Consider the following 55,305-nt stretch of genomic DNA (forward strand, 5'->3'; position numbering starts at 1 on the left):
CCCGAACTGGAAGCGATGCGCCCCACGCTGGAAGCGGCGATCAAGGCGCTTCCCGAGGTGACGAGCGTGACGGTGGTCGTGCCCGCGGGCGCGCCGCGCGGTCTTGGCGGCACCGCTCAGCAATCGCAACAGCGCGGCCCCGCGATCGGCGGCCATCCCAAGCCCCAGCAAGGCCCGCAAAAAGTGCCGGGCGTGAAGAAGATCATCGCTGTCGGGTCCGGCAAGGGTGGCGTGGGCAAATCCACCGTCGCGTCGAACCTCGCTGTGGCGCTGACTCGCGCGGGCAAGAAGGTCGGTCTGCTCGATGCGGATATCTATGGTCCCTCGCTGCCGCGCATGATGGGTGCGAGCAAGCGGCCGGCCTCGCCGGACGGCCAGACGATCCTGCCGCTGCAGGCGCATGGCGTCACGCTGATGTCGGTCGGCCTCATGCTCAAAGAGAGCGAGGCGGTTATCTGGCGCGGCCCGATGCTGATGGGAGCGATGCAGCAGATGCTGTTCCAGGTGAAATGGGACGAATACGGCCCGCTCGACGTGCTTTTGATCGATCTGCCGCCGGGGACAGGGGATGTGCAGCTCACGCTTTGCCAGAAAACCGAGCTGGACGGGGCGATCATCGTCTCGACCCCCCAGGACGTCGCGCTGCTCGATGCGAAGAAGGCGATCGACATGTTCCAGCGGCTGAAAACCCCGATCCACGGGCTCGTCGAGAACATGTCTTCTTATGTCTGTCCCAATTGCGGTAACGAGGCGCATCTCTTCGGGCATGGCGGGGTCGCTGCGGAAGCCAAGGCGCTCGGGCTGCCCTTCCTCGGTGCGCTGCCGGTCGATCTGGATGTGCGGCTCGCCGGCGATGCGGGCACCCCGGTTGCGGCGGGCGAGGGGCCGGCGGCTGAGGGCTATGCCGCTCTTGCGCAGGGGCTGGTCGACCGCGATCTGATCTGACCTCGGGACCAAGGTCACATTTGGAAAGGCGCCCGATCCGGGCGCCTTTTTTCTGGTCACAGGGGCGTTATGGGAAATCATGGCACCTTTCATGGAACTTCACGGGAGCGTAGAAGGCATGTGAGCGGAGATTCGCCGTGATACTGGGCGGAATCACGCGCGCTTCACGCGTCCTCGCGCAAAATCACCCTGTGGTGAACGCTGAAATCAGTGGTGTCGCGGGTTCAAATTGCGGCTCAAAAACCACAGGTTCCGCATTGGGTGAAATTTTTTGGGATTTTACGGGAAGCTCTGACGGCCCCGGTTTTTCTACCATATATAGTAAATTACCGCGAGAACTGCGCTATCTGTGGTCTTATTTCGGCACAACACCTGGTAATGGAGTCTCTTCGCGAACAACATGTGCCCAGTATTCGGCAACTTTTTTCTTGCGTGCCATGAATTCCCATGGCATCCCTAATTCATCGGAAGCGAAGACAAATAGAGGCACTAAGACCTCACGGCGAAATGCAGGTTTCATACAGGCCATCGCTTCACGAAAACAAAGAGATCCGGCGCGCGAGCGAGCAGATATCCCCATCCCCCCAGGTGGCGCGTGCAGTCGGACATACCCAGTAATGGGAACGAGGGCGGCGGATTGGGCAGTGGCAGCAGCCCAATCCGCTGTTTTCATTTCGGGCCCCGCCCGGCGGGACAGGTGATAGGAGCGCGCTTTGGCGGGCATGTTCATAGGCGAATACACCTTCAAGGTGGACAGTAAGGGTCGCGTGTCGATCCCCGCACTGTTTCGTCGTGAGCTGGAAGAGGGCGACCCCGAGCGCCCGAACAAAGATCGCCCCCGCATGGTCATCGTCTACGGCGCCGACACCCAGAAAATGCTCCAGATCTACACGCAGGCCGCCTTCGAGGCGCTGGCCGCCGATATCGCGGCGCTGCCGCGCGGCTCGAAGCAGCGCACGATCCTGCAGCGGATGGTTTTGTCCAAATCGCACCCGACCGAAGTCGATCCCGATGGTCGCCTGGTTCTCCCGGCGGCTTTGCGCACGAAGATCGGTCTCGACAAGGAAGCCTATTTCTCCGGCGTGGGGGAGACTTTCGAGATCTGGAACCCCGAGACCTTCGCCGCTGCCGATGAAGCCAATATCGATCAGTGGATCGAGGAGCAGGGCGAAGATTTCGACCCGCTCAGCCTATTGTCGCAGGGGTGAGCCATGACGGATCGGGACGCCCTGCCAGACGCCCCCCACGTCCCGGTATTGCTGCGGCCGCTCCTTCGGGCGGTCGCGCCTGTCTCTGGGACCTGGCTTGACGGAACCTTCGGCGCGGGCGGCTATGCGCGCGGATTGCTGGAGGCGGGCGCCGACAAGGTAATCGGCGTCGATCGCGACCCGGCGGTGTTCGAGATGGCCGAAGCGTGGCGCGGCGAGTATGGCGACCGGTTGGAACTGGTCGAAGGCACCTTCTCCGAACTCGATACCTATAGCGACGAATTGCTCGATGGGGTGGTGCTGGATCTCGGCGTTTCTTCCATGCAGCTCGATCAGGCGGATCGCGGCTTTTCCTTCATGCGCGACGGGCCGCTCGACATGCGGATGTCGCAGGAAGGGCCCTCGGCGGCCGATCTTGTGAACGAGACGGACGAGGCCGAACTCGCGGATATCCTGTACCAATATGGCGAAGAGCGCGCCTCGCGCCGGATCGCCAAGGCTATTGTCGAAGCACGCAAGACCCAGCCTTTCGAGACCACGCAGCAGCTGGTCAAAGTGATCGAGCGCTGTCTGCCGCGCCCGAAACCGGGGCAGAGCCATCCCGCCACGCGTAGCTTCCAGGGGCTGCGCATCGCGGTGAACGATGAATTCGGCCAGCTCATCGAGGGGCTGGAAGCCGCCGAGCGCGCGCTGAAACCCGGCGGGCTTTTGGCCGTGGTCAGCTTCCATTCCCTCGAAGACCGGGTGGTGAAGCGCTTCTTTGCGGCGCGCTCGTCGACGGGCGGGGGCGGTTCGCGCCACGCACCGGTTCAGCAAACCCTTGATCCCGCTTTTGAGATTACCGTGAAGGGCGACGGGCCCGACGAAGAGGAACTGGCGGAAAACCCGCGCGCACGTTCGGCCCGGCTTCGGGTGGGACGGCGCACCGAGGCGCCCGCCGGCAAGGCCGATCGCACGCAATTGGGACTTCCGAAGCTCGTCACCGGGGAAAAGAAGGGGAAACGCCGTTGAGACTGCTTGCCTATCTTGCCGCCTCCGCCTGTGTCCTCGCGCTCGCCTTCTGGGCCTATCACGTCAACTACGACACGCAGGACCGGATCGACGAGCTGCGCGACCTCAACCGCGAAATCGCCTCGCTCAACGAGGGGCTGTCCGTGCTCAACGCCGAATGGGCCTATCTCAACCGCCCGCAGCGCCTGCGCGAACTGGTCAATCTCAACTTCACCTCGCTGCGTCTCCTGCCGATGACGCCCGAGCAGTTCGGGACCGTGGCGCAGATCGCCTATCCGACGCCGCAGGCTGATGATGCCGACGCGTCGAACGCCGATTTGTCCGGCCTGTCCGACCCGATCGAGGTCAAGGCCGATCCTGAGGGAGGGAACTGATGCGCACGCCCCTTCGTCCGCTTGCCCGTATTCTCGACGCCCGCGAAAAAGGCGAAAACCCCGACGCGATCGAACGCGAGAACCGCCGTCTGCGCGGCGAGGCCACCCGCGACAAAGCGCGTCAAAGCGCCGAAGGCCGCCTGCTGGTCATGTCGGTGATCTTCCTCGCGGCCTTCCTGACGGTGGGGCTGCGCATGGGCTCCTTCGCCGCCGCGCGCCCCGAAGAGCCGCAGACCGATTCCACGACCGAGCAGATCCACGCCCAACGCGCCGACATCGTCGACCGCAAGGGCAGGGTGCTCGCGACCAACCTGCTGACCCACTCGCTCTATGCGCAGCCGCCGATGATGATCGACCCGCTGGGCACCGTGGACAAGCTGGTGAAGATCTTCCCCGATCTCGACCGCGACCGGCTGAAGAAGGATTTCACCGGTCATCGCAAATTCGTCTGGATCAAGCGCCGCATCAGCCCCGAGCAGATGCAGGCGGTCCATGATATCGGCGATCCCGGCCTTCTGTTTGGTCCGCGCGAGATGCGGCTTTATCCCAACGGCCATCTCGCCTCGCATATTCTTGGCGGCGCGCGCTACGGCACGGAGGGCGTGAACTCGGCCGAGATCCTCGGCGTGGCCGGGATCGAGAAGGAATATGACAAGTGGCTGCGCGATCCGGCCAATGGTGGGCAGCCGCTGAAGCTCTCGCTGGACCTGACCGTGCAGTCCGCGCTCGAAGACGTGCTCTCGGGCGGCATGAAGCTGATGAATGCCAAGGGCGCGACGGCGGTGCTGATGAAGGTTCAGACCGGCGAGATCGTCGCCATGGCGAGTCTGCCCGATTTCGACCCCAACGACCGCCCTGCGCCGCTTCTGAAAGGCGATCCCTCCGACAGCCCGCTGTTCAACCGCGCGGTTCAGGGGATGTATGAGCTGGGCTCCACCTTCAAGATTTTCGCTGTGTCTCAGGCGATGCAGGACGGTCTGGTCACACCCGAGACGATGATCGACACCAAGGGCCCGCTGCGCTGGGGCAAGTTCCGCATCCACGATTTCCACAATTACGGCAAGCAGTTGTCGGTCACGGATGTGATCGTGCACAGCTCGAATATCGGCACTGCGCGGATCGTCCAGAAGATCGGCCCCGAGAAGCAGCGCGAATTCCTCGGCAAGCTGGGCCTTCTGGAGCCCTCGCCGGTGGAGCTGATCGAGGCGCCGACGGGCCGCCCGATTCTGCCGAAGAACTGGTCGGAGCTTTCTGCGATGACCATCGGCTACGGCCACGGTCTTTCCGACAGCCCGCTGCAGCTCGCAACGGCCTATGCGACGATCGCCAATGACGGGCGGCGCGTGCTGCCGACGCTGATCGCCAACGGCGGTCCGCGCAAGCCGCATAAGCAGGAATTCGGGGCCCCCGAAGGCGCGCAGGTCGTGTCTCCGGCGGTGGCCCGCAAGGCGCTGGCGATGATGCGCGCCGTGGTGACGCGCGGTACGGCGAGCTACGGCAATGTCGCGGGCTATCAGGTCGCGGGCAAGACCGGCACCGCCGACAAGCCCGATCCGCAGGGCGGCTATTACGACAAGAAGGTGATCTCGACCTTCGCGGGCGTCTTCCCGGTGACCAATCCCGAATATGTGCTGGTTCTCACGCTGGACGAGCCGACGGACACCTCCGGCGACACGCCGCGTCGCACCGCAGGCTGGACCGCCGTGCCGGTCGCGGCCGAGACGATCCGCCGTGTCGCGCCGCTTCTGGGCCTGCGCCCCGAACCGACCACGCCCGACACGCTCGACGGCATCAGCCTCGTCAAGAAAGACTGACCTTTTCCGGGCTGTCAGCGGGTCTCGCGCCACGCGCATGAACTCGCGCAAAGAGACCGGGGGCAGGGCCTGTCGCCTTGACCTCGCAGACGCGCCGCCGGATAAGTGCGGCAAGCTGAATGAAGGACGGATACGATGGCTGCGGGCACCAAAATGCTGAGCGAATTGGGGCTGACGCCGCTGCAAGGCGCAGACTGCGCGATCTCGGGGCTGTCGGTCGACAGTCGGCAGGTCAAGCCGGGCCATCTTTTTGCGGCTCTGCCGGGCACGCAGATCCACGGGGCCGAGTTTATCCCTTACGCATTGCGCATGGGGGCGGCCGCCGTTCTGACCGATCGCGCGGGCGAGAAGGCCGCGCGCGAGGCGCTTGAAGGCACCGACACCGCCATCGTCATCACGCAAGACCCGCGTCAGGCGCTGGCCTTCGCGGCGGCGCTGTGGTTCGAGCGCCAGCCCGAGACCCTGATCGCGGTGACCGGCACCAACGGCAAGACCTCGGTGGCCACCTTCACCCGCCAGATCTGGCAGCTCATGGGGTTCGAGGCCGCGAATATCGGCACGACCGGCGTGGAAGGCAGCTATTCCGCCCCGTCGCCGCATACTACGCCCGAGCCGATCACCTTGCATCGCTTGCTCTCGGATATGGCGGCCGTCGGCGTGACCCATGCCGCGATGGAGGCCTCGTCCCACGGGCTGGCGCAGCGCCGGCTGGATGGCGTGACGCTCTCGGCGGCCGCGTTTACGAATTTCACGCAAGATCACCTCGATTATCATGCGAGCTTCGAGGAGTATTTTGCCGCCAAGGCCGGGCTCTTCACCCGCGTTCTGCCCGAAGACGGGGCGGCGGTGATCAATCTCGACGATCCCAAGGGCGAGGAACTGGCGCGCTACATCACCGCGCGCGGTCAGGAACTGATCGGCATCGGCCATACCGAGCAATGCGAAATGCAGATCCTTGGCCAGCGATTTGACGCGACCGGGCAGGATGTGCGCTTCTCGTGGGAAGGCTGGACGCAGATGACCCGCCTGCCGCTGATCGGCGGGTTCCAGGCGATGAACGTGCTCACGGCGGCGGCGCTCGCCATCGCCTGTGGTGCCGACCCCGAGGACGTCTTCGCGACGCTGCCGAAGCTCTCCACCGTGCGCGGGCGGATGCAACTCGCCGCCACCCGCGACAATGGCGCGACGGTTTTCGTCGACTACGCCCATACGCCCGACGCGGTGCAGACCGCGCTCAAGGCGCTGCGCCCGCATGTGATGGGCCGCCTGATCGCCATCGTCGGCGCGGGCGGCGATCGTGACGCGACCAAGCGCCCGCTGATGGGGCAGGCCGCCGCCGAGAACGCCGATATCGTCATCGTCACCGACGACAACCCGCGCTCGGAAGATCCCGCGACGATCCGGGCCGCCGTGTTGGAAGGCGCGCCCAAGGCGATGGAAGTGGGCGACCGTGCCGAGGCGATCCTGCGCGGCGTCGATCTGCTGCAGCCGGGCGATGCGCTCTTGGTGATGGGCAAAGGCCACGAGAGCGGTCAGATCATCGGCTCTGACACCTATCCGTTCGACGATGCCGAGCAGGCCTCGGTCGCCGTCGCCGCGCTGGACGGAAAAATCTGATGGCCGTTCTCTGGACCTCGAGCGACGCGGCCGCCGCGACCGGTGGCGAAGCCACGCAACCCTTCGCAGCGACCGGGATTTCCATCGACACCCGGACGATCCACCCCGGCGATCTTTTCGTGGCGCTCAAGGATGTGCGCGACGGCCATGACTTCGTGCGTCAGGCCCTCGACAAGGGCGCAGCGGCAGCGTTGGTCAGCCGCATCCCCGAGGGCTGCACGAAGGACGATCCGCTGCTGATCGTGGATGACGTCCTCGCAGGCCTGGAGGCTTTGGGCCGGGCAGGGCGCGCGAGGGCGCGGGCCCGCGTGCTCGCCGTGACCGGTTCCGTCGGCAAGACGTCGAGCAAAGAGATGCTGCGCGCCGTCCTCTCCGCCCAAGGCACGGTTCACGCCGCCGAGGCGAGCTTCAACAATCACTGGGGCGTCCCGATCACGCTGGCGCGCCTGCCGCAGGATGCCGATTTTGCCGTGATCGAGATAGGCATGAGCAACCCGGGCGAGATCGCGCCACTGGCGAAAATGGCGCAGCCCCATGCTGCGATGATCACCACCGTCGCGCCGGCCCATCTGGCCGCTTTCGACAGCATCGAGGGCATCGCGCATGAGAAAGCATCGATCTTCGAGGGGCTCATCGACGGCGGCATCGCGATCGTGCCGTCCGGTCTTGAGGTTTCCGACATTCTGCGCAAGGCCGCCCAGCAGGCCGGAACCATGGTCAGCTTCGGTCCCGAGCCGGGCTCGGATTACCGTCTGATCGACGCCCGCATCGCGGGCGACGCGACCGTGGTTCAGGCCGATCACCATGGCACGCAGATCCTGTTCAAGGTGATGACCCCGGGGCGGCATTTCGCGAATAACGCGCTCGGCGTGCTGGCCCTGGCCGAAGCCGCGGGCTGCGATCCGACCATCGCCGCGATGGATCTGGGCAACTGGCAGCCCCCCGCCGGGCGCGGCCAGCGCGAGCGGGTCTATATGGATGTGGTGGACGAGGCCGAGAGCTTCGATCTCTTCGACGACGCGTTCAACGCGAACCCGGCCTCGATGTCGGCAGCTCTCGAGGTTCTGGCAGGCGCCAAGCCGCGCGACGGGGTGGGGCGCACCGCGAAAGGGCGCCGCATCGCGATCCTCGGCGACATGCTGGAGCTGGGCGACGACGAGGCGGCGCTGCACGCGGCCATTGCCGATCACCCCGCCATGGCGAAGATCGACCTCGTGCATCTCGCGGGACCGCGCATGGCGGCGCTGCGCGAAGCGCTTCCGCGCGCCAAACGCGGCGAATGGTATGAAAAGGCGGACAAGCTGGCAGAGCGCGCCCGCCACCTGATCGACCCCGGCGACGTCGTTCTGGTCAAAGGATCCAAAGGCTCCAAGGTGAGCGTCGTCGTGAGCGTATTGAAAAAACTCGGCCAGCCCGGCGCGGCCGAGGCCCATAAGGGAAAAGACTAATGTTGTATTGGCTGACTGACCTCTCGGATGGCGGGGGCGTCTTCAACCTGTTCCGCTACATCACCTTCCGCGCGGGCGGGGCCTTCTTCACGGCGCTTCTGGTGGGGTTCATCTTCGGCCCCTGGCTGATCGGCATCCTGCGCCGCACGCAAGGCAAGGGGCAGCCGATCCGCGACGACGGGCCGGAGGGGCATATCTCCAAGGCCGGGACGCCCACCATGGGCGGCATCCTGATCCTGACGGCATTGCTGGTGTCGACGCTTCTCTGGGCGCGGCTCGACAACGGCTATATCTGGGTCGTGCTGATGGTCACCTATGGCTATGCCGCGATCGGGTTCGCCGATGACTACGCCAAGGTGTCGAAGCAAAACACCAAAGGCGTCAGCAGCAAGGCGCGGCTTGCGCTCGGTTTCCTGCTCGCGCTTCTCGCGTCTTTGCTGACGTGGTATCTGCACCCGTCCGATCTGGAAGGGCGGCTGTCGATCCCGTTCTTCAAGGATCTCGTGCTGAACCTCGGCTATTTCTACATTCCCTTCGCGATGATCGTGATCGTCGGCGCGGCCAATGCGGTGAACCTCACCGACGGGCTCGACGGGCTCGCGATCATGCCGGTGATGATCGCCGCGGGCACGCTGGGCGCCATCGCCTATGTCGTGGGCCGCACCGACTTCACCGAATATCTGGGCGTGCAATTCGTGCCCGGCTCCGGCGAGCTGGTGATCTTCACCGCGGCGCTGATGGGCGGCGGTCTGGGCTTCCTGTGGTATAACGCCCCGCCGGCTGCGGTGTTCATGGGCGACACGGGCAGCCTCGCGCTTGGCGGCGCGATCGGCGCCATTGCGGTCTGCACCCAGCACGAGATTGTCCTCGGCATCGTCGGCGGCCTCTTCGTGGTCGAGGCGCTGTCGGTGATCATCCAGGTCGCGTATTTCAAGCGCACCGGGAAACGGGTGTTCCTGATGGCTCCGATCCACCACCATTTCGAAAAGAAGGGCTGGTCGGAGCCCCAGATCGTCATCCGCTTCTGGATCATCTCGCTGATCCTCGCGCTGATCGGTCTGGCGACGCTGAAAATCCGCTGAGAATTCCTTCCCGTATACCTCTTATTTAGCGCGTATGCGGGTGCGCGCGAAGTCGCAGAAGGGCGTCGTGGTTCCACCGCGGCGCCCTTGGTTTACGTCAACTTTATTTGAGCGAACCAAAGCGAAATCCACTGGTTGTCTCCCCGAACCGCGACGCGAGACGTCGTAAAAGTTTTAACGAGGAGAACCCGATGACCCGCAAGTTCAACATTATTCTGTCGACGACCGCTCTCGCTGCCACGCTCTCGCTTGGCACCATCGCAAGCGCCGCAGATGGCGTTACTCAGGGCGGCTCGTCCGAGAACGGCCAGTATGGCTTGGTCGACTACAAGATGCAGATCGTTCCGAATGACCAGAACTCCGACGGCACCGCACCCGCGGTCAACGTCACCTCGGGCGGTGATGTCAACAACACCGCTGGCGTCGCAGACGAAAAGGTCGGCGCTGCCATGACCGACCAGACCTCGAATGGCGAAGAGTCGATTCCCGCCGAGAACCAGCTGAACAAAGATGCTGGCATCGTCGGCAACAAGGTCCAGACCGGCGTTAACGATGCAGTCGTGTCCTCGGACGGCGCTGCAATCGGTACGATCGAGAAAGTCATGAACATGGGCGACAGCGACGAAGTCTATGTCCGCACCGACGACACGCTCGACACGACCGTTTCGATGTTCAAGATCACCGTTCCGGCCTCGGAAGTCGGCTCGGGCAAGCTGACGCTGAATGCGAGCCTGTCGGACATTCTCTCGACGCTCGAAAAGCAGCAAGACCAGAAGTCGTAATCTAACGATCTTCGCTTGAAGACCCTTTGCGGCGCGCACGGTTCCTCCCCTCCGTGCGCGCCGTTTTTGCATGTCCGGCGACTTGCGCGCTGCGTTCCCCCTTTCCCCTTCGTATTGGTTCAAATATCCCGGGGGTACGGGGGCTGGCCCCCGCGATAGAACGACGTGATAGAACGACGAAGACGCGAGGCGGCTCCCGCTGCCCTTGCGCGAGGCGACAGGAGAGACCCATGATCCCGGTGCAGGGCTTTGACGGACAGAAGGTGGCGGTGCTCGGGCTCGGGCGCTCGGGTCTGGCGACGGCGGCCGCGCTGCGCGCAGGCGGGGCCGAGCCGCTGTGCTGGGATGACAGTCCCGAAGGCCGCGCCCGCGCCGAGGAAGCGGGTTATAGCTGCCGCGACCTGACGCGCCACGGCGCTTTCGAGGAGGTCGCAGCGCTGATCGTCTCCCCCGGCATTCCGCATCTCTACCCCAAGCCCAACCAGGTGATTTCGGCGGCGATGGAGGCGGGCGTACCCGTCGATAACGATATCGGCCTGTTTTTCGCCTCCTGGGCGACCGATGATTTCATGCGCTACGATCAAGCGCCGCGCACGATCTGCGTCACCGGCTCGAACGGGAAATCCACGACGACGGCGCTGATCCATCACATTCTGGAAGAGGCCGGGCGCCCGACGCAGATGGCGGGAAATATCGGGCGCGGCGTGCTCGATCTGGAACCCGCCGAGAATGGCGAAGTGGTGGTGCTGGAGCTGTCTTCCTATCAGACCGATCTGGCGCGCGCGCTGACGCCGGACATCGCGGTCTTCACTAATCTCTCGCCGGACCATTTGGATCGCCACGCAGGCATGGGCGGCTATTTCGCGGCCAAGCGTCGTCTCTTCGCGGAAGGTGGCCCGGACCGCGCGGTGATCGGCGTCGACGAGCCCGAGGGCGTCTATCTCGCCAATCAGATCATGATGGGCCGCAACGATGACAGGCTGATTCGCGTGTCCTCGGCGCGCAAGCTCGGGGATTGGGGCTGGTCGGTCTACGCGCGCAAAGGGTTCCTCAGCGAATGGCGCAAGGGCAAGCAGGTGGCCTCGATCGACCTGCGTGATGTGACCGGGCTGCCCGGTGCGCATAACCACCAGAACGCCTGCGCGGCCTACGCCGCCGTGCGCGCGCTGGGAATTGCGCCGCGCGTAATCGAACAGGCGTTCCATTCTTTCGCCGGGCTTCCGCATCGCAGCCAGACCGTCGCCGAGAAGCGTGGGGTGCGCTGGGTCAACGACTCCAAGGCAACGAACACCGACAGCGCCGCGAAGGCGCTCGAGGCCTTCCCGAACATCCGCTGGATCGCGGGCGGTCTGGGCAAGGAGGGCGGGGTGGCCTCGCTGTCCGAGCATCTCGGTGCGGTGAAGAAGGCCTATTTCATCGGCCATTCCGCGCGCGATTTCGCGCTGGAACTGGCGGTCGAGCATGAGATTTGCGAAACGATGGAAGCCGCCGTCGCCGCCTGCGCCCGCGACGCCGAAGAGGGCGACACGGTGCTTTTGGCGCCTGCGGCCGCGAGCTTCGACCAATATCCGAATTTCGAAAAACGCGGCGATCACTTCACCCAACTCGTGGACGCGCTGCCCGGCTGAGGGTTGAGCGTCTACGCGGGCCGCTCTCACATCTTGCGAAAACGGCAGTCCCGCTTCGGGGCTGTCGAATGCCCCGCCGCCTCTTCTGTCTCCTTCTCCGTACTCGGCCTGTAGCTCGAACGGTGTGGCGTCCTGAACGGCGCCGTTCGTCCTTATGCGCCAAACCTCCGAAACAAGACAAAAATCGCGCCCCGCGTACTGAGTCGCGGCGGCGCCCCAGTTGCATGCTTCGGCAATCAAACGGCGTATCTGGCGTCCAGATTTCGGCATCTCTGACAAGAAATACAACTCTTGATTGTTATTTCGCGACGCTGAACCGATGCCGCGGCGTCAAAACGCTCGCAATCTGAATCTTGGCTGCCCGGCTCAACAGGGGACACGGGGCCAGATTTAAACGCCGGGGTGGGCCGGCATTTCAGAAACGGAGAAAGACCATGAAACTGTTCAAATTTGCTTCGCTGCGCCGTCTGAAGTCCGACGAAGAGGGCGTCACTGTCGTCGAATACGGAATCGCGCTGGCGGTGGCCGTTGGCATCGGCGCCACGATCTACACGACCGTCGGCACCGGCGTTTACACCGAGATGGCTGGCGCCGCGACCATCATGGGGCAGACCCCGGCTGGCTACGGCAACTAATGTCTCGGCTTTCGCTCAGGGCAACCGTCACCGCGTTGCCCTGAGCCACTCAACTCATTTCATGAAACGGAGAGCGCCATGCGTATCGCATCTTTGCTGACCTTCACTGCAGGACTCGCCGTGGCAGGTGGCTCGGCTTACCTGGCGCGCGATTTCTTCGAGGCGAAATACAAACGTGACCTCGCCGCCGAGCGCGAAGGGCTCGTCGAGGTGCTCGCCGCTGCACAGAACATTCCCTTCGGCCAGACCATCGAGGCGCAGAAGCTGACTTCGATCTCCTGGCCGAAAGAGGCGCTGCCGCCGGGTGTCTTTACCGATTACGCGGCCCTTCTGCCCAAAACGGGGGGAGAGCCGCGCCGCGCCCGTGCCGAGATCGCGCAGGGCGAGCTGATCCTCGCCTCCAAGGTCTCGAACTACGGCGAGAAAGTCACCATCGTTCAAACCCTCGGCCCGAACAGCCGGGCCATGGCGATCGAGGTCAACGCCTCGAGCGGCGTCGGCGGCTTCGTGACGCCGGGCGACCGCGTCGACGTCATGATGACCCGCGGCAAGAACGAGTCGCTCAAGACCGTGACGATCCTTCAGGACGTTCGCGTCATCGGGGTGGATCAGGAAGCCGATGAGAAGGTGAAAACCCCCGGCGTGGCGCGCACTGTCACCGTTGAGGTCTCGCCCGATCAGGGCCAACGCCTCGCGCTGGCGCAGAAGGCGGGCACGCTCAGCCTGACGCTGCGCACGCTCGACGAGGCCGAGAGCGATCCGCTGCCCTCGATCGGCTTGGCCGATATTCTCAGCGAGCGGTCCGCGAACAAGCTCGAACCCACGCCCGTGCGCACGGTGACGATCCGGCGCGGCACGGAAGTGACCCATACGACGGTCAAGTGAGGCTCGGGGTCGATGGGGCGCATCCAGAACAGCATCCGGCGTTTCGCCCGAGAGGAAGACGGGACGATCCTCGTCTTCTTCGGGGCGAGCCTCGTGGTGGTGCTCGGTCTGGTCGCGCTCTCCTTCGATCTGGGCCGGCTCGGCAGCACCCGCTCGGAACTGCAATCCTTCGCGGACTCGGTGGCGCTGGCGGCTGCGGGCGAACTTGACGGCAATTCCGACGCGATCACCCGCGCCAATGCGGCCGCTCAACTCATCGTCGACAGCCAGACTTTCGCGACTGGCTCGCAGGTGCTGGGGGCTGCGAACGATGTGACCCTGACCTATCTCAGCGCCCTGCCGGACAGCGATAGCGACGCGACAAACGCGGTCACGACCGATCCGGCGAAGGCCGCCTTCGTGCGGGTCGATGTCGATGAGCGCGAAGTTCCGGGCGTTTTCGCAGCCGCTTTCACGACGATGGGCGGCTATGACGCGTTCGACGGCTCGGCCACGGCGCAGGCGGTGGCGGGGCTCGAAATCCTGGCCTGTGACGTGACGCCCTTGATGTTCTGTGTGCCGCCGGGCTTCGATGCGGAAAAGGATATCGGACAGATGATCCTGCTGCGCTCGGGCGGGGGCGGCGACGCCGCTTGGGGGCCGGGCGATTTCGGGTTCCTCGATCCGAACGGCGCGAAAATCGATGACGAAGGGCCTTGCGCCAAGAAATCCGGCGCGCAGCTCGACGCCTGCCTGCTCGGCGCCGTCAGCAAGATCACTCAATGCTTCAACCAGCGTGGCGTCGATCTCGAGCCGGGCCAGAAGGAAGGGCGCAACGCGGCGATCTTCAACGTGCGCTTCGACATGTATCAGTCGATCATGAACGGGCTGAGCAACGATCCCGATTACGCGCCCGCGCCGAATGTCATCAAGGGGATCGTCGCCGCCAATCCGAGCGGGAAGGATGGCACGACGTCGAATGGCGGCGGAAAAAACACCTGCATCAAAGAAAATGAAGAGCTTTCGCCCGACACGGTCGGCCTGCCGCGTGACGATTGCTTCATGGAGGGGGCCGCTGAGCCCTGCGGTCGCTTCGGCGATGGCGACTGGTCGCAGGGCCGCATCACCTACATGCAGAAGAATTACGGGATCGACATCACGGCAGAAGGCGCCACGGATCCCTTCGCGGATGCCGAAACCCGGTACGATCTCTATCTTGCCGAGATCGCGGCGGCGGCTGGCGGCGACATTCTATCCGGGCGCGCCGAGACGGGCCTGCCGAGCTGCGCGCCCGCGGCCGCCCCCAATGCCGACCGCCGCGTGCTGATCGTCGCGGGCATCGATTGCAGCGCGGAGACGGGTACCGTGATCAAGGGCGCGGCGACGAAGGTGCCGGTCAAGGAATTCGTCAAAGTCTTCCTGACCGAACCGGTGGGCGAGGACGGATCGAGCCCGCCGACGATGGATATCTGGGGCGAAGTGATCGGGTCCGCCAGCAATGGTGACCAAGAGGAACTGGGCACGGGCGGCATGGTCCGCGACGTCGTCCAGCTTTACCGGTGAGCGCGATGCGGTGGTTTCGCGCATATCGCCTCCGCGCCCCGCGCCGGATCTGGCGCGACGATGAGGGCGCGCAGCTGGTGGAATTCGCGCTGGTGCTTCCGCTGATGCTCATCCTCTTCGCGGCGATCATCGAGAGCGGGCGGATGTTTCTTGCCTATCAGACGGTGATCGGCGGCGTGCGCGACTCGAGCCGTTACCTCGCCCGGATCACCCCGCGCAGCGTCTGCGAAACCGGCGGCAGCGTCGATGATCAGGCGGCGACGCTCGCGAATATCGTCGGCAACGCGATCACCGGCGGCAGCGTTCTGGGGGGCGGGATCACCGTCACGACGGTCGAGCCGAGCCTCGACTGCATCGAAGGCAGCTACCGTTTCGGCGATGCGCCGATCGTCGAAGTGGCGGCGAATGTCACGATCACCTTCCCCTTCGCCGGTCTCTTCACCCTCATCACACCGTCGACCCTCGGCACCGTCACCACGACGATCGCCGACCAGAACCGGGTCTTCGGCTCATGACCGGGCCTCTCGCATATCACGCGCGCGGGCTGCGCCGTTTCCTGCGCGACGAGGAGGGCGCGACCCTCGTCGAGTTCACGCTGGTCTTCGGCCTCTACCTTCTGGTGTTCTTCGGGCTGCTGGATTTCGGGCGTCTGGCCTTTCACTACGTGAATATGCAGCGCGGGTTGCAGGTCGCGGCGCGGCTGGCAGTGGTGCGTCCGGCGGCATGTGCCGGCGTGCCGGAGACGAACGAGCGCGGCGTGACGCCGAAAGACGAGACCGAGCCGCAATTCGGCACGAATTGCAGCGCAAAGAGCTGGGTCTGCGCGGCGCCCGCCACGGTGAGCTGCTCGGGCGCGACGACCAATGCGACGGTGGCCGAGATCTGGCCGATCGTCGCCCCTGCGCTGCCCAACGGCTCGACCGCTGCGAACCTGTCCTTCAGCTATTCCTACGATTCCGAGCTTGGATTTCTCGGCGGGCCCTATGTGCCGATGGTCACCGTCGAATTGCAGAATGTGAGCTTCCAATTCGCGACGCCGCTGGGCGCGCTGGTGGGGCTCGTGACCGGCGCTGCCGATGAAAATCTTGATGCAGAAATCGCCTTCCCGAGCATGAGCACGTCGATGCCGGGCGAGGACCTCGCGCAGGGCGCGGGAAGCTAAAGCAAGGGGAGACATGAAATGACCCGTAGAACCAAACCGATATTCCTGGTGCCCGAGCCGAGCGCGCGCGACCTTGCCGCGCCCGCCAAGCGCCGGCTGACCTTTTCCGCCGAGGCCGAGCGCCTGACACACGCGCGAGCGCCCGACGAAGAGGGCCAGGTGATCGCGGTCGCGCGCAGCCGCGGCGGGATCGGAGCCACGATGCTGGCGGTGAATCTCGCCCATCAACTGGCGGCCCAAGGGGTGAAGAAAGGCCAGGTGCCGCGCCGCGTCGGGTTGATCGACCTCGATCTGCAATTCGGCATGGTCGCGGGCTTTCTCGATCTCGATCCGAGCCCGGCGCTCTACGACATGGCGCGCAGCGGCGCGGTGCCGGACGAGACCTTCCTCGATCAGTCGCTCCAGTATTCGAAAGACGGGCTGGAAGTACTTTGCGCCCCCGCCGCTTTCGCGCCGCTCGGTGCGCTCGGGGCCGATCAGGTCACCGAACTCATCACGCTGATGCAGGCGCGCTGCGATTACATCGTCGTCGATCTGCCGCATGCGCTGATCGACTGGGTCTCGCCGGTGCTGGCGCGCGCGTCCCTGATGTATCTGGTGACCGATCTCGCGGTGCCCTCGCTGCAGCAGGCACGCCGCCTGATCGACGCCTATCACGAGGAGAACCTCGCGCTGGAGATCGAGGTGGTCGTGAACCATCAAAGCCGTCCGCTGATGCGCTCGCGGGTGCAGCAGGAGGCGGCGAAGGCGCTCGATCGCGATCTGAGCCACTGGCTGCCCGACGACCCGCGCGCCGCCAAGGAGGCTGCCGATCGCGGCGTGCCTCTTGCGCGGATCGGGCGGCGCTCTGCGCTGTCGAAAGCGATTGCCGGTCTGGCGAAGGGGCGGCTCGCACAGAGCGCAGCCCGGACGAATTGAGGGGGAGCACGAGATGTTTCGCAATTTCACGGATCGCGGGTCGAAACCGACCGAGACCGAAAAGGTGATCCCGCTCGGCAAACCCTATGCGGGCAGCCCTCCGAAAGACGCGCGCGAGATGGCCGCACAACAGGTTATGCCCAAACCGCCCGTGGCAGAGGTCGACGAAGACGCGCAGCGTCGCGCGCTGGAACTGAAAAGCCGCCTGCATGACGCGCTTCTGGACCGGCTCAACCTGTCGATGCTCGATAAGGTCGTGCCCGAGGAGCTGCGCCGCGAAGTAGCGGCACTGGTGAGCGAAGAGCTGCGCGACGCGAAGACGCCGCTACGTGCGGAGGAGTTCAAGACGCTGGTCGACGAGCTTCTCAACGAGGTGCTGGGGCTCGGCCCGCTGGAGCCGCTGCTGGCCGACCCGTCGATCAACGACATTCTCGTCAATGGCTGCAACCGCGTCTTCGTCGAGCGCCACGGCGTCCTCGAGCGCACGGCGGTACGCTTCCGCGACGAGCGCCACTTGCTGCGGATCATCGACAAGATCGTCTCGCGGGTGGGGCGCCGGATCGACGAGAGCAACCCTTGGGTCGATGCGCGGCTCGAAGACGGCAGCCGCGTGAACGCGATCATCCGGCCCTGTGCGATTGACGGGCCGAGCCTGTCGATCCGCAAATTCGCGCGCCAACCCTACACGATGGAGCGGCTCGTCGAGACCGGGATGATGACGGGGGCTGCGTCGCGGTTCCTCCACGGGCTGGTGCATGCCCGCAAGAATATCCTGATCTCCGGCGGCACCGGCTCGGGCAAGACGACGCTTCTGAACGCGATCTCGGCCGCCATCGACCCGCGCACGCGGATCGTGACGATCGAGGACGCCGCCGAATTGCAGCTGCAACAGGAGCATGTGGTGCGGCTGGAAACCCGCGCGTCCAATCCGAACGGGCAGGGCGCGGTGATCCAGCGCGATCTGGTGAAGAACGCGCTGCGGATGCGTCCCGACCGGATCATCGTCGGCGAGGTGCGCGGCTCGGAAGCCTTCGACATGTTGCAGGCGATGAACACGGGCCATGACGGCTCGATGACCACCGTCCACGCCAATTCAGCGCGCGACGCTCTGGGGCGGATCGAGCAGATGGTGACGATGATCGGCCTCGACATGCCGCTCAACGCGATCCGCTCGCAGATCGCCTCCGGCCTCGACATCGTCGTGCAGATCGCGCGCATGTCCGACGGTCGCCGCCGGGTGCTCTCGATCTCCGAGATCACCGGGCAGGAGGGCAATATCGTGATGATGCAGGACATCTTCACCTTCCGCAAAACCGGCACCTCCGCCGATGGCGTGATCGAGGGAGAGTTCACCGCCACCGGCCTGCGCCCGCGCTGCCTCGAAGACCTGATCGCGGCGGGTGTCGCGGTCGATCCGTCCGATTTCAAGATGCGGGGGAACTGAGCCATGTGGGAGATCATCGAAAAGGACCTCGCCGCCTATATCGCCTATAGCGGCATCGCGCTTGGCGTTCTGCTGGCGCTGACGGGCGGCCTGCACCTGCTCAACCGCACCGAGACCAGCGGTGAGGCGAAAAGCCGCCGGATGAAGATGATCGCGAAGGGGCGCGACACCGAGGAGATGCTCGCGCTGCTCAAGCCCAACCCGCGCAAGGGCTGGATCGCCCGGCTGCCGAAGCGGTTCGATCTGCCGCGTCTGCTGCATCGCGCGGGCTTCCGGATCGGGCCGGACAAGTTCCTGCTGATCTGCGCCGCGCTTGCGATCGGGAGTTTCGTGCTGGCGCTTGCTCCGCTCGGCCCGCTGCGGGCGGCCTCTGCGGCTGTGACAATCGGGCTGGTGCTGCCCTTCATGGTTCTGCGCGCGCGGGCGACGCAACGGATGAAAGTGCTGACGAGCCAGCTGCCTGACGCGCTCGACATGCTCGCGCGGGGTCTGAAGATCGGCCATCCGCTGAACATGTCTATCGGCGCCGTGGCCGAGGAGATGCCCGACCCGATCGGCACCGAATTCGGCATCATCTTCGATCAGGTGACCTATGGCGAAGACCTTCCCGACGCGGTGCTGGAATTCGCCGAGCGGGTGGGGCTGGAAGACGCCGACTATCTCGCGGCCAGCATCGGTATTCAGCACGGCACGGGCGGCGATCTCGCCCGCGTGCTCGAAGTGCTGGCGGCGACGACGCGGGGCCGGATCTCGATGCGGCGCAAGATCCGCGCGATCTCGGCGGAGGGGCGCGCCTCGGCGTGGTTCCTGACCGCGCTGCCCTTCATCATGTTCGGCTTCACATCGTTGATTTCACCCAATTACTACGGCGAAGTCGCCGATCACCCGATGTTCCGCACGATGGCGATCATCGTCGTCACGCTGATCATCCTGAACGCCGTGGTGCTGCGCCGTCTGGTGCAGTTCCGGATCTGAGCCGGGGAGAGAGACCATGTTGATGACACGGATCGAGGATTTCGCGCTTCGGATGGGCATCGCGCCCGAGACGCTTCTGGCCGCTGGGATCGGCTTCGGCCTGCTGCTTCTGATCGTCGGGCTTCAGGCCGCCTTCCAGCGCGACCGCGCCGCCGAGCGCATCGCGGCCATCGGCGGCCCTAAGACGGGAGGGCGCGCCGAGCATGGCTATCTCAAGGCGCCGGAGGCACGTCCGGGCCAGATCCTGAAGGCCTTCGTGCCCGCCGACCGCCAGACCCGCTCCAAGCTGGAACGCAAACTTGCGCAGGCCGGGCTTTCCGGCGCGAGCGCATTGCGCCGCTTCACCCTGGTCCGGATCGCGCTGGGGATCGGCCTGCCGGGCATTTTCATGGGGCTTCTGTTCGCCGCACGCAGCCCCGAGATCGGCCTGCCGATGGGGCTGGATGCCCGTCTCGGCAGCCTAAGCGGCATGGCGACCTATCAGATCCTGACCGGGCTCGTCGCAGGCGGCTATCTGCTGCCGCTGATGTGGCTCAACAGCCGGATGCGCGAGCGGCGGCTGCGGATCGAAGAGAGCTTCCCGAACGCGCTCGATCTGATGCAGGTCGCGATCGAGAGCGGCATGGGGTTCGATGCGGCGATGACGCGTGTCGGCAACGAGCTGGCGGAGACGTCGCCGGAGATTTCCTTCGAGTTCCTCTCGGTGCAGCGTCAGGTCCAGGCCGGGCGCGAGCGCGAGGCGGCACTGCGCGACATGGCCGACCGGACCGGGGTCGAGACCGTGCGCGCCTTCGCCAATGTCGCGAGCCAGTCGCTGCGCTTCGGAGCCTCGATGGCGCAGGCGTTGACCACCTATGCCGCCGATCTGCGCGGCATTCGCGAGATGCGGGCCCAGGAAAAGGCCAATCGCCTGCCGGTGCAGATGTCAGGAGTTCTGGCCTCGTTGATGCTCCCGGCGCTGATCCTGATCGCCGTTGGCCCGGTGGTGATTCGCTATTTCGTGAACTACGCGCAGTAAATCGAATCGTTTCCAGATTCGATCTTTTCCCAAGGCATTGTTTACGGACAATTTTTTAGGCCGAAATCTCGATTTAAATGCCGAATATGCAACCTTTGATTGCGGAGCGCATCAATCGAATCATCCACAGGGGGCTGTGGATATAGTCCAAATGGCTAGCTTAGGAATTTACGCATTTAGGGGTTACGCTTAGAGATGGTCTACGCGCTGTCACGCACATAAGTGGGCCACATATAATAGTTTCTGGGGATGGTGGGGACCATGCGGGACTATGGGACAGCCGGGGCTTCGCCCGGGCAAGAGCGCGCTATCGAAGCGGGCATGATTGGGGCCGTTGCACAGTGGTGTGAGTGTCTGCACGGGACGAACCCGCTGCGCATGGCGTTGAGATATCTGACCGACAGTATCGGGGCCGAAGCCGTCATATTGGCGCGCTATCCGCGGGATGCGGGCGCATCGGCACGGGCGTTGGTCCATGACAGGGCGCGATCCGGCTGCCGGATCCCGCTTGAGCAAAGCTTCGCAGGCGATCTGCTGGGCGATTATCTCGACAAGGCCAAACGGGGCTCGACCTGGTATCGCTCGATGCAAGACGAGGACGTGCCGCAGGCGGTCGCTTCGGCACTGGCCCGGCGCAACCTCGTCGAAATGGTCGTGATCCCGCTCGAGATCAGCGATCGCTGGGTCGATACGTTGGAGCTGCATTTCACCGAGAAGCTGCGCCAGTATCAGCAAGCGGTGCTGACCACGCTCGGCGATACGCTGAGCCGCACCTGGCACAACCGCGCCCGGGGCATGTTCACCGAGACCTTGCTTAAATCGGCCGCCAAGCAGGCCGCGCCGCTCATCGGCTCGCCGATCCTGAGCGCGGATAACCCGGCGCGTCTGAGCCGTTCGGAATATCGCGTCTGCCTGCTGCTGCGCCACGGCCAGTCGCCCGATCAGATGCTTGCAGAGCTGGGGATCAAGGAATCCACCCTGCGCACCCATCTGAGCAATCTCTACGCCAAAACCGGCGCGCGCAATCTGGCGGAACTGACCTTCCAGCTTGTCTCCGAATTGCCTTTCGAGCTCGCCGGCGCCAGAGCCGGACGGGTCGCATGACCGGGCAACTCCTGCCGCTGGCGGCGCTGACCCCGATATTGATCTGGGTCGCGCTCAGCGATCTGCGCGAGATGCGCATCCCGAACAGGATCGTGTTGATCACGCTTGGCTTCTTTGCGCTCTGCGCCCCGTTCCTGGGTCTGCACGAGCTGAGCCTGCGGCTTGCCGCGGGCGCGATCACCTTCCTCGTCGGCTACGTCTTTTTCGTGCTGCGCGCCTTCGGGGGCGGGGACGTGAAATTTCTCGCGGCCCTGATGCTGTTCGTACCCTCTGCGGCGATGGGGGAGTTTTTGATCGCCTTTTCCGTCGCGCTTTTTGCGGGCTCGGCGTTGACGATGGGGCTGCAAAGCGCGCCGGTGGCGACGCGGCTTGGGCCCCGTTTGGGTTGGAAAAGTTGTTACGCACGGGGAAAGCTCCCGATGGGCGTCTCGATCGCGCTTGCGGGTCTGGCTTTGCCTTATCTGGTCGGCGGGTAGGCCCCGCCAAGGGAGGACCTATGTCACGCAAGATTTGGACCAAACCGCTCGGAGTGGTCGCTCTGGCTTTGTGCACGGTCAGCGCACCGCTCTTCGCGGACGAAACGAAGCCCGACGTCACCGAACGCGCGCAGGCGCTCGTCTGGGGCTCTGGCGATGTGAAGCCCGATCCACAGGCCGGGCTCTCGATGTTGGAGGACGCCGCGGCGCAAGGCGATCCCGAAGCGGCTTTGGCCGCAGGTGACCTGCTCCTCTGGGGCGGTCCTGTCGCTGCAGATCGTGATCGGGCCGTAGGCTATCTCGAACAGGCGGTCGAAGCGGGCAACTGGGATGCGCACCGTCTGTTGGGCAAGCAGCTGATCGGCGGCTGGGCTTTGCCACGCGACACTGCGCGCGGGGTCGACCTGCTTGAGACGCAGATCGCAAAGGGCGATGCGAAAGCGGCGCTGATCTTGGGCGAGGCCTATCTCTACGGAACGGGACTGCCGCGCGATTATGCCAAGGCGCGCGACCTGTTCGAGACCGCGGCAGAGGCGGGCGACGCGACCGGATTGTGGAAATACGGCGAGGCGCTGATGTGGTCGCAGCGCGATCCGAAGACAGCGCAGGCGTTTCTCGAACGCGCAGGCGCGGCGGGTGTCGATGGCGCCTATGCGACACTGGCCGAGGGCGCGATGTATGGCTATCTCGGTGGCGGCAAAGCGTCGCGCGCGAAGTTCGACGGCTATGCCAAGGCCGCCCGCGCGGCCGGAAACGAACGGATCGAAGTGCTCGACGCCACGCGCCGCATCTGGGGCATCTCGATGCGCGGCGATGGCAAACAGGCGGTGGCGCAACTGCGCGAGGCTGCCGAGGCGGGCAACAAGACCGCAGCGCGCTATCTGGTCGGCCTTCTGCGCGACGGCAATTCCTATAACGTCCGGCGCGACCCCAAGGGGGCGGCAGACTTCCTTGAAGCGCATAGCGATCTGTTCACGCCCGAAGAACGTGAGAATTACGCGATGACGATCCGGGTCGCGAGGCATCGGCACGATGCCGATTTCGCGCCGCTCGCAGGAGAGATCGCGCCGGCCCGGGCCAAGATGAACGCCGCAGAGGCTCGCGATCTGTTCAAAGCCAATCCGAGGCTCGCGGTCTATATGATCCAGAAAGACCTTGCCGATAAGGGGCTGTATCGCGGCCCGCTCGACGGGTTTGCCGGGCGCGGAACGCTGCGTGCGATGGAGCGTGCCTGTGGCACGATGCCGGGCGATATGGCCTGCCGTGATGGGGTTCTGGCGCCCGAGATCGTCGGCGCGATGCTGCGCGAAGGGTGGGGCTCGTAAGTGACATCGAAGGTTCTGGTCACCGGCGGCGCGGGCTTTATAGGCTCGCATTGCTGCAAGGCGCTGGCTGCGGCGGGGCACGCCCCTGTGGTCTTCGACGATCTGTCGCGCGGCCATGCCGATGCGGTGCGCTGGGGGCCTCTCGTCGAGGGCGATCTGCGCGACCGGGATCTGGTCGAGACGGCGCTCAAGGAGCACCGGATCGACGCTGTGATCCATTTCGCCGCACTGGCCTATGTCGGGGAGAGCGTGGCCGAACCCACCCGCTATTACGACGTCAATCTGGGCGGGATGACCGCGCTTCTGGGCGCGATGCAGGCGGTAGGGCTGGACAAGATCGTCTTCTCGTCGAGCTGCGCCACCTATGGCACGCCCGAGACGCTGCCGATCTCCGAAGACACGCCGCAAAATCCGATCAACCCCTATGGCCGCAGCAAGCTCATCTGCGAATGGATGCTGGAGGATGCCGCCGCCGCGACCGATCTGCGCTTCGCGGCCCTGCGCTATTTCAACGCGAGCGGCGCAGATCCGAGCGGCGAGATCGGCGAGCGCCATGACCCAGAGACCCACCTGATCCCGCTGGTGCTGCGCGCGGCGTCGGGGCAGGGCCCTGCGGTGAAGGTCTTCGGCACGGATTATCCGACTCCCGACGGCACCTGCATCCGCGACTATGTCCATGTCGACGATCTGGCCCGCGCGCACCTTCTGGCGCTCGATCACCTGCGGGGCGGCGGCGACAGTCTGAAGCTCAATCTTGGGACCGGGCGGGGCGCGTCGATCCGCGAGGTGATCGCCTCGGTCGAGCGGGTGACAGGGCGCAAGGTGCCCTTCGAGGACGCCCCACGCCGCCCCGGCGATCCGGCGGAACTGGTGGCCGAACCATCGCGGGCGCGCGACGCTCTGGGCTTTAGCGCGCGTTACCGTGAACTTGACGAGATCGTGTCCCATGCCGCCCCGTGGTTCGGCCTCTGACCTCGGGTTCGTGCTCTGCCGGGGTTGAGCCTGCCGCCCAGCCATCTATCTTGCGCCTCAACGCAATTCAGGAGGCTCTCATGGCAAGCGACGCAATCGATCCGCAACTTCTCGACCGGCTGGCCGAGGTTGCCGTGCAGGTGGGTCTGAACCTGCAAGACGGTCAGGATCTGGTGCTGACCGCGCCCGTCGAGGCGCTGCCGCTGGTGCGCCGGATCGCCGCCGAAGCCTATCGCGCGGGCGCAGGCACCTTCACCCCGATCCTCAGCGATGGTCAGATCACGCTGGCCCGCTTTGAGAACGCGAAGGACGAAAGCTTCGACCGCGCGCCCGACTGGCTCTATCAGGGCATGGCGAAGGCCTATGAGGCCGGCGCGGCCCGCATGGCGATCGTGGGCGAAGACCCGATGCTGCTGTCCGAACAGGACCCCGAGAAAGTCTCGCGCGCCGGCAAGGCCAACTCCACTGCCTATAAACCGGCGCTCGAGAAAATCTCGAATTTCGAGATCAACTGGTCGATCGTGAGCTACCCGACGGTGGCTTGGGCCAAGCGCGTCTTCCCCGATCTGCCGGAGGACGAGGCCGTGGGCAAACTGGCCGACGCGATCTTCGCCGCCTCGCGCGCCGACCAACCCGATCCCGTCGCCGCCTGGGAGGCGCATAACGCGGCCCTGCGCAAGCGCCGCGACTGGCTCAACGAGCAACGCTTCTCGGCGCTTCATTTCACCGGCGGCGGCACGGATCTGACCGTGGGCCTCGCCGACGATCACGAATGGAGCGGTGGTGCGTCCGAGGCCAATAACGGCGTCGTCTGCAACCCGAACATCCCGACCGAAGAGGTCTTCACCACGCCCCATGCCGAACGCGTCGAAGGCGTCGTTCGCGCGACCAAGCCGCTGTCGCATCAGGGCAGCCTGATCGAGAATATCGAGATGCGCTTCGAGGGCGGCAAAGTGGTCGAGGCGAAGGCAAGCCGCGGCGAAGCGGTGCTGCAGAAGCTGATCGACACGGACGAGGGCGCGCGCCGTCTGGGCGAGGTCGCGCTGGTGCCGAACGGCTCGCCGATCTCGGCCTCGGGGCTGCTGTTCTACAACACGCTCTATGACGAGAACGCGGCCTGCCATATCGCGATGGGGCAGTGCTATTCGAAGTGCTTCATCAATGGCGGCGAGCTGAGCGAGGACGAGGTCGCGGCCAAGGGTGGCAACAGCTCGATGATCCATGTCGATTGGATGATCGGCGGCCCCGAGACCGATATCGACGGCATCAAGCCCGATGGCACGCGCGTCCCGGTCTTCCGCAAGGGCGAATGGGCCTGATAGGCCGCTGAACCTGACTAAGTATAGCGCCCGGCACGCCGATTGGTGTGTCGGGCGCTTATTTTTTGTGCGGACGTGAGGAATTCCGCCTCATCTCGCGCAGTTCGATGCACCCGGCGTAGGATGGCGCCGCTGAACGCGGGCGCTGCTTGACGGAAACGGAAACTGGGCGAACTCTGAACATACGGGTCGGGCTTGGCCGACCCTCTTGGGCAACTCGCGCACCCTTGCGCTGTGTGAAGGGCCGCCCGGCCGACGCAGGTTTTCGATCCTCCTCCCCGAAAACGCGTTCAGGCCGGGCGGTGCCCAGCCTGACAAGCAAGAATTCGAGATTTCCGCCCGCTTAGTGCCCGGTATCGAGGCTCTTCGAGATCAGTTTTTCGCGGTTCTGCGCGAGCGAGGGATGGATCAGCGCGTTCTCGATCGCGGCAACCTGCGTGAAGCCGATATTATTGAGCTTTCTACCCTTAGCGAATTCCGCAGCCCGCGCTTGGTCGAGCATGCTGAGATGCGGATCGGCGGGCATGAAATAGGCCGGGTCGGACCCGCTCGAGCTCTGCTTGGGCGACTGCGGTTGCGGCCCAAGGTCACCGGGCGGCTGCGACGTGACACCGGCTTGCGCGATACCGGCCCCAAGGCCAAGCGCCACTGCAAGGCTGCAACCGAAAGTAGCGGCGGTAAAACGGGTCGTCATAGGCAGTTTCCTCATTTCTTCTTCAGGGCCATACGGATCAGCGTTTCCTTCGCCGTGCGGTCGACATTCTGAACCAGCGCTTCCTTGATCTGCACGATCTGGCGATCGGTGAGGTTGGACAGGTCGACATTGCCGACGAGGAAATGCACGCGTTGGATCTCCAGCGCATTGAGCGGCTGCTGCTGCGCGGCGGCCAGCGACGGCAGCGCGGCGCAGGTCAGGGCGGCGATCAGGGCGATCGATTTCATCATGAGTCTCCTCAGGGTGCTCTTCCCAACGAAAATGCAGTTGCGCGCGCGTGGGACAAGCGTGGTCGCGCGCAAGTTTCGGTGAAGGTCGCTTGCCCTACGCGTCAAGATGGGGATTCACATCGCGAATTCATCATGATAACGTAACTATTAACAAGCAGAGGGCAGACATAAGCTCTCGCGAAATACGGGCAGGATCGAGGCAATGAAGGCGGGCTATCAGGGCACCTTCGTCATTTCATGGGCGCAGACGGAAGTCGACGGTACCCCGGTGCCGCCGCTTGAGGTCGTGACCGTGGGCGCATGTTGGCGCTGGACGGGGCAGGCGATCTGCGTGGACGGGCCAAATGATCGGCTCATCTTGCACAATGCGCGCGGCGAGGCGGAGCGGCGCACGAAAGCCGCCCGCGCGGTGCGCCGCCTGCTGGGCGAGGCCGTGGGACATCCGCGAACGCTCGACGATCCTGACGAGACCGAGACGCCCAATCAAAGCTTTACCGTGACCGATGGCTATCACGCCTATGTCGTCACCTTGATCGAGCTGCCCGAAAGCGGCACGCGCATCCTGATGTTCGCCGGTCGGATGCCGCCGGTGGACAGCGATCTGTGGGTGGTCGACCGGGCGCTCGATCTGCGCCCGAAAGCGGCGCGGCAGGGGCCCGCGGGCGTCATCTGTTTCACCCCCGGCACGCTGATCGAGACCGACCAGGGCCGCCGCCCGGTCGAGGCTCTGCGTGAAGGCGACCGCGTGCTGACCCGCGATGACGGGGCGCAGCCGATCTGCTGGATCGGGCGGCGCGACATCTCGGGCGCGCGGCTCCACGCGATGCCGCATCTGCGCCCGGTGCGGATCTCGGCTGGGGCTTTCGGCATCGCCCGGCCCGATCGCGATCTGATCGTGTCGCCGCAGCACCGGATGCTGGTCCGCGGACGCGCGGCACAGGCGCTGTTTGCCGAGGACGAGGTACTGGTGCGCGCCTGCGATCTGGTGAATGGCCGCCAGATCCGCTTCGAAGGCGCGCTGCGCGGTCTGAGCTACATCCATCTTATGTTCGAACGCCATCAGGTGCTGACCGCGAACGGGCTGGAAACCGAAAGCTTCCACCCGGCCTCCACCCGGCTCGAGATGATCGCCCGCGACCAGCGCGCCGGGCTCGAGGCGCTGGTGCCCGAGGTCGAGGAAAATCCGCTCAGCTACGGTGCCTTCGCGCGCCGGGCGCTCAAGCCCTCCGAGGCTGCGATCCTGCGCCACGATCTGGCCGCCTGAACGAGCAAATCCGCTGGAAATCGCTGCAGGCTTGGGCTGTGCGTCAGATGCACGGCTTCGTGCGCATTTTGCGCCTTTTCTCTGCCCGAACGTCGCCTTAGCTTCGGGACAAAGGAGATATCAATGACCAGACCCGTCGTCGGCATCATCGGCAATAGAGGCCTCGTAGGTGACCGCTACCCCGTCCATGAAGGCGGGCAGCTCAACTCGGAAGCGGTGAGCAAGGTCTCCGATTGCATCCCGCTGCTGATCCCCGCCGATCCCGAATATGTCTCCGTTCAGGAGTTGATGGAGGTCTGCGACGGCTTCCTGCTGACCGGTGGGCGCCCGAACGTCCATCCGCATGAATATGGCGAAGAGCCGACCGAGAAGCACGGCACTTTCGACCGCGCCCGCGACGCGATCACCCTGCCGCTGGTGCGCGCCTGTGTCGAAAGCGGGCAGCCTTTCCTCGGCATTTGCCGCGGTTTTCAGGAGGTCAACGTCGCGATGGGCGGCACGCTGCATCCCGAGATCCGCGAGCTTCCGGGGCGGTTGAACCACCGGATGCCGCCGGAGGGAACGCTCGAGGAGGGGTTCTCCAACCGCCACATGGTCACGCTCACCCCCGGCGGCCGGTTCGCGCGTCTCTTCGGCGCGGATGAGGTCGAGACCAACACGCTGCACGGGCAGGGCGTTTGCACCGCTGGTACCCGGATTGTGATCGAAGGGCGCGCCCCCGATGGTACGCCCGAGGCGATCTATGTTAAGGACGCGCCGGGGTTTACCCTATCGGTGCAATGGCATCCCGAATGGCGTGCGGCGGAAGATCCCGTCTCGCGCCCTCTGTTCGAGGCATTCGGCGATGCGGTGCGTGCTTGGGCGCGCGGCGAACGGCCCGCCGCCTGCGTCGCCTGAGACGCTAAGACAAAACGGAGAGACAGATGAAACGCTCGCGCGTGAACGAAATCATGGCCGCGGCCGAGGAAATGATCCAGGAATTCGGCTTCCGCCTGCCGCCCTTCGCATGGTGGAGCCCGGCCGAGTTCAAGGCGCGCCTGCCGCAGGCACAGCGCATCGTGGAAGCCGCGATGGGCTGGGACATCACCGATTACGGGCAGGGCGATTTCGACAAGCTGGGCCTGTTTCTCTTCACCCTGCGCAACGGCGATCTGCGCGATCTTCAGGCGGGCCACGGCATGGCCTATGCCGAGAAGCTGCTGATCTCGCGCAAGGACCAGATCAGCCCGATGCATACCCATATCATCAAGGCCGAGGACATCATCAATCGCGGCGGCGCAGACCTCGCGATCGAGCTCTATGGCTCTGACGCGGATGGCAAATTCGACGAGACCGCAGGCGGGCAGGTGATGTGCGACGGCGTCCCGCGCAATTACGCGCCCGGCGAGGTGCTGATCCTGCGCCCCGGCGAGAGCGTGACCCTGCGGCCCGGTGACTGGCATGCCTTCTGGGGCGAGGGCGGCGACGTTCTGATCGGCGAGGTCTCGACCGTCAACGACGACAATACCGACAATATCTTCCGCGACGATATCGGGCGGTTCTCCGAGATCGAGGAAGACGAAGCGCCGCGTCACCTGCTGGTCAGCGACTACGACAAGTTCCTGTATTCATAAGTATTTACTGGCTTCCTTGCGGGCGAAAGGCTTCAGCCTTTCGCCATGCTCGGCCAGCCAGGCCTGTGCGCGGGTCGGGTCTTTCTTGCTCAGATCGCGCAGCCACCACGCGATCGCTTTCTGGATGAACCAGTCGCGATCCTCGACCAGTTGCGCGGCCCAGCCCAGAACCTCGTCGCGCACCGCCTCGTCCTCGGGCTTGGGATTGCGCTGCTTGGTCCAGGGCAGGGTGAAGACGAAGGCCGCGCGCCGCGTCCACATGTGATCCGAGCGCACCCAGTCCGCCACGTCGTCAAGCCGCGCGGGCTCGGCCTGAAGCCGTTTCGAGCCCGCCTTGGCGGCGTGATCGGCAATCGCCCAGGCGTCGAATTGCGGCACCCAGCTCGCGATCAGGTCCCAAGCTTCGGCATCCGGGCGCAGCCGCGCCTGCGTCAGCAGCTTGGCCGCCGCGATCCGCGCCTCGTGAATGTCGCTGTCCCAAAGTCCGCGGGCGAACTCGACCCGTCCCGGCACGTCGAGCTGGCCACGCCACAGCGCGACCATGTCCTCGATCGCGGGCACGGAAACGCCCAGATAGCGCCGCTCCGCCTTGTGATAAGCAGCCATCTCGGCGGCCTTCTCGGCATCCGCCCAGCTTTCCAGCGCGAAAAGCGCGTCTTCCAGCGTGGGCGGGGGCCCGAGCGGCGCGTCGGCGTCCTCTTCCTCGGCGAAGGCCTCATAGTCCGCATCCGAGGCCGCATAGGCCTCGGCCTCGGCGCGCAGCCGGGCGTCCTCCGCCGGGTCGAGCGGCGCGTAATCCGCGGCGCGCGGCCGCGTGACGCGTTTCTTGCCCCGCTTGCGGCTCATTCGACCGTCACCGATTTGGCGAGGTTGCGCGGCTGGTCCACGTCGGTGCCTTTTGCGACCGCCGTGTGATAGGCCAGCAGCTGCGCCGGAACCGCATAAAGGATCGGCGCGAAAGGTTCTGCAATGTCAGGCATTTGCAGCGTGCCCCAGGTGCCATCCTGCGCTGCGCTGATGCCCTTGGCATCGGAGACCAGCAGCACCATCCCGTGGCGCGCCATCACCTCCTGCATGTTCGACACGGTCTTGTCGAAGAGCTTGTCATAGGGCGCCATCACAATCACCGGCACGGTGCGGTCGATCAGCGCGATCGGCCCGTGCTTCAACTCGCCCGAGGCATAGCCTTCGGCATGGATGTAGCTGATTTCTTTGAGCTTCAGCGCGCCTTCCAGCGCCAGCGGATACATCGCGCCGCGCCCGAGGAAGAGGATGTCCTGCGCCTCTGCGAGCTGCTCGGCGAGATGTGCGATCGGCTCGGAAATCGACAGCGCCTGATTGAGCAGGCCGGGCAGGGCGCGCAGCGTATCGGCATGGCTGCCCAGCGTCGGCCCGTCGGTCTCGTCTCGGTCGCGGCCCGCTTTCAGCGCCATGACGGCCAGAACCAGCAGCTGCGCGGTGAACGCCTTGGTCGAGGCCACGCCGACCTCGACGCCCGCGAAGATCGGCAACATGATGTCGGCTTCGCGCGCGATCGAGGAGGTGGGCACGTTGACCACGGCCACGGTTTTCGCGACGCGCTCGGAGCAATAGCGCAGCGCGGCCAGCGTATCGGCGGTCTCGCCGGATTGGCTGACGAAGACGGCGAGGCTGCGCTCGGACAGGGGCGGCTCGCGGTAGCGGAATTCGGACGCCACGTCGATCTCGACCGGGATCCGGGCGAAGGTCTCGAACCAGTATTTCGCCACCGCGCAGGCATAATGCGCCGTGCCGCAGGCGATCAGGATAATCCGGTCGATGTTGGAAAAGTCCAAGTCTTCCGGCAGATTCAGCCCGGTTTCGGGCAGATAATGTCGCAAAGCGTCAGCCAGCACGACGGGCTGCTCGGCGATTTCCTTCGCCATGAAGTGCTTGTAGCCACCCTTTTCGACCTGCGCCTGACCCAAATCGATGCGGCTCTCGTCGCGGTTCGCACGGCGGCCCTCGGCGTCGAAAATCTCGGCGCCGGCGCGGGTGACGAAGGCGTAATCGCCCTCTTCGAGATAGGTGATCCGGTCGGTCATCGGCGCGAGCGCGATCGCGTCCGAGCCCACGAACATCTCGCCATCGCCATGCCCGATCGCGAGCGGCGAGCCTTTGCGCGCCGCGATCAGCAGGTCGTCCTCGCCGTCGAAGAGCCACAGCAGCGCGAACGCCCCTTCGAGCTTGCCAAGCGTCGCGACGGCGGCCTCGCGCGCATCCATGCCGCGATCCATGAACATCCGCGTCAGCAGCGCGACGGTTTCGGTATCCGTCTGCGTCTCCGGGGTGATCCCGGCCTCGGCCAGCTCGGCCCGCAGCTCGCGGAAGTTCTCGATGATGCCGTTATGCACGACCGCGACGGGGCCGGAGCGATGCGGATGCGCATTGCCCTGGGTGGCAGCCCCATGGGTCGCCCAGCGGGTATGGCCGATGCCCGACTTGCCCGGCAGCGGCTCATGCACCAGCAAATCGGACAGGTTCCACAGCTTGCCAACCGCCCGGCGGCGATCCAGCTTGCCTGCATTTACCGTCGCGATCCCGGCACTGTCATAGCCGCGATATTCCAATCGCTTGAGGCTCTCAACGAGCCAGGGGGAAACCTCGTGCTTCCCCAAAACGCCAATAATTCCGCACATTTATCAATCTTTCTTCATGCGACGCGCTTTCTCCGCGCGCAGTTTCGCAAATAGTTTCGTAGCGAGGCCCGGACGGTTCACCTGCTCGGACCGTTCGATCGCGATCGCCTCGGCAGGGACGTCTTTCGAGATCACCGATCCCGAGCCCGTCAGCGCGCCGTCGCCCACCGTGACCGGGGCCACCAGCATCGTGTCGGAGCCGATGAAGGCATTCGCGCCGATGGTGGTGCGATGCTTCATCACCCCGTCGTAATTGCAGGTCACCGTGCCCGCGCCGATATTCGTATGCTCCCCGATATCGGCATCGCCCAGATAGGTCAGATGGCCGACTTTCACACCCTCGGCGAGGATCGCGTTCTTCACCTCGACGAAATTGCCGATATGCACGTCCTCGGCGAGTTCCGCGCCGGGGCGCAGACGGGCGAAGGGGCCGATCGTGGCCCCACGCGATATGTGGCAGCCTTCGAGATGGCAGAAGGCCTCGATCACCGCACCGGATTCGATGGTCACATCGGGGCCGAACACGACGTTCGGGCCGAGCACGACATCGCGGCTGATATAGGTGTCGAGCGCGAACCAGACGCTGGTGGGCTCCACCATGGTCACGCCGTTTTCCATCGCCTCGGCGCGCATCCGCTCCTGGAACAGGGCCTCGGCGCGGGCAAGCTCGGCGCGGGTGTTGATGCCCAGCGTTTCGGCCTCGTCACAGGTCACGACCTGCGCGGTCAGACCCTTCTTGCGCGCGGCTTCGACGATATCGGTGAGGTAGTATTCGCCCGACGCGTTCTCGTTCGACAGCCCCGCGACCAGTTCGGTCAGAAGCACTGCGTCACAGGCGATAACGCCGGAGTTGCAAAGGGTTATGCCGCGTTCTTCATCCGTGGCATCCTTGAATTCCACGATCCGGTCCAGCGTGTCGCCCTGCGCCACCAAGCGCCCATAGCGGCCCGGATCGGCCGCCTCGAAGCCGAGCACGGTCACCGCCGCATCGGACGCGGCCAGCCGCTCCAGCGTCTCTGGCCGGATGAAGGGGGTGTCGCCGTAAAGCACGATCACACGGCCGTCGAACCCGTCGAGCGCGGGCAGGGCCTGCGCCACGGCGTGGCCGGTGCCGAGCTGTTCTTCCTGCAGCACGATCTGCGCCTCGGGATCGACCTTCGCGACGGCTTTCTTCACCTTGTCGGCACCGTGGCCCGCGACCACGATCACGGTCTCGGGTTCGAGGGCACGTCCGGCAGCCAGCGCATGCGCCACCAGCGGCGCGCGGCCCACCTGATGCAGCACCTTCGGCAAGTCGGATTTCATGCGGGTGCCCTGTCCCGCCGCGAGGGTGATCAATGCAATCGCCATTAGAAACCTTTTCTTCTGCTCGGCCCCGTTTTAACCATTGGCTTGCTTGCCGCAAGTGGTGCGTCTTCACGCTTCCTTTCGCGGTGTTACGGAAGGAGCAAAAGGCAATGCGCACAGTGGTTTTCGACCTCGACGGGACTTTGGCGGATACCTCCGCCGACCTGATCGCGGCGGCAAATTCCTGCTTTACGGCGCGCGGCTATGCGCCGCTTCTCGATCCGGCGGGGGACGCGCTGACCGCCTTCCATGGTGGCCGTGCGATGCTCAAGGCCGGTTATGGGCGGCTGGGGCTGCCGGAGGCGGAGATCGCCGAGCTGGTCGAGGCCGATTATCACCCGCTGCTTGCGCATTATGGCGAGAATATCGACCGCCATACGCAGCTTTATCCTGGCGCTGAGGAATCTGTGAAAACGTTGCGCGATCAGGGCTTTGCGACGGCTGTATGCACCAACAAGCCCGAAGGTCTCGCGCGTGATCTGATCGACCGGCTCGGGATCACCGCGCTTTTCGACGCGCTGATCGGCGCCGATACGCTGCCGCTGCGCAAACCTTCGCCCGATCCCTATCTCGCGGCGGTTGAGCGGGCCGGGGGAAAGCTGGAGACCTCGCTGCTGGTGGGCGACACCAATACCGATCGCGAGACCGCCCGCGCGGTCGGCGTGCCTTGCGTTCTGGTAACTTTCGGCCCGGAGGGGCGCGGCATCGAACGGCTCGCCCCCGAGGCGCTGCTCGATCATTTCGACGATCTGCCCGCGCTTGCCGCGCGGATGCTCGGGTGAGCGCCTCGGTGGGGCTGTGTTGCCCCGAAATACCTCTCGGACGAGGCCTCCGACGGCCATGACCGCAGCCCCCATCGGTCCTTCGCGCTTTCACGCCACCGCCTTCGTTCTGATCGCGGTGTTTCTCGACATGGTGGGGTTCGGGTTGATCATCCCGGTGCTGCCTTCGCTGATCGCGGATGTGGGCCATGTCGATCTGGCACAGGCGAGCCGGATCGGCGGCTGGATGTTTGCGGCCTTCAGCCTCGCGCAGTTCCTGTTTGCGCCGCTGATGGGCAACCTCTCGGACCGGTTCGGACGGCGCCCGCTTTTGCTGCTCGCCATCGGCGGTCTGGGCGTCGATTACCTGTTTCACGCCTTCGCGCCGACGCTGCTCTGGCTCTTCGTGGGCCGGATCGTCGCGGGCATCTGCGGCGCGTCCTATGTCATCGCGAACGCTTACCTTGCCGATATTACCCCTCCGGCCGAGCGCGCCCGCGCCTTCGGTCTGATCGGCGCGGCCTTCGGCTTCGGCTTCATCGCAGGGCCCGCGCTTGGCGGGTTTCTGGGCGAGCTTGGCCCGCGCATTCCTTTCTTCGTCGCGGCCGCGCTGTCGGGGCTGAACCTGATCTACGGGCTGATCGTGCTGCCCGAAAGTCTGCCGCAGGGCCTGCGTCGTCCGGTGAACTGGCGCGCCTGCAACCCGCTGGGCACGTTGAAAGTCTTCGCGCGCTATCCGGGCGTGCTGCCAATGGGCACCGCCCTTGGCGTCTATCTGTTCGCCTCCGCCGTCTATCCCGCGATCTGGCCCTATTGGGGGATGGCGAAATTCGGCTGGTCCGAGGGGACGGTGGGGCTGACGCTTGCAGGCTACGGGGTCGTCGCGGCGATCTTTCAGGGCGGGTTGGCGGGGCCGCTCGCGTCCCGTCTGGGCGAGGCGCGGGTGGTGGTGATCGGGCTGATCGTCGGGATTGGTATGACCATCGCACTGGGGATGTCGACCTCGCTCGTGATGGTGCTGATCGTCCTCTTGATCACCGGAATCGAGGGGCTGGTGCATCCGATGATCGCCTCGCTGATGTCCAACGCGGTGCCCGAGGATGCGCAGGGCGCGCTGCAGGGTGGCATATCCGCGCTGATGAACCTCGCAATGCTGGCGGGCACCTTGTTCTTCACCCAAGTCTTCGGGATATTCCTCGCCGAGAACGCTCCGATCCGCACGCCGGATATGGCCTTTTACGTGGCTTCCGTGATCCTGCTGGTGGCATTGGCGCTGTTCATCCGCGCAAGAAAGGTCTGAGCGATGTCCGAGGTCTTCAAAGGCAACTTCACCCAGCAGGAGCCGATCCCCGAAGACGCGATCGAGCGCGCCGTCGAGGTGATGCGCTCGGGTCGCCTTCATCGCTACAACACCCTGCCCGGAGAGCCGGGCGAGGTGGCGCTGCTGGAGGAGGAATTCGCCGGATTGACCGGCGCGCCCTATTGCCTTGCGGTGGCCTCGGGTGGCTATGCCTTGGGCTGCGCGCTGCGCGCCGTGGGCGTGGGGCCGGGCGATCCGGTGCTGACCAATGCCTTCACGCTCGCCCCCGTGCCCGGCGCGATCGCGGCGGTCGGTGGCAAGCCCGTGCTGGTTGAGGTTACCGACCAGCTGACCATCGACCTTGACGATCTGGCGGCGAAAGCCCCGCAGGCGCGGGTGCTGATGCTGTCGCATATGCGCGGCCATATCTGCGACATGGATGCGCTGATGGAGATCGCGCGCGACCATGATCTAACGGTGATCGAGGATTGCGCCCATACGATGGGGGCGACATGGGCCGGGGTTCACTCGGGGCGGCACGGCGCGATCGGGTGTTATTCGACCCAGACCTACAAGCACATGAATTCGGGCGAGGGCGGGCTGATCGTGACCGACGATGCCGAGCTGGCGGCGCGGATGATCCTGCTGTCGGGAAGCTACATGCTTTTCGAGCGGCACCGCGCAGCGCCCGGCCCGGAGGTGTTCGAGGGGCTGAAATACGACACGCCCAATGTCTCAGGCCGGATGGACCATCTGCGCGCCGCGATCCTGCGCCCCCAGCTGTCGACGCTGGCGGATCGGGTGACGCGCTGGAACGCGCTTTATCGTGAGGTCGAAGCCGGGCTTGCCGGAGCGGAGGGCATCGCGCTGATCGAGCGCCCCGAGGCCGAGAGCTATGTCGGCTCGTCCTTCCAGTTCCGCCTGCCGGGACGCTCCGCCCCCGAGATGCTGGATTTCGTTGCCCGGGCCGCGGCCCGCGGGGTCGAGCTGAAATGGTTCGGCGCGGATGAGCCTGCGGGCTTCACCTCGCGCCATGACAGCTGGCGTTACGCCGAGGCGCAGAACCTGCCGCGCACCGATGCGGTGCTGGCGACGCTGCTGGATCTGCGCCTGCCGCTGACTTTCTCGACAGATGACGCTGCCCAGATCGCGCGTATCCTGCGCGAAGAGGCCGAGACCTGAAGAGGTGGCGCGCTGACCTTCACCCGGCGCGCGAGATCCAGTCGGCGATCATCAGGTCGAGATGCGCGCCGCCACCATTCTTGTAAAGCGTGATCTCCTCGGCGCTTTCTCGCCCGCGCGCGCCGCCGATGAGGTCGTAGAGATCGGCCTTCACCGCCTCGGGCGTGATCACCCCTTCGCGGATCGGGATCAGCAACTCGCCGATATGGCCCAGTGTGGTGTCGCGGCTGTCGACAAAGAGGCTCGCCGTCGAGATCAGCGCATCGTCTGCCTCGCGCATATCGGCCTTATAGGCTCCGATCAGATCGACATGGGTGCCGGGCTTTACCCATGCACCCTGCAGGATCGGCGCGCGAGCCATCGTGGCGCTGCTGACGATATCGGCCTCTGCTACCGCCTCGGCCAGATCGGTCACCGCGCGCAGGCTGATGCCCTCGGGCGCGGGGCCGGCGGCCAACTCCTGCGCCTGCTCGGGGCGGCGCGTCCAGAGCGTGATCTCCGTCAGCCCCGGAAAGCCCGCCGCATAGGCCGCGATCAGCGAGCGCGCGACCCGGCCGCCCCCCACGATCAACAGACGACGGCTGTCGGGGCGGGCGAGAAGCTGCGCGCCCAGAACGGAATCGGCGGCGGTCTTGAACTCGGTCACTAGCGGGCAATCGACGATCGCGGTGGGCTGGCCATGCTCGGGCTCAAACACCACCATCGCGCCTTGCACCGTCGGCAGCCCGGCCTGCGCATTACCGTCGCACACGGTGAAGGATTTCACCCCGTAACCCAGCCCCGGAATATAGGCCGCGCGGCTCAGCAAGACCGCGTCAGAGGGCCCGAGAAACGTATCGCCCAGCTCCGCCTTCGGGCGCGTATGGCCTGCGCGCAGTGCAGCTATCGCGCCCGGCCAGTCCAGCTTCTCGGCGATGTCATAGGGGATGATCTTCGGGCTCATGTCGTCTCCTTCATTGTCTCGGGCGTCACAGAGGCGCCAGCCAGCGCGCCGGGGCCGACACCTCGCGCGGCCCGTTGGCGGCGCCGGTGATCGCATCGGCCAGTAGCGCGCCGCAGCCCGCCGAGAGCGTCCAGCCCAGTTGGCCGTGGCCCGCATTGACCCACAGGTTGTCGTAAGACTTCACCCGGCCAAGGAAGGGCGGGCCATGCGGCGTCGAGGGTCGCAGCCCGGTCCACAGTACCGGCGGCGCATCGCTCACCGCATCGCCGAAGCGCGCGGCGACGTAATCGGTCAGCACCTTGGTGCGATCCTCGCGCAGCGTCCGATCGCGTCCGGCGAATTCGGCGATCGCGGTCACTCGCAAGACACCACCGTAGGAGGCCACGGCCAGCATCGCGGCCTCGTCGATATAGGGGTGGCGGGGCAGGCGGCTCGGATCGCGGACCTCCCATGTCCCCGAATAACCCTTCACCGGGTAGATATCCGGCGCAAAGCCCAGAGGCCGCGCCAGATCGGGTGTCTCCACCCCGGTCGCAAGGATCACCTGTGCGGCAGGCAGCGTCTCGTCGGCGAGGTTGACCCCGGTGATCTTGCCATGAGCCTGCGTGAACCCGGTCACCGCACTGTTGTAGCGAAATTGCACGCCGTGCTTGGCAGCAAGGGCTTTGGCGGCGGCGCGGGTCACCTCATGGCAATTGCCCGCGGCATCCATCGGCGAGAGGAACCCGCCCGCAAAACCCGCCTCGGCGAGCAGCGGATCGTTCTCGGCCAGCCAGTCCGGGTCGATCCGGGTCAGTCGCCCGTCGTCATGCGCGTCGATCTCGGCGGTGGAATTGTGCAAGTAGAGCCCACCTTCAAAGCGGATCAGCGCGTCCAGCGCCAGCTCCTGCGCCATGTCGGGCAGGGCGGCGCGGGCGGTCTCGGCCAGCCGCATCATTCGCGCGGTGTTGCGTGCTTGCGCGGCCCCGGTGCAGTTGCGCAGGAAGGTCGTCCCCCAGCGCCACAGCGCCGGATCGAAGGGCGCGGTCAGCTTCACGCCGGGATTGCGCCCCGCAATCGCGCGCAGCAGTTGCGGCAAGGCATCCGGCCCCGCCCAGGCGCTCGCATGGCCGATCGAGACGATCCCGGCATTCGCGCGCGAGCACAGCTCCGCCGGGCCGGGCAGGCGGTCGATCACCGTCACCGGCAACCCCCGGCGAGCCAGCGCCCATGCGGTCATCGTGCCGACGATCCCCGCTCCGATCACGATATGACGTGGCTGGCCCATCTGCGCTCCCGTTGGTTTCCAAGCTCTCAGGTCTCTTTGTGGCGGCAATCACTGCAAGTGACCAGCCCCTGTGCCAGTGGCTCGTGCCGCTGCGTCGTTTGCCCGCGCACCAGCCCACGGGCCTTGACCCGACTCGGCAATTGCGCATAAATGAACGTGCGTTCAATAAACCGGGGGAGGAGATCCGATGTTCGCAGGTTCGATGGAGTTCGATCTGGGCGAGGATATCGCCGCACTGCGCGATATGGTGCGCCGTTGGGCGTCCGAGCGTGTGGCCCCGATCGCGGCCAAAACCGATCTGGATAATGAGTTTCCGAACGAGCTTTGGACCGAGATGGGCGAGCTTGGCCTGCTCGGGATCACCGTGTCGGAAGAATTTGGCGGGGCCGGGATGGGCTATCTCGCCCATGTCGTGGCCACCGAGGAAATCGCGCGGGCTTCGGCCTCGATCGCGCTCAGCTACGGCGCGCATTCCAACCTCTGCGTGAACCAGATCAAGCTGAACGGTTCTGACGAGCAGAAGAAGAAATACCTGCCCGGGCTGATCTCCGGCGAATCCGTCGGCGCGCTGGCGATGTCGGAATCCGGCGCAGGCTCGGATGTGGTGGGCATGAAGCTCAAGGCCGAGAAGCGCAACGGCTATTACGTGCTCAACGGCCATAAATACTGGATCACCAATGGCCCCGATGCCGATACGCTCGTGGTCTATGCCAAGACCGATCCGGAAGCGGGCTCCAAAGGTATCACCGCCTTCATCGTCGAGAAGGATTTCAAGGGCTTCTCCACCTCCAAGCATTTCGACAAGCTCGGCATGCGCGGCTCTAACACGGCGCAGCTTTTCTTCGAGGATTGCGAAGTGCCCTTCGAGAACGTGCTGGGCGAAGAGGGGCGCGGCGTGCGCGTCCTGATGTCGGGCCTCGATTACGAGCGCGTGGTGCTTTCGGGCATCGGCACCGGCATCATGATGGCCTGCCTCGACGAGGTCGTGCCCTATTGCAAGGAGCGCGAGCAGTTCGGCCAGCCGATCGGGAATTTCCAGCTCATGCAGGGCAAGATCGCCGATATGTATGTCGCGATGAACACCGCGCGGGCCTACACCTACGAGGTCGCGAAGGCCTGTGATCGTGGCGCGGTGACGCGTCAGGATGCGGCTGCCACCGTGCTTTATGCGTCCGAGCAGGCAATGGTGCAGGCGCATCAGGCGGTGCAGGCCCTTGGCGGCGCCGGGTTCCTAAACGACTCCAACGTCTCGCGCCTGTTCCGGGACGCGAAGCTGATGGAGATCGGCGCGGGCACCTCGGAAATCCGTCGGATGCTCATCGGGCGCGAGATCATGGGAGCCGTCTGATGCGGGCGGGCGCTCTCCTCCTGATCGGGCTTGCAGCGCCTCTGGCGGCGCAGGCCCAAGGGGCAGGGGTGGATTTCGATCCGGCCCCGCTGGAGAGCTGCCTGTCGAACGCCGGCGACCCTGCGGCCTGCATCGGCAAAGCGGCGGAGAACTGCATCGGCGTTGATGCAAGCCCCACCGACCGCCGCGCCTGCTATGATGCCGAACGTGCCCTCTGGTCTGACCGGGCGGCGACAGCCCTCGACAGCTTACGCCGGGCGGCGGCGGCCAGTGACGCGGCGCAAATCGTGGCGGGCAAGTCTCCGTCCGGATTGCAAGGCGCGCAGCTGGGTGAGGCGGAAGCCGCCTGGGCGCGCTACCGCGATGGCGCCTGCGCCTATGGGTCCGCGCTGCAGGGCGCGGGTGCGGAGGCGGACGAGGCGCGCTGCCTGATGCGCAAGACTGCCGAACATGCGCTGGAACTGCAGAATTGGGCCGAGACGCTGTCCGCTCAAGGCAAGGGAGGGACGCAATGAAGACGCTTTGGATGGTCGCTGTCGCCATGCTGGGCCTATCGGCCACTGCCGCGCGGGCCGAAGGCATTCCCGTCACCTATGATCCGCAGGTGATCACGGCTTGTCTCTCCGCAAAGAGCGGACCCGCGCGCAGCGCCTGTATCGGGCTTGGCGCGGCACATTGCATGACCGTCGACAATGCCGGCTCGAGCAATGCGGGCATGGGCTTTTGTTTCGGTGCAGAACGCGACGATTGGGACGCGCGCCTGAATGCAGCCTATCAGACGATCGTTGCACAGGACGGCAAGATGGATGCGGAACTGAAAGAGCTGGGTTCCGCCGCGCCGCCGCAGGTGCCTGCGCTGAAAGAAATGCAGCGCGCATGGATCGCCTATCGCGATGCGTCCTGCACCTATGAAATGTCGACTTGGGGCGGCGGCTCGGGCGCAGGCCCGGCCGGATCGCAATGCGAAATGCAACTGACTGGAGCGCAGGCACTACGTCTGATCGCGCGGGCCGAGCAGCTTGAAGGAGATACCCAATGAAAGGGCTATCAATCGTCGCGGCACTGATCTGTGCCACGCCCGCCTTGGCGCAGGAGCCGAGCGTCGACACGAACGCAGTACGCGCCTGTTTCGACGGGGCGAAGGATACCCATCCCGCCTGTATCGGCGAGGCGGCCGCCGCCTGTCAGGATCAGCCGGGCGGCGATACGACCCTCGGCATCTCGGCTTGCCTGCAAGGCGAGGCGCAGGTCTGGGACGATATCGCGAAGTCGCAATACAAGGCGGCGCGCGCCCGTCTGCTGGAGCAGGGCGGCACGGAGCTCGCCAACAAGCTGCTCGATGCGCAAAGCGCGTGGGGGCAGTATCGCGACGCCGATTGCGGGCTGCTCTACGAGATTTGGAAGGACGGCACGATCCGCACGGTCGTGGCGTCGCAATGCTACCTCGAGCGTACGGCGCAACGCGCGCTGGAACTGCGCGATTTGGGGAGGATGGAATGAAACTGTTATCGCAGGCCCTGACCTCGTCGGAGGACTTTCAGGCCAATCGCAAGGCGCATCTCGACGCGCTGTCGCAAATCGAAAACGCGGCTGCACAGGCGGCGGCAGGCGGCGGCCCCGCCGCGCTGGAGCGGCACCTGTCGCGTGGCAAGATGGCGCCGCGCGAACGGGTGGCGGGGCTCCTGGATCCCGGCTCGCCGTTTCTGGAAATCGGCGCGACGGCGGCGCATGATATGTATGGCAATGCCGCGCCCTGTGCGGGCGTGATCGCCGGGATCGGCCGGGTGCAGGGCCAGGAGGTCATGGTGGTCGCCAACGACGCCACCGTGAAGGGCGGCACCTATTACCCGCTGACGGTGAAGAAGCACCTGCGCGCACAGGAGATCGCAGAGGAAAACCATCTCCCCTGCATCTACCTCGTCGACTCGGGCGGCGCGAACCTGCCCAATCAGGACGAGGTCTTCCCCGATCGCGACCATTTCGGGCGCATCTTCTACAATCAGGCCCGGATGTCCGCGAAGGGCATCGCCCAGATCGCCGTGGTGATGGGGTCCTGCACGGCAGGCGGCGCCTATGTGCCCGCGATGTCCGATGTGACGATCATCGTGAAAGAGCAGGGCACGATCTTCCTCGCAGGCCCGCCTTTGGTAAAGGCCGCGACAGGCGAGGTCGTCACCGCCGAGGATTTGGGCGGCGGCGATGTGCATACGCGCCTCTCCGGCGTGGCCGATTATCTGGCCGAGGATGACGCCCATGCTTTGGCGCTGGCGCGCCGCGCGGTCGGCAATCTCAACTACACGAAACCTTCGACGGTGAACTGGCAGTCGCCCGAGGAACCCGCCTACGACCCCGAGGAAATCCTCGGCGTCGTCCCGGCGGACCTGCGCACCCCCTATGACATCCGCGAGGTGATCGCGCGTCTGGTGGACGGCTCGCGCTTCGACGAGTTCAAACCGCGCTTCGGCGAGACGATCGTCACCGGCTTCGCACATGTGAAAGGCTGTCCCGTCGGCATCGTCGCCAATAACGGCGTGCTGTTCTCGGAAGCCGCCCAGAAGGCCGCGCATTTCATCGAACTGTGCTCGCAGCGGTCGATCCCGCTGGTCTTCCTGCAAAACATCACCGGCTTCATGGTGGGCCGCAAATATGAAAACGAAGGCATTGCGCGCCACGGGGCAAAAATGGTCACCGCCGTCGCCACCACCTCGGTGCCGAAGATCACGATGCTGGTCGGCGGCTCCTTCGGGGCGGGCAATTACGGCATGGCGGGCCGGGCCTATTCCCCGCGCTTCCTCTGGACCTGGCCCAACTCGCGGATCTCCGTGATGGGCGGCGAACAGGCCGCAGGCGTGCTCGCCACCGTCAAACGCGACGGGATCGAGCGCAAGGGCGGCCAGTGGTCGGCCGAAGAAGAGGCCGAGTTCAAGCGCCCCACCATCGAGATGTTCGAGCGCCAGTCGCACCCGCTCTACGCCTCGGCGCGGCTCTGGGATGACGGCATCATCGACCCGCGCAAATCGCGCGACGTGCTGGCGCTCTCGCTCTCCGCCGCGCTCAACGCTCCGATCGAGCCGACCCGCTTCGGCCTGTTCCGGATGTAACTTTCATGCCTCCGGCGGGGATATTTGGACCAAGGCGAAACGCAAAACTTCGACTTGGCCGAAATATCCCGGGGGGCTCCGCAGGAGCGGGGGCAGCGCCCCCTCCGACGCTCTCAAAGGGGAGACCGACATGTTTTCCAAGATCCTGATCGCCAATCGCGGGGAGATCGCCTGCCGCGTGATCGAGACCGCACGCAAACTGGGCGTGGCGACCGTCGCCGTCTATTCCGAGGCCGACAGCGAGGCGCGCCATGTGGCGATGGCCGACGAGGCGGTGGCCATTGGCGGCCCCGCGCCCAAAGACAGCTATCTGCTCGGTGATGCGATCATCGACGCGGCCAAAAAAACCGGCGCGCAGGCGATCCATCCGGGCTACGGGTTCCTCTCGGAGAACCCCGATTTCGTCGATGCCGTCGAGGCGGCGGGGCTGGTCTTCATCGGCCCCTCGGCCAAGGCGATCCGCGCGATGGGGCTCAAGGACGCCGCCAAGGCGCTGATGGAAAAGGCGGGCGTGCCTGTCGTGCCGGGCTATCACGGCGACAATCAGGACCCTGAGCATCTCGCGGGCGCGGCCGACACGATCGGCTACCCGGTGCTGATCAAGGCGGTTGCGGGCGGCGGCGGCAAGGGGATGCGGCTGGTCGAGGCGCCGTCCGACTTCGCGGATGCGCTGGCGTCCGCGCAGGGCGAGGCGCAGACCGCATTCGGCAATCCTGCCGTGCTGATCGAGAAATTCATCGGCTCGCCGCGCCATATCGAAGTGCAGGTCTTCGGCGATGGCGAGGACGCGGTGCATCTGTTCGAGCGCGACTGCTCGCTCCAGCGTCGCCACCAGAAGGTGATCGAGGAGGCCCCGGCGCCGGGCATGACGTCCGAGATGCGCGACGCGATGGGGCAGGCGGCCACCCGTGCCGCCGAGGCGATCGGCTATAAAGGCGCGGGCACGGTGGAGTTCATCGTGGACGGCTCAGACGGGCTGCGCCCGGATCGGTTCTGGTTCATGGAGATGAACACCCGCCTGCAGGTCGAGCATCCCGTGACCGAGGCGATCACGGGGGTCGATCTAGTCGAATGGCAATTGCGGGTGGCCTCGGGTGAGCCGCTGCCCTGCGCGCAGGACGATCTGACGATCACCGGCCACGCGTTCGAGGCGCGGCTTTATGCGGAAGACGTCCCGGCGGGCTTCCTGCCCGCGACGGGCACGCTCTCGCATCTGCGCTTCGCCGATGGGTGCCGTGCCGATACCGGGGTGCGCACCGGCGACACGATCAGCCCGTGGTATGACCCGATGATCGCGAAGGTCATCACCCATGGGCCGACGCGGGCGACCGCGCTGGGGCAGCTCGCACGTGCCTTGGAAGAGACGGAAGTGGCGGGCACGGTGACGAACCTCGCCTTCCTCGCGCGGCTCGCGCGGCACGAGGGCTTCGCGCAGGGCAAGGTCGATACCGGGTTGATCGGGCGCGAGATCGAGGCGCTCGCCGCCCCGACCGAGACGCCGGTTGCCGCAAAAGCGCTGGCCGTGATCGCCGCGGCCGGGCTTTGGGACGGCGATGCGAGCGGCTTCAGCCTCTGGCAGTCGCCGCGCCGCGCCGTGCCTTTCGAGGAAGAGGCCGCGATCCGCGTGCACGGGCCGGGCCAAGTCACGGTCGAGCTGGGCGAGCAGGCCCACGAATGCCAGCTCGCCGAGGATGGCTGGCGGGTGAATGGTGCTAAGACCGGGGCGCGGATGGCGCAGTCGGACGGCGCGATCACCATTTTCCTGCATGGCGCGCATCGCTTCGATATCCCCGACCCGCTGGCGCGCGGGGCGGATGCCGACGCCTCCGATCTGACGCTCGCACCGATGCCGGGGCTGGTGAAGGCGGTCTTCGTCTCGGCCGGCGACACCGTTGCGGCGGGCGACCGGCTTGCCATCATGGAAGCGATGAAGATGGAACACACGATGCGCGCGGCCCGCGACGGTGTGGTGGCCGAGGTTCTGGTGACTGAGGGCGCGCAGGTCGAAGCGGGCGCGGCGCTCATTCGGCTGGAGGACGAGGCATGATCCGACTGCATCACATCCCCGGCGCGCGCTCGATGCGGGTGCTGTGGCTGCTGGAGGAGATGGGACTCGAGTACGAGCTTCAGACATGGTCGCTCACCGATGGCTCGCTGCGCAGCCTGGAGTTTCGCGAACTCTCGCCCGCCGGGCGCATCCCGGCGCTGGAGGTCGACGGGCGGTCGATCTTCGAGAGCGGCGCGATCGTCGAATACCTGACCGAGACCCGGCCCGAGGCAGGGCTGGCCCCGGTCACGGGAGAGCCGACCCGGGCGGATTTCCTCGAATGGGTGCATTTCGCGGAGACGCAGGGCAACATCCTGCAAAGCCTCAATATTCAGCATATCTTCCTGCGTCCGCCCGAGGCGCGCTCGCCCGCGATGATGGCGCTCGAGACGAAGCGGCTCGGCGTGACGATGAAGGCGCTCGAGGCGCATTTGGTCGGGCGCGACTGGCTGATCGGGACGTTCTCGGCAGCCGATTGCATGATGGGGTTCAATATCGACGCGATGTTCCGCTTCGTGCCGCGCGAGGGCTTCCCGAACATCTCCGCCTATCGCGACCGGATCGAGGCGCGGCCCGCCTATCAGCGCGCGGTCGAGAAGGGCGGGGCGAGCATGTATGCGCAGGATTTCTACGAGCTGCCCCCGATGGAGCAAACCAATGGCTGAGAGCGTCGAAATCTTCGAGATGGCCCCGCGTGACGGGCTGCAGAACGAAAAGCGGCAGATCGCGCTTTCCGAGAAGATCGCGCTGGTCGATTGCCTGAGCCGGGCCGGGTTCCGCCGGATCGAGGTGGGGTCTTTCGTCAGCCCGAAATGGGTGCCGCAGATGGCCGACTCGGCGGAAGTCTTCGCCGGGATCACGCGCCGCCCCGGTATTTCCTACGCGGCGCTGACGCCGAACATGAAAGGCTATGAGGCGGCGAAAGCGGCCAAAGTCGATGAGGTTGCGATCTTCGCCTCCGCCTCCGAGGGGTTTTCGCGCGCGAACCTGAATTGTTCGATCAGTGAAAGCCTGGAGCGGTTCGCGCCCATCATGGAGGCTGCGAAAGTCGATAATATGAAAGTCCGCGGCTATATCTCTGTCGTCACGGATTGCCCATTCGATGGGAAAACGCCGCCGGAGAACGTGGCCCGGGTCGCGGAGCAACTGCGCGACATGGGCTGCTACGAGATCAGCCTCGGCGACACGATCGGGCAGGGTACGCCCGAAAGCGTGACGGCGATGCTGCGCGCGGTGTTGGGTGAGGTCCCGGCGGAAAAGCTCGCCGGGCATTTCCACGACACCTCCGGGCGGGCGCTGGAGAATATCGAAGCCTCGCTGGCGATGGGCCTGCGGGTGTTCGACGCCTGCGTCGGCGGTCTGGGCGGCTGCCCCTATGCACCCGGCGCGGCTGGCAATGTAGCGACGGAGGCGGTGCAGGCGCGTCTTGACGCTTTGGGCTACGAGACCGGGCTGGATACGGCCGTTCTGGCCGAGGCGGCCGCGATGGCGAAGAAGATGAAAGGGCAGGGCGATGTTTGAGACGATCAAGACCGAGACCGATGCGCGCGGCATCGCGCGGCTCACGCTGGCGCGTTCGGAGAAGCATAACGCGCTCTCCGAGCAGATGATGGAAGAGATCACCGCGGCCATCGGCCAGCTTGGCTCGGACGACGCCGTGCGCGTGGTGATCCTCGCTGCCGAAGGACGCAGCTTCTGCGCGGGTGGCGATCTGAAATGGATGCAGAGCCAGATCGCGGCGGGCGCGAAAGAGCGTGCGGCGGCGGCGCGCAAGCTCGCAGGGATGCTGCAGGCGCTCAACACCTGCCCGAAACCGGTGATCGGCGCGGTGCAGGGCAACGCCTTCGGCGGCGGGATTGGCATGATGTCGGTCTGTGACGTGGCCATCGGCGTCGAGGGCGCGAAATTCGGGCTGACCGAAACGCGGCTGGGCCTGACGCCCGCGACGATCTCTCCTTATGTCGTCGCGCGCATGGGCGAGGCCCGGGCGCGCCGCGTCTTCATGTCCTCGCGGATCTTCGAGGCCGCCGAGGCGCGTGATCTGGGATTGCTGGCCAAGGTGGTTTTGCCCGAGGTGCTGGAGCGCGCCGTGATGGCCGAGGCCGAGCCCTATCTCGCCTGCGCGCCGGGCGCGGTGGGCGAGGCCAAGGCCTTGGTCCGCGCGCTGGGGCCGCGGATCGACGAGAGCGTGATCGACATGACGATCGAGGCGTTGGTGACTCGCTGGGAATCCGCCGAGTCGGATGAAGGAATCACCGCGTTTTTCGAGAAGCGCGATGCGGCGTGGAAAGCTTAAGGCAGCCTTAAGCGGCACCCTGCGGCGCGCAGGTCGAATATTCCGAAAATTCAAAGCGCCGTTAAGTTTGATCGAAGGCTGCGCTGCTGCAAAAGCGGCGCAGTCCAACGCGGGCAGGCTCTGAGCGGCGCTCGAAGCGCAAAAAATTCGCATACATTCGTATGCAAAAAGCATCTGTGGCCCGCATTTGCATGATTTTCCGGCCTGCTCTCGGTTGACCCCAATGGGGCGCAAGGCTATTGCTCGCCTAGCCAGAACCTGCGCGACAAGTCGTCGCGATGTTAGGGAGCCAAGCCCATGCATGACATGCTGCGCGAATATCTTCCCATCCTCATCTTTCTCGCCATGGCGATCGTGTTGGGCCTTGTGCTCATGCTCGCCGCGGCAGTGGTGGCGGTCCGCAATCCCGACCCTGAGAAGGTGTCGGCCTACGAATGCGGCTTCAACGCCTTCGACGATGCCCGGATGAAGTTCGACGTTCGTTTCTACCTCGTTTCCATCCTCTTCATCATTTTCGATCTCGAAGTGGCCTTCCTCTTCCCTTGGGCGGTGGCCTTCGGTCAGCTTTCCATGGTCGGATTCTGGTCGATGATGGTCTTCCTGACGGTCCTGACCGTAGGATTCGCATATGAGTGGAAGAAAGGGGCGCTGGAATGGGCGTGATGACCTCTGCCAATACCGCCGGTGCGGATCGCGAAGTCGCGACGCAGACGCTGAACAAGGAATTGCAGGATAAAGGCTTCCTGCTGACCTCCACCGAAGACATCATCAACTGGGCGCGCAACGGCTCGCTGCACTGGATGACCTTCGGCCTCGCCTGCTGCGCCGTCGAGATGATGCAGGTGTCGATGCCGCGCTACGACCTCGAACGCTTCGGCACCGCGCCGCGCGCCTCGCCGCGCCAGTCCGATCTGATGATCGTCGCCGGCACCTTGACCAACAAGATGGCGCCCGCTCTGCGCAAGGTCTACGACCAGATGCCCGAGCCGCGCTACGTGATCTCGATGGGCTCCTGCGCGAATGGCGGTGGCTATTACCACTACAGCTATTCGGTGGTGCGCGGCTGCGACCGCGTCGTGCCGGTCGATATCTACGTTCCGGGCTGCCCGCCCACGGCGGAGGCGCTGCTTTACGGCATCCTTCAGCTGCAACGCAAAATCCGCCGCACCGGCACGCTGGTGCGCTGAGGAGAGCGAGAGATGGACGATACTGCCCTTCGCGAACTGGCCGGCCATATCGAGCTGAAGCGCCCCGATGACGTGGTCTCCACCGAGATCGCCTTCGACGAGCTGACGGTCACGATCACCGCGCAATCCGTTCCCGGGTTCACCGAGTTCCTGCGCGACGATCCGAATTGCCGCTTCACCAACCTCGTGGACATCACGGCCATCGACTGGCCCGAACGCCCGCAGCGCTTCGATGTCGTCTGGCATTACCTGTCGATGTATCGCAACCAGCGCATCCGCATTAAGGCGGCAGTCCGCGAAGAGGACATGGTGCCCTCGATCACCAAGCTGCACCCCTGTGCCGATTGGTTCGAGCGCGAGATTTTCGACATGTTCGGCATCCTTTTCTCGGGGCACCCGGACCTGCGCCGGCTGCTGACCGATTACGGCTTCCGTGGCCATCCGCTGCGCAAGGATTTCCCGACGACGGGCTATGTCGAAGTGCGTTACGACGAAGTGCTCAAGCGCGTCGTCTATGAGCCGGTGAAGCTGACGCAGGAATACCGGCAGTTCGATTTCCTCTCGCCATGGGAAGGGGCCAAATACATCCTCCCCGGTGACGAGAAGGGCGAGGAGGCGAAATGATGGACGGCGATATCCGCAACAATGTCTATGATGACGGCTCGAGGGACACGCTGACCGACGAGCAGCGCATCCGCAATTTCAACATCAACTTCGGTCCCCAACACCCGGCCGCCCACGGCGTGCTGCGCATGGTGCTGGAGCTGGACGGCGAGGTCGTGGAACGTGCCGACCCGCATATCGGCTTGCTGCACCGTGGCACCGAGAAGCTGATGGAAAGCCGCACCTATCTGCAGAACCTGCCTTACTTCAATCGCCTCGACTACGTCGCGCCGATGAACCAGGAACATGCGTGGTGCCTCGCCATCGAGAAGCTGACCGGCGTGGAAGTGCCGCGTCGCGGTTCGCTGATCCGCGTGCTCTATTCCGAGATCGGGCGCATCCTGAACCATCTGCTGAACGTGACGACGCAGGCGATGGACGTCGGCGCGCTGACGCCCCCGCTCTGGGGGTTTGAGGAGCGCGAGAAGCTGATGGTCTTCTACGAGCGAGCCTGCGGCGCACGTCTGCACTCGGCCTATTTCCGGCCCGGCGGTGTCCACCAGGACCTGCCGCCGAAGCTGCTCGACGATATCGAGGCATGGGCGCATGAGTTCCCGAAAGTGCTCGACGATATCGAAGGGCTGCTGACCGAGAACCGCATCTTCAAGCAGCGCAACGTCGATATCTGCGTCATCTCCGAGGAAGAGATCCAGCAATGGGGCTATTCCGGCGTGATGGTGCGCGGCTCCGGCCTCGCATGGGACCTGCGCCGCGCGCAGCCCTACGAGTGCTATGACGAGTTCGACTTCCAGATCCCGATCGGCAAGAACGGCGATTGCTACGACCGCTACCTCTGCCGGATGGCCGAGATGCGCGAGTCGACCAAGATCGTCCTGCAGGCGATCGAGAAGCTGCGGATGCCGGAAAATCAGGGCGACGTGCTTGCTCGCGGCAAGGTGACCCCGCCGAAGCGGTCGGAGATGAAGCGCTCGATGGAAGCGCTGATCCACCACTTCAAGCTTTATACCGAAGGCTTCCACGTCCCCGCGGGCGAGGTTTATGCCGCCGTCGAAGCGCCCAAGGGCGAGTTCGGCGTCTATCTGGTGGCCGACGGCACGAACAAGCCGTATCGCGCGAAGATCCGCGCTCCGGGTTACCTGCATCTGCAATCCATGGATCACGTCGCCAAGGGGCACATGCTCGCCGACGTGTCTGCAATCATCGGCACGATGGATATCGTGTTCGGGGAGGTTGACCGCTAATGCTTCGCCGTCTTTACCCGGAACAACCCGATAGTTTCGAGTTCACGCCCGAGAACCTCGCATGGGCCAAGGCCCAGATGACCAAGTTCCCGGTCGGCCGTCAGGCCTCGGCGATCATCCCGCTGCTGTTCCGCGCACAGGAACAGGAAGGCTGGCTGAGCCGTCCGGCGATCGAGACCGTCGCCGAGATGCTCGACATGCCCTATATGCGGGCGCTCGAGGTCGCGACCTTCTACTTCATGTTCCAGCTGGCCCCGGTCGGCTCGGTTGCCCACCTGCAGATCTGCGGCACGACCTCGTGCATGATCTGCGGCGCGGAAGACCTGATGAAGGTCTGCAAGGAAAAGATCGCCGCCGAGCCGTTCCAGCTCTCGGAAGATGGCAAGTTCTCGTGGGAAGAGGTCGAATGCCTCGGCGCCTGTGCGAACGCTCCGATGATGCAGGTCGGCAAGGATTACTACGAAGACCTGACCGAAGAGAGCCTCGCGAAGCTGATCGACGAGATGGGCAAGGGCAATGTGCCGAAGCCCGGCTCGCAGACCGGCCGCTTCTCGTCCGAGCCCGCCTCGGGCCTTACTGCGCTCACCGAGTCCAAGGGCGACAAGGAAGAGTACAACGCCTCCGTCGGCTGGGCGCTGGCGATCGGCGACACGATCAAGCGCATCGACGGCACGGAAGTGCCGCTCGCCGCACCGTGGCAAAGCTCGGGCCAGCGCGGCCCGATCGGCACGATGGGGCAGGAGCGTCCGCGCTCTGCCGCGCAACAGGACGAAGAGCGCAAGGCCGCCAAGAAGACCGAGGCCAAGCCCGCCAAGGATACGCCCGCCGACAAGACCGGCGTGACGAAATCCGAAGCTCAGGCCACCTCGAAGGCCCGCCCGGAGTCCAAGCGTGAGCCCGAAGGTACCGAGGCCGACGCGAAACCCGAGACCGCGCAGGCAGAGGCGGGCGAGAAGCCCAAGCTGCTCGACGCACCGCGCGACGGTGGGGCCGATGACCTCAAGATGATCAAGGGCGTCGGGCCGAAGCTCGAGACGCTTCTGCATTCGATGGGCATTTATCATTTCGACCAGATCGCTGGCTGGACCGATGCGGAACTCGCTTGGGTCGACAGCAATCTCGAAGGCTTCAAAGGTCGCGCGACGCGCGACGACTGGAAAGGTCAGGCAGAGAAACTGGCCAGCGGGGCGGAGACCGAATTCTCGTCGCGCGCAAAGAAAGACGGCATTTACGAGTAATCGCAACAGGGTAGAGACCGCCGTTCGGCGGAGTGAATGGAGAAACAGGAATGGGTGATCAGACACAAGGGTGCCGCGGCAAGGCGGGTATCTGGGCAGGTATTACGGGGCTTGTGGTCACCGTATTCCTGATGGTCGTGGCGCATGAGCCCTTCCTCGTGGCTCTTTTCCTCGGTCTGATGACCTTCCTGCTGTTCGGCGCCTTCCTGATCTGGGCATTCTGCTCGGAACATGGCGCGCCGGGCGCGGCTGACGGCACCGGAGCATCCTCCGACGACTCCGCAATTCCCGAAAGCCCGGTCGAAACCTTCAACGCCTCCTCGCCCGAAGGGGTCGCGGCGCAGGCGCAGGCGGCAGCGGCGGCACCAACGCCCGCAGCCGAGCGCGAAGTGGCGCATGCCGACACGATGACGCCCAAGGACGAAGAGGCCACGCCCGAGGCGGACAAGCCCGAGCCCGGCCCGACCACCAAGCCTGCGACGGACGAGGCAGAGGCGGATGAGCCCAAGGCCGAGCCGAAGGCGGAAGAGCCTAAAGCCGAAGAGCCGAAAGCGGCGCCCAAGGCCGAGCCCGAGAGCGACGACACGAACCCGCTCTCCGCGATGTCGGCGCAGGTCGCGGACAAGCCCGCCGCCAATGCCGGGGGGCAACCCGAGGCCGCCGAGGGCGACGGCAAGAAGCCGCGTGGACTGAAGCAGCCGCGCAAGGCGGGGGCCGACGATCTCAAGAAGATCGAAGGCGTCGGGCCGAAGCTCGAAGAGACGCTGAACGGCTGGGGTATATACCATTACGACCAGATCGCGAAATGGGGCCCCGAAGAGATTGCCTATGCGGACCAGAACGTGCCGCGTTTCAAGGGCCGCTGCACCCGCGACAAGTGGGTCAGCCAGGCGAAGATCATCGTCGAGGAAGGCATGGATGCATTCCTCGAACGGGCGAAGACGAACGATTACTGAGCGGGGGTGAATGAGCCAGATCGACGAGCACGACAGGGCGTTGGGGCGTAAAGCCGCCCTTATCATTGCCGTCGCCACGCTCCTCTGGCTCCTCCTGCAATGGATCGGACAACAACAGGGCTGGTCGGCGCAGGTCGCGCTGATCGGCGATCTCGCGGCGATAGCCGCCTATATCTACGCGCTGGCACTCGTCTGGCGCATCTGGCGCCGGAAATCCGGCAAGTGAGGGAAGCGATATGCTGAAGGATCAAGACCGGATCTTCACCAATCTCTACGGGATGCATGACCGCTCTCTGCAGGGCGCGAAGATGCGCGGGCATTGGGACGGCACTGGCGAGATCCTGTCGAAAGGCAAGGATTGGATCATCGAGCAAGTGAAGGCCTCCGGCCTGCGCGGGCGCGGTGGGGCAGGCTTCCCGACGGGTCTCAAATGGTCCTTCATGCCGAAGGAAAGCGACGGGCGTCCGGCCTTCCTCGCGATCAACGCGGACGAATCCGAACCCGCGACCTGCAAGGACCGCGAAATCATGCGCCACGATCCGCATACGCTGATCGAAGGCGCGCTGATCGCCGGTTTCGCGATGGGCGCTGCGGCCGCCTATATCTACATCCGCGGCGAATATGTCCGCGAGAAAGAGGCGCTGCAGCGCGCGATCGACGAGGCCTATGAGGACGGGCTGATCGGCAAGAACGCCTGCGGCTCCGGCTACGATTATGACGTCTACCTGTCGCACGGCGCGGGGGCCTATATCTGCGGCGAGGAAACGGCGCTGCTGGAGAGCCTCGAAGGCAAGAAGGGCATGCCCCGGATGAAGCCGCCGTTCCCGGCAGGCGCGGGCCTCTATGGCTGCCCGACCACGGTGAACAACGTGGAATCCATCGCCGTTGTGCCGACCATCCTGCGCCGCGGCGCGGAGTGGTATGCGGGCTTCGGGCGTCCGAACAACACCGGCGTGAAGCTGTTTGCGATGTCGGGCCACGTCAACACGCCCTGCGTCATCGAAGAGACCATGTCGATCTCGATGAAGGAACTGATCGAGAAGCATGGCGGCGGCGTCCGTGGCGGCTGGAAGAACCTCAAGGCGGTGATCCCGGGCGGCGCGTCCTGCCCGATCCTGCCCGCCGATCAATGCGAAGACGCGATCATGGATTACGACGGCATGCGCGAGCTGAAATCCAGCTTCGGCACCGCCTGCATGATCGTCATGGATCAGAACACCGACGTGATCAAAGCCGTCTGGCGCCTCTCGAAGTTCTTCAAGCACGAGAGCTGCGGCCAGTGTACGCCCTGCCGCGAAGGCACGGGCTGGATGATGCGCGTGATGGACCGTCTGGTGCGCGGCGAGGCCGAGATCGAAGAGATCGACATGCTGTTCGACGTGACCAAACAGGTCGAGGGCCACACGATCTGCGCGCTCGGCGACGCAGCCGCCTGGCCGATCCAGGGTCTGATCCGGCACTTCCGCGAAGAGATCGAAGACCGCATCAAGGCCCGCAAGACGGGCCGCATGGGGGCGATGGCTGCCGAATGAAGCAACCCGCCGGATATCACCTGGCCGAGCTGAATATCGGCCGACTGGTTGCCGAACCGGGCGACCCGCGTGTGGAGGCTTTCATGAAAGCCCTCGACGCGGTGAACGGCATTGGCAAGCGGTCGGACGGGTTCGTCTGGATGATGGAAGGCTCGGGCGAGCCCGGCACCGGCAATACCGAGGCCAAGATCGGCGGCGACCCGTGCTTCGTGTCGAACCTGACGGTCTGGGAAGACGTGGAAAGCCTCGAGAAATTCGTCTGGAACACCGTGCATCGCGCTTTCTACGAGCGCCGCGCGGAGTGGTTCGAACTTCTCGGTCAGCAGCATTTCGTCATGTGGTGGGTGCCCGCGGGCCATCAGCCCACGCTCGACGAGGCGCTGGAACGGCTCGAAGAGCTGCGCGCGAATGGCGCGTCCGAGCGTGCCTTCGGCTGGAAAGACCTGCCGCAAGCCACGCTGTGGAAGACGCGCGCCTGTGCGGCGGAGGCTGCATGATGCGGGCGGTAATCATATCGGGCTGCGCGCTGGCGCTCGGTGGCTGCATGGGCACTCCGGGCGGCAACGAGGCCACGAAAGGCCCGCGCCGACTGGCGGCAGTCGAGGGCTACACGGCGACCTATGACGCAAACGGCGCGCTTGTTGTGATGCGGCAGGCGGCGCCCTTTGGAAATGACGAGGGCGCCGAGGCCAAGCGGGCCGCGAACGCCATCTGCGGCGGGGCTGTGGCCTCGTCGATTGACGATACATACCGGGACGGCGCTTGGGTCTTC

The 55,305-nt window shown here is 65.2% G+C and carries 57 protein-coding genes (2 of these 57 cut by a window edge); 49 read left to right on the plus strand and 8 right to left on the minus strand.

Translation table 11 applies throughout. The features are described 5' to 3' along the window. Window positions 1-945 carry the 3' portion of an Mrp/NBP35 family ATP-binding protein gene (locus tag BMI88_RS04965; RefSeq protein ID WP_078546534.1) on the plus strand. The gene continues 144 nt to the left of window position 1, outside the view, so the window shows 945 of its 1,089 coding nt (coding positions 145-1,089); its start codon lies beyond the left edge, outside the window; the stop codon is at window positions 943-945. A 355-nt stretch (window positions 946-1,300) separates the two neighbouring features. Here BMI88_RS04965 and BMI88_RS19465 read toward each other — a convergent pair whose 3' ends face one another. Next, window positions 1,301-1,618: a hypothetical protein gene (locus tag BMI88_RS19465; RefSeq protein ID WP_146673473.1), complete on the minus strand. Its 318-nt coding sequence runs from the start codon at window positions 1,616-1,618 to the stop codon at window positions 1,301-1,303. A 49-nt stretch (window positions 1,619-1,667) separates the two neighbouring features. On the opposite strand from BMI88_RS19465, the gene mraZ reads away from it, so the two are divergent. The 23 genes from mraZ (at window position 1,668) to BMI88_RS05080 (ending at window position 25,684) form a co-directional block, all read left to right on the plus strand. Then, a complete protein-coding gene (mraZ, locus tag BMI88_RS04970) occupies window positions 1,668-2,153 on the plus strand; it encodes a division/cell wall cluster transcriptional repressor MraZ (RefSeq protein ID WP_078520010.1) in 486 nt (161 codons plus the stop codon). Between the two features lie 3 nt (window positions 2,154-2,156). Then, window positions 2,157-3,164, plus strand: coding sequence for a 16S rRNA (cytosine(1402)-N(4))-methyltransferase RsmH (gene rsmH / locus BMI88_RS04975; RefSeq protein ID WP_078546536.1), 1,008 nt, complete (start codon window positions 2,157-2,159; stop codon window positions 3,162-3,164). After that, a complete protein-coding gene (locus BMI88_RS04980; RefSeq protein WP_078519471.1) occupies window positions 3,161-3,538 on the plus strand; it encodes a cell division protein FtsL in 378 nt (125 codons plus the stop codon). Before rsmH ends, BMI88_RS04980 begins: the two co-directional genes overlap by 4 nt. After that, window positions 3,538-5,352 carry a penicillin-binding protein 2 gene (locus tag BMI88_RS04985; RefSeq protein WP_246831822.1) on the plus strand — a complete coding sequence of 605 codons (1,815 nt, stop codon included), beginning with the start codon at window positions 3,538-3,540 and terminating at the stop codon, window positions 5,350-5,352. The genes BMI88_RS04980 and BMI88_RS04985 overlap by 1 nt, the downstream gene beginning before the upstream one ends. A gap of 135 nt (window positions 5,353-5,487) precedes the next feature. Then, the gene (locus BMI88_RS04990) at window positions 5,488-6,969 is read left to right on the plus strand and encodes a UDP-N-acetylmuramoyl-L-alanyl-D-glutamate--2,6-diaminopimelate ligase (protein WP_078546540.1); all 1,482 of its coding nucleotides are present in this window, start codon (window positions 5,488-5,490) and stop codon (window positions 6,967-6,969) included. Beyond that, window positions 6,969-8,417 (plus strand): UDP-N-acetylmuramoyl-tripeptide--D-alanyl-D-alanine ligase, encoded by a 1,449-nt coding sequence (gene murF / locus BMI88_RS04995; RefSeq protein ID WP_078546542.1) that lies wholly within the window; start codon window positions 6,969-6,971, stop codon window positions 8,415-8,417. Before BMI88_RS04990 ends, murF begins: the two co-directional genes overlap by 1 nt. Next, window positions 8,417-9,499, plus strand: a complete 1,083-nt coding sequence (mraY, locus tag BMI88_RS05000; RefSeq protein ID WP_078519467.1) for a phospho-N-acetylmuramoyl-pentapeptide-transferase — start codon at window positions 8,417-8,419, stop codon at window positions 9,497-9,499. The genes murF and mraY overlap by 1 nt, the downstream gene beginning before the upstream one ends. A 191-nt stretch (window positions 9,500-9,690) precedes the next feature. After that, window positions 9,691-10,281 carry a hypothetical protein gene (locus BMI88_RS05005; protein WP_078546544.1) on the plus strand — a complete coding sequence of 197 codons (591 nt, stop codon included), beginning with the start codon at window positions 9,691-9,693 and terminating at the stop codon, window positions 10,279-10,281. A gap of 230 nt (window positions 10,282-10,511) precedes the next feature. Beyond that, window positions 10,512-11,909 (plus strand): UDP-N-acetylmuramoyl-L-alanine--D-glutamate ligase, encoded by a 1,398-nt coding sequence (murD, locus tag BMI88_RS05010; RefSeq protein ID WP_078546546.1) that lies wholly within the window; start codon window positions 10,512-10,514, stop codon window positions 11,907-11,909. Between the two features lie 434 nt (window positions 11,910-12,343). After that, on the plus strand, window positions 12,344-12,544 hold the full coding sequence (locus tag BMI88_RS05015) for a hypothetical protein (RefSeq protein ID WP_078546548.1): 201 nt from the start codon (window positions 12,344-12,346) through the stop codon (window positions 12,542-12,544). Window positions 12,545-12,622: 78 nt separating this feature from the next. After that, a complete protein-coding gene (cpaB, locus tag BMI88_RS05020; protein WP_078519463.1) occupies window positions 12,623-13,429 on the plus strand; it encodes a Flp pilus assembly protein CpaB in 807 nt (268 codons plus the stop codon). Between the two features lie 12 nt (window positions 13,430-13,441). Then, a complete protein-coding gene (locus BMI88_RS05025; protein WP_078546550.1) occupies window positions 13,442-14,971 on the plus strand; it encodes a pilus assembly protein TadG-related protein in 1,530 nt (509 codons plus the stop codon). Between the two features lie 5 nt (window positions 14,972-14,976). After that, the gene (locus BMI88_RS05030; RefSeq protein ID WP_078546552.1) at window positions 14,977-15,486 is read left to right on the plus strand and encodes a TadE/TadG family type IV pilus assembly protein; all 510 of its coding nucleotides are present in this window, start codon (window positions 14,977-14,979) and stop codon (window positions 15,484-15,486) included. Next, window positions 15,483-16,133, plus strand: a complete 651-nt coding sequence (locus BMI88_RS05035) for a TadE/TadG family type IV pilus assembly protein (protein ID WP_078546554.1) — start codon at window positions 15,483-15,485, stop codon at window positions 16,131-16,133. The genes BMI88_RS05030 and BMI88_RS05035 overlap by 4 nt, the downstream gene beginning before the upstream one ends. Window positions 16,134-16,151: 18 nt before the next feature. Beyond that, window positions 16,152-17,051, plus strand: a complete 900-nt coding sequence (locus BMI88_RS05040) for a hypothetical protein (protein WP_078546556.1) — start codon at window positions 16,152-16,154, stop codon at window positions 17,049-17,051. A 13-nt stretch (window positions 17,052-17,064) separates the two neighbouring features. Beyond that, window positions 17,065-18,495 carry a CpaF family protein gene (locus BMI88_RS05045; RefSeq protein ID WP_078546558.1) on the plus strand — a complete coding sequence of 477 codons (1,431 nt, stop codon included), beginning with the start codon at window positions 17,065-17,067 and terminating at the stop codon, window positions 18,493-18,495. A gap of 3 nt (window positions 18,496-18,498) precedes the next feature. Next, complete coding sequence (locus BMI88_RS05050; RefSeq protein ID WP_078546560.1) at window positions 18,499-19,470, plus strand: type II secretion system F family protein; 972 nt, start codon at window positions 18,499-18,501, stop codon at window positions 19,468-19,470. A gap of 16 nt (window positions 19,471-19,486) precedes the next feature. Next, window positions 19,487-20,488 (plus strand): type II secretion system F family protein, encoded by a 1,002-nt coding sequence (locus BMI88_RS05055; protein WP_143593837.1) that lies wholly within the window; start codon window positions 19,487-19,489, stop codon window positions 20,486-20,488. A 378-nt stretch (window positions 20,489-20,866) separates the two neighbouring features. Then, a complete protein-coding gene (locus BMI88_RS05060; protein ID WP_168173942.1) occupies window positions 20,867-21,592 on the plus strand; it encodes a helix-turn-helix transcriptional regulator in 726 nt (241 codons plus the stop codon). After that, entirely contained in the window at window positions 21,589-22,068 is a 480-nt protein-coding gene (locus tag BMI88_RS05065) for a prepilin peptidase (RefSeq protein ID WP_078546564.1), read from the plus strand. Before BMI88_RS05060 ends, BMI88_RS05065 begins: the two co-directional genes overlap by 4 nt. 20 nt (window positions 22,069-22,088) lie before the next feature. Next, window positions 22,089-23,393 (plus strand): tetratricopeptide repeat protein, encoded by a 1,305-nt coding sequence (locus BMI88_RS05070; protein WP_078546566.1) that lies wholly within the window; start codon window positions 22,089-22,091, stop codon window positions 23,391-23,393. After that, window positions 23,394-24,365: a UDP-glucose 4-epimerase GalE gene (gene galE, locus BMI88_RS05075; RefSeq protein WP_078546568.1), complete on the plus strand. Its 972-nt coding sequence runs from the start codon at window positions 23,394-23,396 to the stop codon at window positions 24,363-24,365. Window positions 24,366-24,445: 80 nt separating this feature from the next. Next, entirely contained in the window at window positions 24,446-25,684 is a 1,239-nt protein-coding gene (locus tag BMI88_RS05080; RefSeq protein ID WP_078546570.1) for an aminopeptidase, read from the plus strand. A gap of 343 nt (window positions 25,685-26,027) precedes the next feature. Here BMI88_RS05080 and BMI88_RS05085 read toward each other — a convergent pair whose 3' ends face one another. Together BMI88_RS05085 and BMI88_RS05090 are read right to left on the minus strand one after the other, a co-directional pair. Beyond that, window positions 26,028-26,378: a hypothetical protein gene (locus BMI88_RS05085; protein ID WP_078546572.1), complete on the minus strand. Its 351-nt coding sequence runs from the start codon at window positions 26,376-26,378 to the stop codon at window positions 26,028-26,030. 11 nt (window positions 26,379-26,389) lie between these two features. Beyond that, entirely contained in the window at window positions 26,390-26,626 is a 237-nt protein-coding gene (locus BMI88_RS05090; RefSeq protein WP_146673474.1) for a hypothetical protein, read from the minus strand. A 205-nt stretch (window positions 26,627-26,831) separates the two neighbouring features. On the opposite strand from BMI88_RS05090, the gene BMI88_RS05095 reads away from it, so the two are divergent. The 3 genes from BMI88_RS05095 (at window position 26,832) to BMI88_RS05105 (ending at window position 29,506) form a co-directional block, all read left to right on the plus strand. Then, window positions 26,832-27,893 carry a Hint domain-containing protein gene (locus tag BMI88_RS05095; protein WP_078546576.1) on the plus strand — a complete coding sequence of 354 codons (1,062 nt, stop codon included), beginning with the start codon at window positions 26,832-26,834 and terminating at the stop codon, window positions 27,891-27,893. Window positions 27,894-28,016: 123 nt separating this feature from the next. Continuing rightward, entirely contained in the window at window positions 28,017-28,790 is a 774-nt protein-coding gene (locus BMI88_RS05100) for a gamma-glutamyl-gamma-aminobutyrate hydrolase family protein (RefSeq protein ID WP_078546578.1), read from the plus strand. Between the two features lie 26 nt (window positions 28,791-28,816). Continuing rightward, window positions 28,817-29,506, plus strand: a complete 690-nt coding sequence (locus BMI88_RS05105; protein ID WP_078546580.1) for a D-lyxose/D-mannose family sugar isomerase — start codon at window positions 28,817-28,819, stop codon at window positions 29,504-29,506. Here BMI88_RS05105 and BMI88_RS05110 read toward each other — a convergent pair. The 3 genes from BMI88_RS05110 to glmU are packed head-to-tail and all read right to left on the minus strand — an operon-like array spanning window position 29,501 to window position 33,513. Then, a complete protein-coding gene (locus BMI88_RS05110; protein WP_078546582.1) occupies window positions 29,501-30,352 on the minus strand; it encodes a DNA alkylation repair protein in 852 nt (283 codons plus the stop codon). The genes BMI88_RS05105 and BMI88_RS05110 overlap by 6 nt on opposite strands. Beyond that, window positions 30,349-32,163, minus strand: coding sequence for a glutamine--fructose-6-phosphate transaminase (isomerizing) (gene glmS / locus BMI88_RS05115; protein ID WP_078546584.1), 1,815 nt, complete (start codon window positions 32,161-32,163; stop codon window positions 30,349-30,351). Before glmS ends, BMI88_RS05110 begins: the two co-directional genes overlap by 4 nt. A 3-nt stretch (window positions 32,164-32,166) precedes the next feature. Then, window positions 32,167-33,513, minus strand: coding sequence for a bifunctional UDP-N-acetylglucosamine diphosphorylase/glucosamine-1-phosphate N-acetyltransferase GlmU (gene glmU / locus BMI88_RS05120; protein ID WP_078519446.1), 1,347 nt, complete (start codon window positions 33,511-33,513; stop codon window positions 32,167-32,169). 107 nt (window positions 33,514-33,620) lie between these two features. On the opposite strand from glmU, the gene BMI88_RS05125 reads away from it, so the two are divergent. From BMI88_RS05125 to BMI88_RS05135, 3 genes are read left to right on the plus strand one after another with little or no spacing between them, the layout of a single operon-like run. After that, window positions 33,621-34,292 (plus strand): HAD-IA family hydrolase, encoded by a 672-nt coding sequence (locus BMI88_RS05125; protein WP_078546587.1) that lies wholly within the window; start codon window positions 33,621-33,623, stop codon window positions 34,290-34,292. Window positions 34,293-34,350: 58 nt separating this feature from the next. Continuing rightward, window positions 34,351-35,571: a TCR/Tet family MFS transporter gene (locus tag BMI88_RS05130; RefSeq protein WP_078546588.1), complete on the plus strand. Its 1,221-nt coding sequence runs from the start codon at window positions 34,351-34,353 to the stop codon at window positions 35,569-35,571. Window positions 35,572-35,574: 3 nt separating this feature from the next. Next, the gene (locus tag BMI88_RS05135; RefSeq protein ID WP_078546589.1) at window positions 35,575-36,753 is read left to right on the plus strand and encodes an aminotransferase class I/II-fold pyridoxal phosphate-dependent enzyme; all 1,179 of its coding nucleotides are present in this window, start codon (window positions 35,575-35,577) and stop codon (window positions 36,751-36,753) included. 19 nt (window positions 36,754-36,772) lie between these two features. Here the strand turns inward: BMI88_RS05135 and BMI88_RS05140 are convergent, their stop codons facing one another. Continuing rightward, window positions 36,773-37,696, minus strand: coding sequence for an ornithine cyclodeaminase (locus tag BMI88_RS05140; protein WP_078546590.1), 924 nt, complete (start codon window positions 37,694-37,696; stop codon window positions 36,773-36,775). Window positions 37,697-37,721: 25 nt separating this feature from the next. Beyond that, on the minus strand, window positions 37,722-38,963 hold the full coding sequence (locus BMI88_RS05145; protein WP_078546591.1) for an FAD-dependent oxidoreductase: 1,242 nt from the start codon (window positions 38,961-38,963) through the stop codon (window positions 37,722-37,724). 187 nt (window positions 38,964-39,150) lie between these two features. Here BMI88_RS05145 and BMI88_RS05150 point away from each other — a divergent pair, with 187 nt between their 5' ends. From BMI88_RS05150 to BMI88_RS05240, 19 genes are all read left to right on the plus strand, one after another. Next, complete coding sequence (locus BMI88_RS05150; protein ID WP_078546592.1) at window positions 39,151-40,311, plus strand: isovaleryl-CoA dehydrogenase; 1,161 nt, start codon at window positions 39,151-39,153, stop codon at window positions 40,309-40,311. Continuing rightward, window positions 40,311-40,826, plus strand: a complete 516-nt coding sequence (locus BMI88_RS05155; protein ID WP_078546593.1) for a lysozyme inhibitor LprI family protein — start codon at window positions 40,311-40,313, stop codon at window positions 40,824-40,826. Before BMI88_RS05150 ends, BMI88_RS05155 begins: the two co-directional genes overlap by 1 nt. Then, a complete protein-coding gene (locus BMI88_RS05160; protein ID WP_078546595.1) occupies window positions 40,823-41,350 on the plus strand; it encodes a lysozyme inhibitor LprI family protein in 528 nt (175 codons plus the stop codon). The genes BMI88_RS05155 and BMI88_RS05160 overlap by 4 nt, the downstream gene beginning before the upstream one ends. Further along, a complete protein-coding gene (locus tag BMI88_RS05165) occupies window positions 41,347-41,811 on the plus strand; it encodes a lysozyme inhibitor LprI family protein (protein ID WP_078546598.1) in 465 nt (154 codons plus the stop codon). The genes BMI88_RS05160 and BMI88_RS05165 overlap by 4 nt, the downstream gene beginning before the upstream one ends. Then, window positions 41,808-43,412, plus strand: coding sequence for a carboxyl transferase domain-containing protein (locus BMI88_RS05170; protein WP_078546600.1), 1,605 nt, complete (start codon window positions 41,808-41,810; stop codon window positions 43,410-43,412). The genes BMI88_RS05165 and BMI88_RS05170 overlap by 4 nt, the downstream gene beginning before the upstream one ends. A 130-nt stretch (window positions 43,413-43,542) precedes the next feature. After that, window positions 43,543-45,459, plus strand: a complete 1,917-nt coding sequence (locus tag BMI88_RS05175; RefSeq protein ID WP_078546602.1) for an acetyl/propionyl/methylcrotonyl-CoA carboxylase subunit alpha — start codon at window positions 43,543-43,545, stop codon at window positions 45,457-45,459. Continuing rightward, a complete protein-coding gene (locus BMI88_RS05180; RefSeq protein ID WP_078546604.1) occupies window positions 45,456-46,124 on the plus strand; it encodes a glutathione S-transferase family protein in 669 nt (222 codons plus the stop codon). Before BMI88_RS05175 ends, BMI88_RS05180 begins: the two co-directional genes overlap by 4 nt. After that, a complete protein-coding gene (locus tag BMI88_RS05185) occupies window positions 46,117-46,980 on the plus strand; it encodes a hydroxymethylglutaryl-CoA lyase (RefSeq protein WP_078546606.1) in 864 nt (287 codons plus the stop codon). The genes BMI88_RS05180 and BMI88_RS05185 overlap by 8 nt, the downstream gene beginning before the upstream one ends. Then, on the plus strand, window positions 46,973-47,755 hold the full coding sequence (locus tag BMI88_RS05190; protein WP_078539532.1) for a crotonase/enoyl-CoA hydratase family protein: 783 nt from the start codon (window positions 46,973-46,975) through the stop codon (window positions 47,753-47,755). Before BMI88_RS05185 ends, BMI88_RS05190 begins: the two co-directional genes overlap by 8 nt. A gap of 297 nt (window positions 47,756-48,052) precedes the next feature. After that, a complete protein-coding gene (locus tag BMI88_RS05195) occupies window positions 48,053-48,418 on the plus strand; it encodes an NADH-quinone oxidoreductase subunit A (RefSeq protein ID WP_078519432.1) in 366 nt (121 codons plus the stop codon). Continuing rightward, window positions 48,418-48,942 carry an NADH-quinone oxidoreductase subunit B gene (locus tag BMI88_RS05200; RefSeq protein ID WP_075774728.1) on the plus strand — a complete coding sequence of 175 codons (525 nt, stop codon included), beginning with the start codon at window positions 48,418-48,420 and terminating at the stop codon, window positions 48,940-48,942. Before BMI88_RS05195 ends, BMI88_RS05200 begins: the two co-directional genes overlap by 1 nt. A 12-nt stretch (window positions 48,943-48,954) precedes the next feature. Further along, window positions 48,955-49,566, plus strand: coding sequence for an NADH-quinone oxidoreductase subunit C (locus BMI88_RS05205; RefSeq protein ID WP_078519431.1), 612 nt, complete (start codon window positions 48,955-48,957; stop codon window positions 49,564-49,566). Continuing rightward, window positions 49,563-50,807 (plus strand): NADH-quinone oxidoreductase subunit D, encoded by a 1,245-nt coding sequence (locus BMI88_RS05210; protein ID WP_078546608.1) that lies wholly within the window; start codon window positions 49,563-49,565, stop codon window positions 50,805-50,807. The genes BMI88_RS05205 and BMI88_RS05210 overlap by 4 nt, the downstream gene beginning before the upstream one ends. Beyond that, a complete protein-coding gene (locus BMI88_RS05215; protein ID WP_078546610.1) occupies window positions 50,807-52,045 on the plus strand; it encodes an NADH-quinone oxidoreductase subunit E in 1,239 nt (412 codons plus the stop codon). The genes BMI88_RS05210 and BMI88_RS05215 overlap by 1 nt, the downstream gene beginning before the upstream one ends. Window positions 52,046-52,095: 50 nt before the next feature. Next, the gene (locus BMI88_RS05220) at window positions 52,096-53,001 is read left to right on the plus strand and encodes a hypothetical protein (protein WP_078546612.1); all 906 of its coding nucleotides are present in this window, start codon (window positions 52,096-52,098) and stop codon (window positions 52,999-53,001) included. Window positions 53,002-53,011: 10 nt separating this feature from the next. Then, window positions 53,012-53,227: a DUF5337 family protein gene (locus tag BMI88_RS05225; protein ID WP_078546614.1), complete on the plus strand. Its 216-nt coding sequence runs from the start codon at window positions 53,012-53,014 to the stop codon at window positions 53,225-53,227. Window positions 53,228-53,237: 10 nt separating this feature from the next. Further along, on the plus strand, window positions 53,238-54,533 hold the full coding sequence (nuoF, locus tag BMI88_RS05230; RefSeq protein ID WP_078539526.1) for an NADH-quinone oxidoreductase subunit NuoF: 1,296 nt from the start codon (window positions 53,238-53,240) through the stop codon (window positions 54,531-54,533). Next, a complete protein-coding gene (locus tag BMI88_RS05235; protein ID WP_078546616.1) occupies window positions 54,530-55,030 on the plus strand; it encodes a DUF3291 domain-containing protein in 501 nt (166 codons plus the stop codon). The genes nuoF and BMI88_RS05235 overlap by 4 nt, the downstream gene beginning before the upstream one ends. Next, on the plus strand, window positions 55,027-55,305 hold the 5' portion of the coding sequence (locus BMI88_RS05240) for a hypothetical protein (RefSeq protein WP_146673475.1). 27 nt of this gene lie beyond the right edge of the window; only the first 279 of its 306 coding nucleotides appear in the window; it begins with the start codon at window positions 55,027-55,029; its stop codon lies beyond the right edge, outside the window. The genes BMI88_RS05235 and BMI88_RS05240 overlap by 4 nt, the downstream gene beginning before the upstream one ends.

Source organism: Thioclava sp. F36-6, assembly GCF_002020305.1.
Taxonomy (GTDB): Bacteria; Pseudomonadota; Alphaproteobacteria; order Rhodobacterales; family Rhodobacteraceae; genus Thioclava; species Thioclava sediminum.

Bases quoted from the DNA above. Each gene is read 5' to 3' on its own strand.
- BMI88_RS05170 (WP_078546600.1), top strand. From the start codon at position 41,808: ATGAAACTGTTATCGCAGGCCCTGACCTCGTCGGAGGACTTTCAGGCC.
- BMI88_RS05045 (WP_078546558.1), top strand. From the start codon at position 17,065: ATGTTTCGCAATTTCACGGATCGCGGGTCGAAACCGACCGAGACCGAA.
- mraZ (WP_078520010.1), top strand. From the start codon at position 1,668: ATGTTCATAGGCGAATACACCTTCAAGGTGGACAGTAAGGGTCGCGTG.
- BMI88_RS05165 (WP_078546598.1), top strand. From the start codon at position 41,347: ATGAAAGGGCTATCAATCGTCGCGGCACTGATCTGTGCCACGCCCGCC.
- BMI88_RS05025 (WP_078546550.1), top strand. From the start codon at position 13,442: ATGGGGCGCATCCAGAACAGCATCCGGCGTTTCGCCCGAGAGGAAGAC.
- BMI88_RS05180 (WP_078546604.1), top strand. From the start codon at position 45,456: ATGATCCGACTGCATCACATCCCCGGCGCGCGCTCGATGCGGGTGCTG.
- BMI88_RS05095 (WP_078546576.1), top strand. From the start codon at position 26,832: ATGAAGGCGGGCTATCAGGGCACCTTCGTCATTTCATGGGCGCAGACG.
- BMI88_RS05080 (WP_078546570.1), top strand. From the start codon at position 24,446: ATGGCAAGCGACGCAATCGATCCGCAACTTCTCGACCGGCTGGCCGAG.
- BMI88_RS05005 (WP_078546544.1), top strand. From the start codon at position 9,691: ATGACCCGCAAGTTCAACATTATTCTGTCGACGACCGCTCTCGCTGCC.
- BMI88_RS05060 (WP_168173942.1), top strand. From the start codon at position 20,867: ATGGCGTTGAGATATCTGACCGACAGTATCGGGGCCGAAGCCGTCATA.
- BMI88_RS05135 (WP_078546589.1), top strand. From the start codon at position 35,575: ATGTCCGAGGTCTTCAAAGGCAACTTCACCCAGCAGGAGCCGATCCCC.
- BMI88_RS05190 (WP_078539532.1), top strand. From the start codon at position 46,973: ATGTTTGAGACGATCAAGACCGAGACCGATGCGCGCGGCATCGCGCGG.
- BMI88_RS05055 (WP_143593837.1), top strand. From the start codon at position 19,487: ATGTTGATGACACGGATCGAGGATTTCGCGCTTCGGATGGGCATCGCG.
- BMI88_RS05145 (WP_078546591.1), bottom strand. From the start codon at position 38,963: ATGGGCCAGCCACGTCATATCGTGATCGGAGCGGGGATCGTCGGCACG.
- rsmH (WP_078546536.1), top strand. From the start codon at position 2,157: ATGACGGATCGGGACGCCCTGCCAGACGCCCCCCACGTCCCGGTATTG.
- murF (WP_078546542.1), top strand. From the start codon at position 6,969: ATGGCCGTTCTCTGGACCTCGAGCGACGCGGCCGCCGCGACCGGTGGC.
- BMI88_RS05175 (WP_078546602.1), top strand. From the start codon at position 43,543: ATGTTTTCCAAGATCCTGATCGCCAATCGCGGGGAGATCGCCTGCCGC.
- BMI88_RS05150 (WP_078546592.1), top strand. From the start codon at position 39,151: ATGTTCGCAGGTTCGATGGAGTTCGATCTGGGCGAGGATATCGCCGCA.
- BMI88_RS05205 (WP_078519431.1), top strand. From the start codon at position 48,955: ATGGACGATACTGCCCTTCGCGAACTGGCCGGCCATATCGAGCTGAAG.
- BMI88_RS05030 (WP_078546552.1), top strand. From the start codon at position 14,977: ATGCGGTGGTTTCGCGCATATCGCCTCCGCGCCCCGCGCCGGATCTGG.
- BMI88_RS05090 (WP_146673474.1), bottom strand. From the start codon at position 26,626: ATGAAATCGATCGCCCTGATCGCCGCCCTGACCTGCGCCGCGCTGCCG.
- BMI88_RS05065 (WP_078546564.1), top strand. From the start codon at position 21,589: ATGACCGGGCAACTCCTGCCGCTGGCGGCGCTGACCCCGATATTGATC.
- glmS (WP_078546584.1), bottom strand. From the start codon at position 32,163: ATGTGCGGAATTATTGGCGTTTTGGGGAAGCACGAGGTTTCCCCCTGG.
- BMI88_RS05110 (WP_078546582.1), bottom strand. From the start codon at position 30,352: ATGAGCCGCAAGCGGGGCAAGAAACGCGTCACGCGGCCGCGCGCCGCG.
- BMI88_RS05225 (WP_078546614.1), top strand. From the start codon at position 53,012: ATGAGCCAGATCGACGAGCACGACAGGGCGTTGGGGCGTAAAGCCGCC.
- BMI88_RS05105 (WP_078546580.1), top strand. From the start codon at position 28,817: ATGAAACGCTCGCGCGTGAACGAAATCATGGCCGCGGCCGAGGAAATG.
- murD (WP_078546546.1), top strand. From the start codon at position 10,512: ATGATCCCGGTGCAGGGCTTTGACGGACAGAAGGTGGCGGTGCTCGGG.
- glmU (WP_078519446.1), bottom strand. From the start codon at position 33,513: ATGGCGATTGCATTGATCACCCTCGCGGCGGGACAGGGCACCCGCATG.
- BMI88_RS05070 (WP_078546566.1), top strand. From the start codon at position 22,089: ATGTCACGCAAGATTTGGACCAAACCGCTCGGAGTGGTCGCTCTGGCT.
- BMI88_RS05210 (WP_078546608.1), top strand. From the start codon at position 49,563: ATGATGGACGGCGATATCCGCAACAATGTCTATGATGACGGCTCGAGG.
- BMI88_RS04985 (WP_246831822.1), top strand. From the start codon at position 3,538: ATGCGCACGCCCCTTCGTCCGCTTGCCCGTATTCTCGACGCCCGCGAA.
- BMI88_RS05235 (WP_078546616.1), top strand. From the start codon at position 54,530: ATGAAGCAACCCGCCGGATATCACCTGGCCGAGCTGAATATCGGCCGA.
- BMI88_RS05100 (WP_078546578.1), top strand. From the start codon at position 28,017: ATGACCAGACCCGTCGTCGGCATCATCGGCAATAGAGGCCTCGTAGGT.
- BMI88_RS05085 (WP_078546572.1), bottom strand. From the start codon at position 26,378: ATGACGACCCGTTTTACCGCCGCTACTTTCGGTTGCAGCCTTGCAGTG.
- BMI88_RS05035 (WP_078546554.1), top strand. From the start codon at position 15,483: ATGACCGGGCCTCTCGCATATCACGCGCGCGGGCTGCGCCGTTTCCTG.
- nuoF (WP_078539526.1), top strand. From the start codon at position 53,238: ATGCTGAAGGATCAAGACCGGATCTTCACCAATCTCTACGGGATGCAT.
- BMI88_RS05155 (WP_078546593.1), top strand. From the start codon at position 40,311: ATGCGGGCGGGCGCTCTCCTCCTGATCGGGCTTGCAGCGCCTCTGGCG.
- BMI88_RS05160 (WP_078546595.1), top strand. From the start codon at position 40,823: ATGAAGACGCTTTGGATGGTCGCTGTCGCCATGCTGGGCCTATCGGCC.
- BMI88_RS04990 (WP_078546540.1), top strand. From the start codon at position 5,488: ATGGCTGCGGGCACCAAAATGCTGAGCGAATTGGGGCTGACGCCGCTG.
- BMI88_RS05200 (WP_075774728.1), top strand. From the start codon at position 48,418: ATGACCTCTGCCAATACCGCCGGTGCGGATCGCGAAGTCGCGACGCAG.
- BMI88_RS05195 (WP_078519432.1), top strand. From the start codon at position 48,053: ATGCATGACATGCTGCGCGAATATCTTCCCATCCTCATCTTTCTCGCC.
- mraY (WP_078519467.1), top strand. From the start codon at position 8,417: ATGTTGTATTGGCTGACTGACCTCTCGGATGGCGGGGGCGTCTTCAAC.
- BMI88_RS05140 (WP_078546590.1), bottom strand. From the start codon at position 37,696: ATGAGCCCGAAGATCATCCCCTATGACATCGCCGAGAAGCTGGACTGG.
- cpaB (WP_078519463.1), top strand. From the start codon at position 12,623: ATGCGTATCGCATCTTTGCTGACCTTCACTGCAGGACTCGCCGTGGCA.
- BMI88_RS05015 (WP_078546548.1), top strand. From the start codon at position 12,344: ATGAAACTGTTCAAATTTGCTTCGCTGCGCCGTCTGAAGTCCGACGAA.
- BMI88_RS05040 (WP_078546556.1), top strand. From the start codon at position 16,152: ATGACCCGTAGAACCAAACCGATATTCCTGGTGCCCGAGCCGAGCGCG.
- BMI88_RS05220 (WP_078546612.1), top strand. From the start codon at position 52,096: ATGGGTGATCAGACACAAGGGTGCCGCGGCAAGGCGGGTATCTGGGCA.
- BMI88_RS05215 (WP_078546610.1), top strand. From the start codon at position 50,807: ATGCTTCGCCGTCTTTACCCGGAACAACCCGATAGTTTCGAGTTCACG.
- BMI88_RS19465 (WP_146673473.1), bottom strand. From the start codon at position 1,618: ATGAAAACAGCGGATTGGGCTGCTGCCACTGCCCAATCCGCCGCCCTC.
- BMI88_RS05130 (WP_078546588.1), top strand. From the start codon at position 34,351: ATGACCGCAGCCCCCATCGGTCCTTCGCGCTTTCACGCCACCGCCTTC.
- BMI88_RS05050 (WP_078546560.1), top strand. From the start codon at position 18,499: ATGTGGGAGATCATCGAAAAGGACCTCGCCGCCTATATCGCCTATAGC.
- BMI88_RS05125 (WP_078546587.1), top strand. From the start codon at position 33,621: ATGCGCACAGTGGTTTTCGACCTCGACGGGACTTTGGCGGATACCTCC.
- BMI88_RS05185 (WP_078546606.1), top strand. From the start codon at position 46,117: ATGGCTGAGAGCGTCGAAATCTTCGAGATGGCCCCGCGTGACGGGCTG.